This window comes from Synergistaceae bacterium DZ-S4 (assembly GCA_025943965.1).
In the GTDB taxonomy this organism is placed as follows: Bacteria; Synergistota; Synergistia; order Synergistales; family Synergistaceae; genus Caenicola; species Caenicola nitritireducens.
In genome coordinates, this window is sequence record JAPCWD010000005.1 from 1 (window position 1) to 57,671 (window position 57,671).

Genomic DNA, 57,671 nt, shown 5'->3' on the forward strand with positions numbered 1-57,671 from the left:
CGCACTAAAAGGATATTTGGTTTCGGTCGTGCTTTCAATGGCCGTTTTGCAATTCTGGGGATTTCCAGCTTGCAAAACTGGGGATTTTCATTTTGCAATTCTGGGGATTTTTAGCTTACAAGAAACACAGATTATGATTTTCCTCAATGTATGCGCAGGTAGATAGCCTTACTATCTGGGTCTTATCCAGTTTCCTGTCAGGATGGTATTCGATATTTTCTATGCAGGCACCAGGAATCGAATAATTAGCTTTCTGTATCAGCCGGGTCAAACGGTTGCTCTTTCGTGCTGACCATTCTGAATCCACAAGCATGCCGAAGCGCTCTTCAAATGACATTTCCGCAAAATATCCGTTTTTGATCTGTTCGTCAAAAGACTGGGCCATTACAGAAAGCCTCATCTCATGCAGCTTGGATATAGTATTGTTATCCAGCATCATCCATTCCTCCTGTAGTACCCTGCTCCGCGCGTAAAGCCGTACTGCTCTGTCTTTTGTTTTGCCGCATCCTCATTCTTGTCCGTCTCCTGCGTAAGTTTATCCTGACCTGATATAAGGATGGCCTGTATGTTCTTAAGGCTGGGGCAGGAAGTAAATGACAGTGCCTTCTCACATGATGCCTCAAGGCGTATGGCTGAATATTTATCCGCAAGTTTGAGCATAGCCATGCATGACTTGTATCCCTGCTGTTCTATCCTGTATCTGCTTAACAGCAGACGGATCACGGCAGCTGTGTTCTCACCTATCTTCTCAGCCCACCTGATGAAGCGTTCCGAATCCCAGGAGACGTAATTCTTATGATTAGGCGGCATATGCCCTTCATTGGTGCTATATTGGTTGATATGACCATATAACCTGCGATGGGACGCTATACGGTTTCCCTCGAAGAATATCTCGACCATATTCTTCGTAAGGCGCACGTCCACTTTACGTTTGATGTACTCGTACGGTACGGAGTAGTTGTGGTGGTCTGTGCTGATATGGTAGTTATACTGTACGGTGGCTATTTTCCAGGTCGCAAGTTCATATGGGTGCGGCGGCAGAGGCAGCAGGAATATCTTTTCTTCGGAGAATGCGGCTGCCCTGCTGCCTTCTTTCTTCTGGAAGGGTTTGTTGTTAAATTCAACGAGTTTGGCTGCTATTGCCTCGTTTAGTTCATGCAGGGAGAGAAACTGGACGTTACGCAGAGAGGCAAGTATCCATGTTGAGATGATCCCGACAGAACATTCAACTGTGGCCTTGTCCCGCGGAGCCCTTGGGCGGGCAGGTATAACCGCGGTCCCATAGTGTTCTGCAAGCTCAAGATATGTCCTGTTAATTATGGTCTCGCTTTTAGATACACTTGTTACACCGGTTTTAAGGTTGTCCGGCCTGAGGATGCGTGTTACTCCACCGAAATATTTATAGGCATTGACGTGTGCGGTGGTCCAGCTTTCCTGATTCTGGGAGATGAAAGCTTCGACATATGCATAACCGCTGTACGGCAGCACTGCCACAAAGACATAAGATTTTATGGACGCGCCGGTGTCGGTATCCGTTATGCAAACATTCTGACCGGCCCAGTCGACCTCCATTATCTCTCCCGGCTTGTGGTCCAGATGCATGGTTGCGTTGTTTTTAATGACATAGTCACGGTAATATTTGTTGAACTGTGTCGACTGATAAACCACCCTGGGGTCAGACCTACACATTTGACATTATTGCATATTTCACACAATTGACAGGAACCAGACAAAAAAAATTATAGGGTCAGCCCTAAATAAGGAAGCCTCGGCCAGGTTTATTGTGCGAGCAATGCTGAATCAAGGCGTTAGCAGTGAATGTGAAGTGCATATTTGCGCCGATTCGCTTTATCGAAGCCTGCTGCAGGGTGAGCTGGGCCGCCATCATATTTGAAAACCACAGAGGGGTCAGACCTACACATTTGACAAAATGGAAAACCACAGAGGGGTCAGACCTACACATTTGACAAAAGAAAACCACAGAGGGGTCAGACCTACACAATTGACAGAATGTGGATAAGTGGCAGAATGGTCAAGTCCTTGTTAGAGATAATTTGAGTCAGACCGGTATGTGTCAAAGAACTGTGATCAAGGAGATGTAAGCATGGCTAGGCCTTTGCGGATGGAATACTCTGGTGCCTTTTACCATGTAACCTCCAGAGGTAACGAACAGAAGGATATTTTCAAGAGCGATCTCGACCGAGAGAAGTTTCTATCTTGCCTTGTATCCGCGGGGGAGAGATACGGAGCTGTATTTCATGCCTACTGCCTGATGACCAATCATTTGCCTAGTAGTTATCAATGAGGCTGATCTCCGCCGGTGTTAGTCTATACAGTCTTGCCACCGCTCTGTTAACAGCACGCTCGGCTTCTCGGATATCCGCGTTGATTTTATCGCTTCTTTCTTTTTCGGGTACCGAGCACAGCTTCGACAGGGCCATTGCTCCGTTTTCGATCTCGGTCTTCAGGTTGACGTGGAAGCTGTTGGTCGGGCTGATCTTCTTTATCGGGAGGACAGACAGGTTTGCGGGCTTTACCTCGTAGTGCTCGTTCAGCAGCTCTGTGCAGATCCTTCTCATGTAGAAGTCCATGAGGCTTGAGTTCAGGAGACCTAGGAGGTAGAAGTCGCCTGAGGCTATTATGCTGGTCTTGTCGTTGGAGAAGAGGCCGTTTGTGTCTATGGTTGCTGATATGCGTTTAACTATTGTCGGGCAGATTATTTTTGTCTTTTCAAAATTTTCGTAGTAACGGCAGGAGCGGAGTTCCCACCAGTAGTCGCCTTTGTCCCTGCGCTTTGACGCCTTTTCCTCGTATTGAGCAAGGTGTTCTGCTATTGCGGGATATTGTGAACAGAGCCATTCTTCAGGTCCCATGTCGCCCCTCATCTTGTCCGTTATTCCCTTGGGAAGGAAGACCAGATATTTCTTGATGGTCGGGATGGCGTACCTTTTTACGTTTCTTCCGGAGAGGAAGGGCCTGAGTATCTTTGAGCTGTTGGGATCTTTTTCAATAATTTTTTCTGCAGTTGCCCTGTCAGGGGCGAATGCCTCGTTGAGACCGGTGAGTATCCCGCGGTAGATATGTCCTTCAACGTATTCCTCAAGAGGTATTCCCATATCGGTTATCTTGTTCATTAGCGCCGCTGTATCCTCGGCGTCGAAGACCCATCCCTCATCGCTCAGTGCTGAAATGGTCTGCGTTGCAGACTGCTCTTCTACATAGAGGGATATGTTTTCGTGGTCCGCGTCCTCTACAACTGTAACACTGACGTCTTCGGAGGGAGCGCCGTTTGAGCCTACAACTATCGAGAGCGGGGTAGAGATGCCCTTTACAGGGGGTATGTTTGCGTAGTCGACGATCTCGGTAATGTTTTTCTGGGACATAAAGTGACGAAGGCCGACTCCGTATCCTGAGCGCATCCATCTGTTTGACATGAGTACACCGACCCCGCCGTTCTCAGTGGCGAGTCCGAAAGCTTTTTCTGCGTAGTAGCAGTAGAGGTCTGTGTTGTGTGAGAAAGAAGCGTATTTCTCCAGCTTTTCTTTTATAAATGAGAACTCATCCTGCTTCATGTGGGGCGGGTTTGTCGCGATGACGTCAAAGAGCATGCCTTCAAAGAGGTCTTCTGTCAGGATGTTGCCCCAGACGAACCTTCTGTCGTCTATCTTTTTCTCTGTTTGCATCCTGAGCATGGTCTTTAGTATTTCAAGGGCTCCTGCATCGTAATCAGAGGCGTAAAGGGAGCCCGTAAGGAACTGCTCCGTAAAGTTTTTTTCGGTCCTGTCCGCATGGCTGCCGAGGTATTTGTTGAGACCTGAGCGAAGCTTTGCGACAAGCCCGGCCATTGCATGAAGCATCTGTCCCGATCCCGAGGCAATATCACAGAATTTGAGATATCGCAGTGTTTTGTCTATCTCTTTAGCCTTTGCCCTTATGACAGTATCGTCGAAAAGGGCATACCCGAAGGAGAAATAGCCGTCAAGGGCCGCATCGCTGAGTCCACATGCCTTCTTTATATGTATCTTGAGAGCTCCCGAACAGGTGTGGGTCAGAATGTCTTCGGGGATGTCAACAGTGTCGTGGAGAGGTGATTTTACAAAAAAAGTACGCCAGCCCTCTCCCGTGGAGGGAACAAGAGCTACGAAAGCAGCGTCTGTGCCGGTCCGTGTGAGGTGATCCATGATAAAGTCAGCACAGTGAGGCGCGGCGTCAGAGATCGATACTCCTATCTGTGTCTTGACCAGAAGGACTTCGATCCGGGCCCGTCCGATCTTCGGAGCCTGGCTTCCAAAAAGACGGAAGGAGGATATGTGCTTTTTATATTTTTCCCCGACATGAATGCCTGAGCGGATCCAGGTATCGTCCTCATTCAAAGAGGGCAGGTAAGTCCGGATCTTCGAGAGGTATTCATCGAAGTCGATCAGCGCGTCTGAAGCCTTGAGTTCGATAAGTAGGGACTTGCCGGTACTGGACATGCTGTCACCGCCTGACGTGTTTTTTATGTATATAGTATGTCTATAGTATAGGACAATGTATGAGTTTTAGCCAGAAACTGCCCGAGGGTGGCTGCTGAGCAATGGCTGAGCATGGCTGAGCGGTTGCTGAGCGGTAGTAAGGGCGGCCGGGAAGGGCACCGGCGGCGGTTGGCAAGCGTAGGCAAGCAGTCGTTAAAATCGGCTGAGCAATCGCTATTGTTTAGCTGACCTTAAATCATATGGGTCGGTGCTAGAATTTCGTACAGTTTGTTAGGATAGAGTATATGCTCGAGAGGAGCTGATATCATGCCAAACAAGAGACAGAAATATGATGAGGAATTTAAAAAGAATGCAGTCCGACTAAGTTTTGCCAGCAACAGGACATTTCGACAGACAGCAGATGATCTTGGTATAGAAGTGAGCATGCTGTATCGCTGGAGAAAGTGTTACAAACTGCCATTGCAAACTGCCATTGGGGTCAGACCTACACATTTGACAAAATGTGGATAAGTGGCGGAATGATCAAGTCCTTGTTAAAGATAATTCTGGGCAGACCTTCATGTGTCAAAGAGCAGTGATCAAGGGAGCGATAATATGGCTAGCCTTTGCTCCTTGACACTTTTTATAAAAACAGATAGTATTCATTTAAATGAATATTCATTAAAAAGAATATTTTCCCCGGAGGAAAAGGGATGGCTGAAGATCAATGCAAGGTCATTTATTCTTTAAGTTTTGTAACATGGCTTAATTCTTTATCTGCTGATGATCGAACCAGTATAGTCGCGTTTATCCGATTAATAAGGGAGCATGGAGTGGCTCTTGCCGGTTCATATTCAAAACCGGTAAAGGGTTCGAAAATTCATAGTTTACGTGAACTCAGAAAAGTATTAAATGGCAGGAAAATTCGGATCCTATACGCTTTCGACCCGCTGCGGCGCGCAATTATGCTGACAGGCGGAGATAAGACTAACGACAAGCGGTGGTATGAAAAAAACATCGCGATAGCTGAGAGAGAATGGAGCATATGGTTAAAGATAGATTCCAAATAGGGCAGAGGATCTAGTTATGTGAGGGGGAGTATTTATGGAAACAGTATTGATGGATAAAAAGCATATATTTACTGATGATAGATCCTTAAAAATGCCTGAAGGATTTATCTCTTCAGATGAATATGAAGAAAAGCTTGCTGAGGAAGAACAGACAACAATTCAAGAAAAAGCAAGAGAAATGTATACAGAACTCAAGCTTGAGCAACTGCGCAGGCAATTTAGAGTTTCTCAGAAAGAACTTGCAGGAAAAATGCAGATAACACAGTCTCAAGTTTCAAAAATTGAAAATAATCAAAATTTAGAAATAAGGACATTAAGACGATTTCTCAACAATTTAGGGCTTGAGATGGTCATTTATGCAAAAAAAGAAGATGGGGCCTTGATACCGATAACAAAACATAAATAGGATCAAGGAAGGCTGTAAACATTTGAAAAGAGCGGCGAGGAACTTGCCGCGGGAAGTGCGGTTTGAAAAACCGCGAGAAAAGTCGGCGGAGCCGACGGGAAGGGTTGTAAAGGGCAGGGGCGAGGAATTCGCGTCCTACGGCTGTTGGAGAATTGCGGCCAAAAATGCGGGCAAGCATAGGCAAGCGGTTGGCAAGCAGTCGTAAAAATCGGCTGAGCGGGTTGCTGAGCAATAGCTAAGCGGTCGCTAAGCAGTTGTAAAATCTAAAAACCTTTAAACCGAAGCCGCTGGATCCCGATTTAAGCACTTGGGGATACGAGTGTCTCTGAACTTAGTATTTCACCGGCTTTTCAAAACCTAACCAAAAGACGCTGGATTCCCGATCTCAAAGCGCATTCGAAATAGTTCGAATGCTAAGGAGTTTTTAGATGTTTCCTTAACAGGAAACGGCATTCTCCTGATCAGAGGGGAAGCGTCCGGAAACGACAGAGAGTTAGGCTAATGGCAGAAACAACGGTAATTTTGAGCCTCCGCGGCCTTTGGCCGCAATTCTCCGCGATGCGAAGCGAGCGAATTCTCCAGCGACTGGGATTTTAAGTCGCGAATTCACCGCAGGACGAAGTCCTGCAAATTCTCCGCGGCATGCTCCATGCCGCAAAATTTCTACTCTGGAATTTATTTGTAAGATGTGTTAATCTTCGCAAACGGAGATGGTGCTGTTTGTACAAATTCAGTAATGTTATGAAAAAGTACGCATATATCCTTCTGACCTCTCTGATCATTTTTCAGACAGCTGTTGCCGTTTTGTCCGGGCACAGCATCCGTTACAGCCTCGGCCCCAGGACCGCAACGATAATAATGAACAGCATCGAGACACCCGCGGTCGCTGTCGTCTCCGTCCTCAGGCAGACTCTTTCAAAACTTTACAGGTCCGTCAACAGCCTATCCAACACTGATCAGTCATTTTTTGCAGGCAGAAGCGATGTGTATGACCACTCTTCATTCCGTCCTTTGCCAAACGTCCTCGATAAAGACCACATCACTTCGGAGAGGGAACACCTCTTTCTTCCTGTTTTGGATCTCGTACTCCTGATTTAGTCCGACTTCTCCTTTTTCGTTTCCGAATTTCAGATAAGCGTTTAAAACCGGGCTGTCTGCGTACAGCCCATGTTCTGACAGGAAAGGTTAGGAGGAAGCAACAAATGCCGCATCTTCACATGGGGCTGGATATCGGTTCAACAACGGCGAAAGCTGTACTGCTGGATGATAGGGACAGACTCGTTCACAGCAGGTACTGCAGGCATTTTTCCGATGTCCGCTCGGCAGTCTGTGATATTTTTAACGAAGTTAGGCAGTCTATAAAAAATTCAAGGATAACGCTTGCGATAGCCGGATCCGGAGGGATCGGGGTAGCAGAGGAGATGAAGCTCCCGTTCACGCAGGAGCTTATTGCATGTTCCGCATCGGTCAGCAGGTTCATCCCGGAGGCAAATGTATGCATTGAGCTTGGCGGTGAGGATGCCAAGCTTACATATTTCGATCCCAACGGCGCCGACCAGAGGATGAACGAGACTTGCGCCGGAGGGACCGGGGCCTTTCTTGATCACATGGCGATGCTCATGGGAACGGACCCGGCAGGGCTGAACGAGCTTGCGTCAAAACACAGGATGATATATCCGATCGCGTCGCGTTGCGGGGTCTTCGCCAAGACCGACGTTCAGTCCCTGATGAAGGAGGGGGCCGAGAGGGCGGACATAGCGGCATCGATATTCCAGGCCGTAGTGAACCAGACGATAAGCGGACTGGCCTGCGGGAGAAGGATCGTCGGAAATGTCGCATTTCTCGGAGGGCCGCTTTATTTCCTTCCGGAGCTGAGAAAGAGATTTTCCGAGACTCTCAGGCTTCTGCCCGGCCAGACGATATCGCCCGAAAACTCACACCTCTTTGTAGCCCTCGGTGCGGCGCTCCTTGGGAAGAAGAATGACGTGGTGAGCATATCAGAACTCGACAGAAGGTCGGCCGTCTACTCGCTTCCGCTCAGCATGGACGGCGTTCCGGGGCTGCCTCCTCTTTTCCGTGACGGGGAAGAGAGGAGGGAGTTTGGTGAAAGGCACAGAAGGTCGGGAACACCGCGAAAAGAGATAGCCTCGGCATCGGGGCCGGCCTATCTTGGCATAGATGTGGGGTCGACGACGACAAAGGCTGTTCTGACAGACGGAGACGGCAGGATCCTCTTCTCCGACTACAGGATGCAGGGCGGAAGCGAACCGCTGCGTACAGTCAGTGAGATGCTGAAGGAACTCTATTCACGGATGCCGGAAAGTCTCTTCATAAAGAGCAGCTGTGTGACAGGGTACGGGGAAAAGCTTATCCAGACCGCTTTCGGGGTAGACATGGGAGAGATAGAAACTGTCGCCCATACCAGAGCCGCCGGAAAGATCGATCCCGATGTGGAATTCATCATCGACATCGGCGGACAGGACATGAAGTGCCTGAAGACGGAAAAGGGGACGATAAGGCAGATATTCCTGAACGAAGCCTGCTCATCGGGCTGCGGCTCTTTCCTGCAGAACTTCGCTGAGTCCCTCGGGATGGATATGGATGAGTTCGTATCCTGTGCTGAGAGGTCCCGTTCGCCCGTAGATCTGGGTACGAGATGCACGGTATTCATGAACTCCAAGGTGAGGCAGGCCCAGAAAGAGGGCTCGTCGATCGAGGACATTTCCGCCGGACTTGTATATTCCGTCGTCCGGAACGCGCTCTACAAGGTGCTGAAGATAAAGAGCGCGGATGAGATCGGGGATCATATCGTCGTTCAGGGCGGAACTTTTAAAAACGACGCGCTGCTCAGGGCGTTTGAGATAGTTACCGGCCACAGTGTGCTCAGGCCGGATATCCCGGAGTTCATGGGCGCTTACGGAGCGGCCCTGATATCAAAGGACCGCGAAGGCACCTGCAACAGCTCGATAATCACAAGGGAGCAGCTCATGATGTTCGGATCTGAAACAGAGACGAAACGCTGTCAGGGGTGCGGCAACAGCTGCCTGCTGACAGTTACTTCCTTCAGCGGAGGACGGAGGCACGTTACAGGAAATATGTGCTCCAACGGAGAGACCGAGGGGACTGCGGCGCGGGAGCTTCCTCCGAACCTCTATGCCGCGAAGTACAAAAGGCTCTTTGAACACTATGTTCCCCTCAGTTCTGAAGACGCCCCTAGGGGAACCCTGGGGATCCCGAGGGTGCTGAACATCTACGAAGATTATCCTTTCTGGTTCACACTCTTCACCGAGCTGGGGTTCAGGGTGGAACTTTCCTCTCCGCGTCCTGACGAGAGCCTGGCTATTGACACTGTACCGTCGCAGACGCTATGCTTTCCTGCAAAACTGGCGCACCGCCACCTCCAGGAGCTGGTCGTCAGGGGAGTGAAACTCATCTTTTATCCCGGCGTACAGAAGGAAGCGAGAGAGTACAGGGATGCCGACAACTGCTTCAACTGCCCCGTAGTGGCCGGGTATCCTGATGTGGCGGGGCTGAACGTGGACGGACTGAGCTCGGGAGATGTGCGTTACATCCACTCTTTCTTTTCTGTCGATGCGCCTGATAAGATCGCGGGACAGGTGGCGAAGGAGTTCGCCCGGGACGGGGTAGTCCCTGTAGAGGCGGCAGAGGCTGTTAAAAAGGCATACGCGGCACAGGCTGAGTTCAAAAGTGATGTAGAAGAGATGGGAGACCGGGCGGTAAGGCATGTAAACGCTAAAGGAATAACGGGGATAGTTCTCGCAGGCCATCCTTACCACCTTGATCCCGTCGTCAACCACGGCATCCCGGAATTGATAAACGGTCATAACGTAGCTGTGCTGACTGAGGATTCGGTCGCCGGAAGGTCAAGGGGCATGGAGACGGGCGCGGATCTGAAAGTGATCGACCAGTGGGTCTTCCACTCCCGCCTCTACAGGGCAGCCAGCGCTGTCGCCAGGGATCCTGAGCTCCGCAGGTTTGAGCTGGTCCAGCTCAATTCCTTCGGATGCGGACTGGATGCGATAAGCGCGGACCAGACTGCCGGGCTTCTGGAAAGGGAGGGGAGGATGCATACCCTTCTTAAGATAGACGAGAGCAAGAACAACGGTGCCGTAAGGATCAGGATACGATCTCTTCTCGCAGCTGTCCGGACAAAGCAGATGCCTCAGGAAGCCCCGTGCGGTGCCGTAATCTCAGGATCAAGGAGGCGTACAGTTTCTGCCGGCAAAAGGACGATACTCTGTCCGCCGCTCTCGCAGTATCACTTCCAGTTTCTTGAGCCGATAATGAGGGCGGAGGGCCATGACTTCAGGGTACTGCCCGAAGGAGGCAGGGAGTCGGTCGAGCTGGGGCTCCGATATGTGAACAACGATGCCTGTTACCCGGCCATGATCGTTGTTGGACAGTTTCTCAACGCGCTGAAGAGCGGCCTGTACGATCCGAAAAATACGGACTGCTTCTATGCCCAGACTGGAGGATCCTGCAGGGCCAGCAATTACGTGCCCCTTCTCAGGAAGGCCCTCGACGAGGCGGGGCTTAAAGAGGTCAGGGTCCTGACGGTCAACTCACAATGCAGGAACTCAGTCGCTTTCCGCCTCTCCCCAAGGGTGATGTACCGCTCTGCCAAAGCCATGGTCTACGGCGACCTTCTTATGAGGCTGCTTCTGAGGACAAGGCCTTATGAACTGAACAGGGGCGACGCAGAGGCACTCTATGACAAATGGTCTTCAAAATACAGAAAGACGATAACGAGCGGACGCGGTCCGGATCATGCCTCGTTCATCAGGGATACTGCAGCGGATTTCAACGCGTTGCCCGTTTCCGGGACGGAAAAGCCGAGGGTCGGGATAGTTGGGGAGATACTGGTCAAGTATCACTCGGGAGCAAACGACAGGCTTGTGAACCTGATAGAGGCCAGCGGAGGAGAAGCAGTGCTTACCGATATCGCATCCTTCCTTCTCTACTGTCTCTTTGATCCGGTATTCAGGTACAGGGAGCTCTCCGGCAGCCTCCGCTCAGCCATAGCCGGACGGGGCGCCATAGCTGCACTCGAACTTCTGCGCAGGCCCGTCAGAAAGGCTCTTGAGGGGACGCGCTTCGGTACGCTGCATAACATTTATTCTCTCGCGGACAAAGCCTCCTCGGTAGTTTCCTGTGCCAACCAGGCAGGTGAGGGGTGGCTGCTTACGGCTGAAATGATCTCGCTGATAGAGGGCGGAGTGAAGAAGGTGATATGTGTCCAGCCCTTTGCATGCCTTCCCAACCACATTACGGGGAAGGGAGTGATAAAGGAGCTGAGAAGACGCTATGCTGGGTCAAGCATACTCGCGCTCGACTATGATCCGGGCACGAGCTCCGTCAACCAGATGAACAGGATCCGGCTGCTTATGTCCTGAAGACTTTGCTCCGAGGGGGCCTGCGAAGGGGTCCTTAACAGTAGACTGAGCTGTCCGTCCAGTTCCTCTCCAGTTCCTCGAGCCTTTTAAGCGCCTTAGGCCCCAGCTGCTCGGCGACCTGTATGAGCAGGGTGTTGATAAGACCGATCGGGATGAGGAGCGAGTCGATGTGGGCTATGTGGGCGCAGGGCGAGACGATGCACATGTCTGCTGCCTTCGCCAGCGGACTGAACGGCGAGTCGGTGATCGCGGCGGTAAAGAATTTTCTCTTTTTCGCGAGTGTTATGCATTCCACAGTCTGCCTTGTGTAACGCGGATAGCTGATCCCTATGACGATGCTGTTATGGGGGGCCGCAACAAGGTGGTTGCCCATCGTGTCGGTCGTCGGAAGCTGGACGTTGGTGAAGAACCAGGAGAGGTAGTATTCCATATACACAGCAAGAGTTCTCGTGCTTCGGAGGCCGACTATGTAGATCGCATCCGAGGCACATATTTTTGCCGCAAGCTTTTTGATCGTTTCGTCGTCGACTGTGGAAAGCGATTCCTTCGCCTGTTCCAGGTCGCTGTTGATGACTCTCGCTATGAGCCCTCCTGTCTGTGGCTGCAGCTTGTGCGTCTGAAGGCGTCCGAGTGTGGAAAGCTGGTCCTTTGCCTCTTCCTGCAGGGACTTTATGAAATCCGGAAAACTTGAGAAGCCCAGGTTAGAGGCCATCCTTATAACCGAGGCTTCGCTGGATCCGGCGTTTTTGCCGAGCTGTAGCGCGGTCAGGAAGATCGATTCCAGTTTGTTCTTAAGCATGTACTCCGCAATTTTTCTCTGTGCAGGCGGAAGACTGCCCAGGTTGTTTTCAACGTTTCTCCAGCCCATTGTCGCCACTCCCAATATCATAAAATCAAATGCTGCCCATCATGATGATCCCCGAAATCAAAAGCACCATAACTTTATCACAAAAACAGCCGGTTCAGAAATACTTGCCATACAATTTCATGCAATTTAAGAAAAAAATAAAAACAATTAAGAGTTGACAAAAAAAATGATATAAGGTATAAAAAACTGAAGGAAATCCTTCATATGCTTATGTGTTGTCACAGGTGAATACTGTAGTGATTAAAAGCTATTTCAAGCATATATTTTTTTAAATCAAAGCACCTCTTCATTGAACCGTCTCACCTGTTAATAAGCATTATGATTTATTTCCTTCAATTATGACGGGAGGTAGAAAACAGGATGTTACAGCACTCATTTCCCCGAAGTTTCAAAGCAAACTACATTGAAGCGGACCATGGAGAGGGTATCTATATATATGATACCGAGGGCAAAAAATATCTTGACGGCTGCTGCGGTGCCCTGATCTCAAACCTCGGGCACTGCAACAAAGACGTCATTGATGCAGTCAAGGCTCAGTATGAGAAGATCGAATTCGCGCACCCCTCACGCTGGAAATGCCGGATAGTGGAAGAAGCAGCATCTGCTGTTGCAGAAACAGCACCGGGTGACCTGGACCAGGTCTGGTTCGTCAGCGGCGGAAGCGAAGCGATAGAATCAGCTGTTAAGCTTGCCAGGCAGTACTTTGTCGAAAGAGACGGACCTGCCACGAGCAAACATCTGACGATCGGACGTTGGAATTCTTACCACGGGAGCACCATCGGCACTATGGCGATAGCCGGATCCATGGCTCGCCGAAGAGTATTTTCACCGCTCTTCAGGGAATCACCCAAAATTGCTGCCTCTTATTGTTACCGCTGTGAGTTTGGAGCTGAATATCCCTCATGCGGTGTGATGTGTGCAAAACATCTTGAAAAAATGATAAAAATAATAGGTCCCCAGTATGTTTCGTCCTTCATCGCAGAGCCTCTTGTCGGGTCAACAGTCGGTGCGATAACGCCGCCTGATGAATACTGGCCGATGATAAGGGAGATCTGCAGCAGATATGACGTTATCCTGATCGCTGATGAAGTAATGACCGGATGCGGGCGGACAGGGAAAAACTTCGCGGTCGATCACTGGAATGTAGTGCCTGATATCATCGCTACTGCCAAGGGGCTTGCCGCGGGATATGTGCCGACAGGCGGGATCATCGCAAGAAGCAGTATTGTTGAAGAGATCAAAAACGGCAGCGGCACATTCATGCATGGCCACACCTATAACGGAAATCCGATAAGCGCTGCCGCTGTATGCGCAGTTTTTAAGTACATGAAGGAGCACAGTCTGGTCGAAAACGCTGCAAAGATGGGGGAGATACTTGGAGCAGGAGTGAGAAAGATCGCAGCAGAAAACCCGATCGTGGGCGATGTCAGAGGCAAAGGGCTTATGTGGGGATTTGAACTGGTGAAGGACAAATCTACCAGGCAACCCTTTGAAAAAACAGGGGCAGCAAATGTCGCTACGAAGGAGTGCGTGGACAGGGGCCTGATCATTTATCCGGGTTCTGGTCAGGTGGACGGACTTCTGGGAGACAATTTCCTTGTCGCGCCTCCTCTTATCATCAACGAGGAACAGGTGAACGAGCTGCTGGAAAAACTGGCTGCCGGACTGGATGCGGCGGCAAAGAAACTGCTGTAAAGTTTTTTGCCCTGCCGTTTACGGCAGGTATCCATAGCAACGCGAAATAATACATCATTTAAGGAGGTATGTTTTTTATGAAGAAGAGGAACATTATCGCGCTTGGTATCATCGCAGTTATGCTTTTTGCAGGTATCGCCTCCGCTACGACGTTTATCACCATCGGTTCAGGCGGAGTCGGGGGAACATATTACCCGCTCGGCGGAGTAATGGCTGAACTTCTGACGAAGGGCGGACTGAACATCAAGGCTACATCCCGCTCGACTGCGGCTTCAAAGGAAAACTGCCGTCTTGTTGCCTCAAACAAGGCACAGATAGGGATGACGATGGGATCGACCCTCTATCAGGCTTACACAGGGACCGAGGCTTTTCAGCAGGACGGAAAACTCCCGCTCCTGACCCTCATGAACATGTATGCCGCCCCGCAGCACCTTGTGACTACGACCAAGACAGGCATCAAGACCTTTGCTGACCTTAAGGGCAAGAAGATATCCCTGGGGGCTCCCGGCGGCGGAGACCAGCTTCTCTCCCTGATGATACTCGAGGCAGCCGGATGGGATCCCGACAAGGACATCAACAAGCAGCAGCTGACACAGCCCGAAGCGGTAACTGCGCTCAAGGACGGCAACATCGATGCCGCTTTCTTCAACTTCGCGGCGCCCGGTTCGGCGATCATGGAGATAGCGGCCGTACGTGACGTGGTTTTGATACCGCTTCCGGACGACGTTATCGACAAGGTCACCAAGAAGAACCAGTTCCTTCTGAAGTACACGATCGAAAAGGGGATCTACGCAAAACAGGATCAGCCCTGCAAGACTGTGGCTGACGCCAACTTCCTCGTAGTAAACGGCAAAATGACAGAAAAGGTAGCATACGACTGCCTTAAGACTTTCATTGACAAAAAAGACGAACTTATGAAAGTCACTCCGCACGCGGCCAACTTTGTCCCCCAGAAGGCATCAGTGGGGATCATCCCGTTCCACCCGGGAGCTGCCAAGTATTTCAAGGAACAGGGAATAACAGTTAAGTAGGTTGCCCCGACACATAGTTGGATCTCAACGGGGGGCATTTGCTCCCCGTTGATGTTAGAAGCCTGACATTATGGGAGGTTTGTAATATGGAATGTGATCAGGGTCTGCGTAAAGCAGATGATATCGAAAAGCTGGACATCGTTCCGGAGATAGTTGAAGATCCTGATGAAAGTAAAAAGCGGAGACTATCCGGCTGGCAGTTTTACCTTGTGGCAGGCATTGCAATAACAGCTTCCTGCTTCCACCTCTACACAGCGGCATTCGGGCTTTTTGCGGCAATGACACAGAGGGCGTGGCACTGGATGTTCATGGGTGCGCTTCTCTTCCTTATATACCCCGCGTCACAGAAAAAAGGAAATAAGCTGAAGATAAGCATCTTTGACTGGATACCCGCGATACTTATTATCGTCGGATGCGCGAACATACTCCTTAACTACGACGCGATAGCAGCCCGCGAGGGCTCGGCGATCCCGTCTGACATCTACCTCGGCGTAATAATGATAGTGCTGGTGATAGAGGGCGCGCGCAGATCCCTGGGATGGCCGCTTCCGATAGTCGCGACGCTTGCCCTTGCTTACGGAGTATTCGGGCCTTATATGCCCGGCATCCTGGCACATGCGGGCTTCTCTTTTGAAGAGCTTGCCCCATTCATGTACCTGCGCACGGACGGGATATTCGGAGTACCTCTCGGAGTCTCGGCTTCGTTCATCTTCCTCTTCGTCCTCTTCGGTTCATTCCTCAGCACCTCGGGGGCCGGCCAGTTCTTTATCGACCTTGCCGTAGGACTTGCGGGTAAGAGCCAGGGCGGACCGGGAAAGGCTGCGGTAACGGCCAGCGGCTTCATGGGCATGGTCTCGGGAAGTTCGTGCGGAAACGCGGTCACGACCGGAGCGTTTACCATCCCGCTGATGAAGCATTCGGGTTATTCTCCTGAATTTGCGGGAGCCATAGTCGCAGCCGCCTCCACGGGAGGACAGGTCATGCCTCCTGTCATGGGAGCGGCAGCCTTCATAATGGCGCAGTTCCTCGGCATCTCTTACTGGGAGATCGTAGTCGGCGCGGCGATCCCGGCAACTCTCTACTTCATTTCGATAGGGGCAATGGTCCACTTCAGAGCCGGGAAGAAGCGCATGCCAAGGCTTACTGATGAACAGCTTCCAAACGTCAGGAAGGTACTTCGCCAGGGATGGCACCTTCTCCTTCCGATAGTTTTGCTTGTTGTATTCCTTGCTTTTGGCTACTCTCCGACAATGGCGGTCTTCTGGTCGATCGTTTCGCTTGTGGCTGCATCGTGGATGGGGGACAAGGAACACAGGATGACCCCGAGGAGGATCATCGACGCTATGATATCGGGCGGCACGGGTGCCGTAGATGTGGCAGCTGCATGCGCCTGCTCGGGCATAGTGATCGGCGTTATCGCGATCACCGGACTGGGGCTTGCGTTCTCATCCTTTGTCCTGAGCATGTCTCAGGGAATACTCCCGCTTGCCCTCTTCCTCACGATGATCGGTTCGATAATCCTCGGGATGGGAGTACCGACGACCGCGCAGTATATCATAACTTCAACACTGGCGGCGCCTGCTCTGGCTCAGATGGGAGTTCCGATGTTCTCGGCCCACCTTTTCTGCCTCTACTTCGGTGTCCTTGCGGACGTCACTCCTCCCGTCGCCCTGGCTACATACGCATCTGCGGGCATAGCCAAATCCGAACCGCTGAAGACTGGCTTTACAGCTCTTCTGGTGGCAGCTGCAGGATTTATTGTGCCTTATATGTTTATTTACAATCCGGGTCTTCTGCTGCAGGGAAGCGTCTTTGAGATAGTTTTTGCAAGCGTGACAGCACTCATCGCAGTAATTGGGCTCTCAGCTGCAGTGCAGGGATATTTTGCTGATGACATCAACATAATAGAAAGGCTGCTGTTACTTGCTGTACCTTTCCTTATAGTTTATCCGACCATGCTCACCAATCTCATAGGAGCGGCGATAGTCGTGGCCATATTTGCCAAACAGAAGGGCTTCGGAAAGAAAAAAAATACACTTGAAGGAGGGACCGTATGATGACCAAGAAAATTATCAAACCGGTCGTCTCTGCACATGAAGCGGTGCAATGCGTCAAAAAGGGCGACACCATCATGGTCGGAGGGTTCAACTACGGCGGTATACCTTACACGCTTGTTGACGCCCTGTATGAAGCGGGAACAGACGAACTGACGATGATCGCCAACGACACGGCCTATGAAAACGTAGGCCACGGGAAGCTGGTAGCGGCGGGAAGGATCAAAAAGGTCATAGCCTCGCACGTAGGGCTGAACAAAAAGACGGGTGAGTACTACAACTCAGGAAAGATGGAGCTTGAGCTTTCTCCGCAGGGAACCTTTGTTGAGCGCATCAGGGCCGGTGGCTTCGGACTTGGCGGATTCCTTACGCCGACAGGGGTAGGGACCATAGTCGAAGAGGGCAAGCAGGTCCTGGAAGTAAACGGAAGGAAGTATATCCTCGAGCTGCCGCTCAGGGCTGATGTCGCGCTGGTCAGGGCTTATAAGGCCGACAGGATGGGCAACCTCATTTACAAGGGGACCAACCAGAACTTCAACCCTGCCATGGCCACTGCCGCGGAGATCGTGATCGCAGAGGTCGACTCGGTAGTCGATGTCGGTGAGCTGGATCCGAACGTGATCGTGACACAGGGCATCCTTGTTGACATGATAGTTGTGAAGGGAGGTTCATACTATGCTTCCAGAACTTGATGAATGCATCATAAAGGAAAGGATAGCCAAAAGGATAGCGCTGGAATTCTCAGAAGGGCAGGTAGTGAACCTTGGGATAGGAATACCCACGCTTGTCTCCGATTATATTCCCGAGGGAGTCCGCATAATCTTCCAGGCGGAGAACGGAGCCATTGGCATAGGACCGGCCCCTGCTGAACCTGACCTCAGATGCATAGGAGCCGGAGGGCGGATCATTTCGATGCTTCCGGGAGGTAGTTTTTTCGCCAGTGACACGAGTTTCGGCCTTATAAGGGGCGGGCACGTCGATGCAACTGTGCTCGGCACGCTTGAAGTGAGCCAGACGGGAGACATCGCCAACTGGGTCGTGCCCGGAAAGAGCGTTCCCGGAATGGGCGGAGCCATGGACCTTGTGGTGGGTGCGAAGAGGGTCTACATCGCTACTACTCACACGACCAAAAAGGGCGGGGCCAAGATACTGAAAAAGTGCAGCCTGCCGCTGACGGCTGTCGGAGTCGCAAGCATGGTGGTCACCGAGTTCGCAGTCTTCACTATAAAAGACGGCAAAATGACCCTGATAGAGATGTCCCCGGAAGTTACGCTGGAACAGATCAGGGAGCATACCGAAGCCGAGTTTGATGTTGCGGACCCGCTCCTTCCAATAAAGGGAATGGATGTGGCAGAAAGTGCCTAAAGCGGTAATACTTAGCGCAAGCAGGACAGCGGGAGGAAAATTCGGAGGGCAGTTCTCCAAACTTTCAGCTACAGACCTCGGGGCGGCAGCGCTGAAAGAAGCCCTAACGCGTTCCGGGGCCTCAGCCGACGCCGTTGAGGAGGTTATAATGGGCAACGGATGGCAGGCCGGAGTCGGGGCAAACCCCGCAAGGAACGCGATGTTCAAAGCCGGAATAGACCAGTCGGTACCGGCGTTTACAGTAAACATCAGGTGCGGTTCGGGACTTCGCACCGTAATGCTGGCGGCTGACAGGATCAGGCTCGGTGATGCCAGCACTATCCTGGCCGGAGGGATGGAAAGCGCCACCAATACCCCGTACATCCTGAGGGATGCCAGATGGGGTTTCAGGATGGGTGAGAAAAAGTCCGAAGATGTCCTTCACGCCGACGGCTTCATCTGTCCCCTGGCGGGGCGGCTGATGGGAGAGATAACGGAGGACGTCGTTATCCCTGAGTTCTCGATCTCACGTCAGGAACAGGATGAATTCGCATACTACAGCCACATGAAGGCCGTAGACGCGATCGAAAAAGGGCTTTTTAAGGAAGAGATAGTGCCGGTGGTCATAAAGGACAGGAAAAAGGGTGAGATCGTCCTTGACACGGACGAGATACCAAGGAAGGATACTTCGATAGAGTCGCTGTCAAAACTGCCCGTGATCTTTAAAAAGGACGGAACGATAACGGCCGGGTCCAGTTCAGCGCTCTGCGACGCCGGAAGTGCCGTGATGGTCGCCGGTGATGAATGGGCGAAGGCGGAGGGGCTGAAACCCATCGCGGAGATCCTGAGTTATTCTGCTGCGGCGGTCGATGCCGAGCACTTCCCGATAGCTCCGGTCAAGGCGATGGACATTGCGCTCAAAAAGGCCGGAATGACAATGGACGACATGGAACTGATCGAGATAAACGAGGCGTTTGCCGCCCAGGTGATAGCATGTCACAGGAAGATGCCCTTTGACATGGATCGCCTCAATGTCCATGGCGGGGCTATAGCGCTGGGTCACCCGATAGGGGCAAGCGGGGCCAAGATACTGACGACTCTCCTCTACGCCCTGAGACAGCAGGGAAAGAGCGTTGGGATGGCCAGTGCCTGCATAGGCGGAGGTCAGGGCGTCGCCATGATCGTGAGACTGGTTTAAGATAAGAGATCCACTGTTACGGAAGGCCTGAGGGAGCGCTTTTGCCGTCTGCAAGGCAGAGGCGCTTCTTCTTAATCTGTCAGTCTATCATCCTGCCGCCTTCGACAAATAATGTCTGTCCAGTAATGTATGAACTTCCCGTTGAAGCGAGGAAAAGCACCACCGCCGCGATCTCCTCCGGTTTTCCGAAGCGGCCAAGCGGGATCTTTGAGAGCAGTTCGTTTTTTTTCACTTTGTCATCCAGTATGTCGGCAGTTTGGGTAGTTGGGATGTAGCCTGGAGCAACAGCGTTGACTCTTATTCCGAAAGGTGCCCATTCGTGTGCGAGGGCCTTTGTCATTTGGCTTATTCCTCCCTTCGCAGCGGCGTATATCGAAAGCTCCTTGTGCCCTCTTGCCGATGATACGGACGCAGTATTTATTATCATTCCGCCACCTGATGCCTTCATTGATCTCGCTGCTTCGCATGCTGTGAAAAAGGGTGCCTTGAGGTCTATCTCCATAAGCCGTTCCCAGTCGTTCTCTGTGCATTCAAGCGCCGGCCTGCGTATTGAAAAACCAGCATGGTTGCAGAGGATGTCAAGTCCTCCGAGTATCATGCGAGCATCGCTGACCATACCCACTATGGAAGTGATATCCGAGAGGTCACACTTCACGAAATCGTAAACGGCCTTATGTCGGCAGCATTTTTTTAAAACTTCTGCGGCCTTGATCTCATCCCTTCCTGAAATGACAACGTCTGCCCCGCATGAGGCAAAAGCGTATGCGAACTCTGATCCAAGCGTTCCTGTCCCGCCTGTTATCAGAACTTTTTTCGCACTGAAGTCAAACATATTTTTGTAATCCATCACATTACTCGCCTTTCAACTATTTTTTCCTGTGCAGTCCGGATAGGGATCATGTGACTTTCCGCAAAGCCGTGATGCTGTTAATATTATATCCGAGCTATTGTCAATAATAATATCCCAGCAATATTTCTTCATAATTATCGATCAGAAACGGGAGGGAAATCAGAGATGAAAATAGAATATTTTGTTTTTTCGGGGACAGGGAATACTCTTCTTGTTGCCAGGGAAGTCGGCGAAAGGCTCAGAGAGAAGGGGCACGAGGTCAATTACCACATGATAGGCAGGAACAATTCCTTCAGAATGTCCGGGGAGAGTGTGATAGGTCTTGCCTTTCCCATCGCCTTTTTCTCTTCATATCCATTAGTGCTGAAATTCATAGCATCCCTTCCCGAGGGCAGGAGAAAAAAGATATTCATGACCGCCACGATGGGAGGATCTGCACTGGGCGCGGAAGGTAAGTTCAGGAAGCTGGTGCGCGACAAGGGTTACAAGCCCATTGGGTCCGAACTCTTCATCATGCCCGGCAACTACAACAACGGAGTCATACCAGTCGAGAAGAACAGTCAGCTGGTCTCGGCCGCGAAGGAGAAGGCAAGGGCGTTCGCGGACAGGCTTGAGAAGGGCAGCGCGGCCTGGGGCCGCGGTATCCCCGTCATCCCATCAATGTGGTATAAGCTGATTTCGAGCGGGAGATCGCTTCGCTTCTTTTACAGGATGTTTCCGATAACGGTCGATAAAGAAAAATGCATCAAATGCATGAGATGCGCAGAGAACTGTCCTGTAGGTGCCATAGACGGATCAGGGGAGTTTCCCTTCATAAACAAAAACATCTGCGAGTCCTGCCAGAGGTGCGTGGCTTTCTGTCCGGCTCATGCCATAGTCGTGCCAGGAAAGCCCGCTGAGCAGTACAGGGCGATGGAGTTCGAAGAATTTTCGCGGTAGGCATAGGTACCCTGAGCCGAAAAGTCCAAAACTCCGCAGTGACGGAGAAACCATTCGGTCCAGGGTACGCGAAGCCGGTACAGGCCATCCGGATCCTTCCGGCGACTAACCTTCCTTAAGTTCAGGCTCGAACTCCAGGTCGTTCTCTATAGCACAGTCGTTGCAGACGACTACCGTGTCGCCGTCCGGGGTGACGGCCTCATGAAAGAGGTCGCAACACTCTTTGAGCGCCTTGCCGCATATTGCGCAAACCAGCATTGATATTCCCCCTAAATGTAATAGTCAAAAGGCCCAGGTATTTGGCAAGGGCCTCAGTCTTCTTATCTGCCTTTCTTCTTCTTTTTTACCGAGAAGCCAAAGCTTCCTACCTCTTTTCCAAGGGCAAAGTATTTGCCGTGGCTCGTGGCTACAAGGCTCGCTCTTTCCAGGTGCAGCCTTCCCCTGCTGTCGAGAAGACCTTCGTCAACGTTGACAGCGACGATCTTCGAGAGGAACATGTCGTGAGTTCCCAGCCTGATCACCCTGTCGACCCTGCACTCAATGCTGACCGGGCTCTCTTCTATCATTGGGGCGCTAACTTTAGAAGCTGCAGCTGCTGTTATTGCAGGAAGCGAAAATTTGTCGATGTCCCTGCCAGATTTTACTCCGCAGTAGTCAGCCGTCCATATCAGCGGCTCAGTTGTGAGATTTATCACAAACTCCGACGTCTCAGTTATCAGCCCGTGGGAATAACGCTCCGGCCTTACGGATATGTATGTCATCGCAGGGTCTGAGTTGACTATCCCTGTCCATGCGACAGTGATGACGTTCGGCCTTTCCATCGTCCCGCACGAGACCATCACCGGAGGCAGCGGATAGAGCATAGTGCCGGGCTTCCATGTCACCTTTCCCAATTATGATCACCCCCTTTTAAAACATTGCTGAGCAAAGTCGTAAATACGGTCAAGCAATTGTCAAACGTTGTCAAACAGTAGTCAAACTGTTGTTTTATAGGGTCGTCAACACTTTACAATTGCTCAGCTACCGCTCAGGACATTGCTCAGCCGCTCCTCATGGATGCGAAGCGAGCAAATTCTCCAGCGACAAACGTCGCGAATTCTCCGCAGCCTGTAGGCTGCAGATTCCCCGCAGCATCTTCATGCCGCAGCCCCTAATAGATTAACATAAAGAGGGCCTATTTACTGTGCTTATCAGCTAAAAAAATGTACAATATAGCGGGAGCGTGAGCAGATGAAGATCGAGAAAGATAGTCTGACGAGAAGCGGTCTGATAGTGCCGGCAGTGTTGCTGTTGCTTTGGTGGGCGGGTTCGAACGCCGGCTGGTGGAACGCTTTCCTCCTTCCCTCTCCCGAAAGTGTGCTGGATTCCTTCATACTTTCGATCGGGGACGGAGAGCTGCAGAAGCACGTCTGGGCGAGCCTTGACAGGATAATCAGGGGCTTCGGCCTCTCGGCGGCGATGGCGCTTTCGTTCGCGCTTCTCTGTTCGTGGTTTCCTCGTGTCCTTGTGCAGCTGGACCCCACCCTCGAGTTCTTCAGGCATATCCCCCCCATGTCTACGATCCCCCTCCTGATCCTGTGGTTCGGGATAGGGGAGGCGCCAAAGATAATATTGATAGTGCTTGCCACATTTTTCCCCGTCTACATGAACGCCCTTCAGGGCATAAGGGGCTGCGACCCGAAACTGACAGAGGTAGCAGCTGTCTTCGGCTACAGCAAATGGTACAGGTTCAGATACGTCATTCTTCCCTCCGCCATCCCCTCGGTCCTTACCGGCCTGAGGCTGGGGCTGGGCTACAGCTGGCGCTCGCTCGTCGCTGCGGAGCTGGTGGCCGCGTCGTCGGGGCTGGGCTACATGATACTCGATGCCGAGCAGCTTTCCCGCTCTGATGTCGTCCTTATGGGGATATTCGTGATAGGAGCTCTTGGGGCCTTTCTTGACTATGGCTTCCTGTGGGGGATCAGGCGTTATCTGAAAAGGGGCATTGAAGCTTGAGCTGGCTGAAGATCCAAAACCTGAAAAAAAGATATATTCTTGAGGATATGGAGGTCGACGCGCTGAACGGGATCGACCTGGAGATAAAAGAGGGAGGCTTCCTGGTCATAGTGGGGAGGAGCGGCTCCGGCAAGACGACGCTCCTCAGGATACTTGCAGGGCTTGAGTGCGAGACGGCGGGCGAGATAACCTTCAAGGGAAGGATCTGCGGCCCGGAGTCCCCGCTCCCTGTAGGGATGGTCTTTCAGGAACCCAGGCTCATGCCCTGGCTCTCGGTCGAGAACAACATACTTTTCCCCTTCCTGCCGGGCGGAAGATCGAAAGAGATGCACCAAAAGGCACTGGAAATACTGAAGATGCTCGGACTCGAAGGGTATGAAAACGCCATGCCCCACCAGCTGTCGGGAGGGATGGCCCAGAGGGTGGCGCTCGGAAGGGCGCTCTCCTGTGACCCTGAGATAGTGCTGATGGATGAACCTCTTGGCGCTCTGGACTACTTCACGAGAAGGGCACTTCAGAGGGAACTCGTGAGGATATATCTGCAGGGCGGAAAGACCTTCCTCATGGTGACGCATGACGTGGGAGAGGCCCTTCGTATGGGTACCCGCGTGCTTGTACTGAAAAACGGGATGATAGAGGCCTCGATACCCATACCGCTCGAATATCCGAGGGACCGTCACTGTGAAACCTTCCAGTCACTGCTGGACGAGGTGCTGACGGCGCTGGATGATGCGGAGGGGCAAGGCGGCGTGAAGATGCCGCGCTGAGCAATTGCTCAGCTTAATGTTTAAAGAAGGGGAGATCTAATTGAACACAAAAGAGATAATCAAAGGACTTACCCAGATAGTCCTTCCTGTCCCGAGGGGCGGGTTTGAATCCTTTATAATCGGCTGGCACATCAACGACAAAAGCAGGGGAAGATCGATACTTATGGAGACAGGGCCTGCGGCCTCGGTCCCCCGACTTGCCGAAGACCTGAAGATGATCGGAGCCGGTGAGCCGGACTACCTGCTCTATACGCACGTACACCTTGACCATTCCGGGGGAGCGGGACAGTTTCACGAACTGTTCCCGGGCACGAAGATCATCGCCCCGCTCAAGGGACGCACGCACCTCATCGATCCGGCGAGACTGGTCCAAGCGAGCAGGGAGAACCTGGGCGACCTGTGCGATGTCTACGGGATGCCTCTTCCTCTTCCCGAAGATGCCCTTGCAGATCCGGACCTGGAGCTTGAAGGCCTTACGATCATCGATACACCGGGCCATGCGCCGCACCACAGCTCCTACCTCTACGACCTTGACGGAACAAGGATACTCTTCCCGGGGGAGGCCGCGGGATGCTATTTTGAGCTTGACGACGGGTCGATATTCATGAGGCCGGCGACTCCCCACAAATTCTATTATGAAACAGCGATGGCCTCGCTGCAAAAGCTGATCGATCTCGGTGATGTGGATCTGATCTGTTATCCTCATTCGGGCTGCAGCAGGGATCCTAAGGGGCTCCTTGAAATGGCGTCGGCTCAGATGGCCTTCTGGAAGGACATCATCTCGGCCCTTCCGGAAGAAGCAGGCACCGAAGAGGGCGTTGAAGCCCTGCTGAGGAACGATCCGGCACTTTCGCATATTGACAGGCTTCCCGAAAAGGACAGGGAGAGGGAGGCTTTTTTCCTTCGCCAGAGCGCAGACGGGTATCTGGGCTATGTGAGAAGAAATGCCGACAGTTGAGACATATTACAACATAACCGAAAAGCAGGAGAGACTTGCCGAGCTTTACAGAAAGCTTGGCAGCAAGGCTGTCTTTATCGTCCCATCCGGGCTTGACAGGGACAGCCTGCTTGCCCTCATTTCCGGGAAGGGATCATTCTTCGGGGCAAGGCCGGTCATCTGGACATGGAGCGACCTTTACAAGGAGGTCTCAGGGATAGCCCATGACAGGCCCAAACGTGTGATAGACCCGCCTGACCATGACCTGATAATCTCATACCTCCTCAACAGGTATCTGGGAGAAGAGAAAGACCGCAGAACAGATATGCCCGAAGGAGTCTTTCACAGCGGATTTTCCGAGGTCCTGGGAAATAATATCAAGGAGCTGCTGAGAGAAGACATAACCCCCGTTGACCTGAGGGAGAGGCTCTTTAATGAAGAGGGACCGCCGGAAACATCTCCGGGATACATACTTTTAAGGCTCTACTCCGACTATCTTGAATATCTTGATCAAAACAGAATTGCCGACAGCGCACAGACGCCTGCCCTGATAAGAGAGTGTCTGTGCAGTGAAGCGTCTGCGGGGGCCCTTTCAGGTCTTACCTTTATACTCGTCGGCTTCCTTACCTTCACCGGCGGACAGTTAAAGCTTGTAAAAAAACTACAGGAAATTGCTGAAACTGAATATTTACTGCCCGAAACAGGTCTTGACTCTCTGCATGACTCGATCCTGCAGGTCGGACTGGAATTCAAAGATAGGGCTCACTGGAAGTCAGATCTGCTCGAGCTGAAAGCTCCCGATCATCAGCTCCAGTTTGACGCGATAGCCAGGGAGACAGCACTCTGGGCACACGATAAGGGAGGTTTTTGCCGTCTTGGTAAGATGGCTGATTACGGCGACATTGGAATAATGGTGACCGCGCAGCACCTCTCCCTGATAGAAAATTCTCTTCAGAGGTATAAGATACCCTTTAATGTTCAGGTAAGAGGAACCGTTGCTGATACATTGATGGGTGAACTGCCTAAAATGATCTGGAATGCCTTCATTTCCGGCTGGGAGAGCGAAAAGACGGCATTCCTGCTTTCAAGCCCCCTTCTGAGATCTCCCGGCTTTGAATTATCGTCGGCTCTGTCTGCTTTTCCTGAGGGCAGCCGGTCCTGGAAGGCTCTCCTGAAAGGGAAGCCTCTGGATCTTTTTATAAGTCTGGAAAAGCTGTGCACCGATTTTTGCGAGGGAGGGACCCCCCCTCGGATACTTAAATTATGGCTTGATTTTATCAACAGTCTCGACCTTCTGAACGTATTGGGAACTCTTGTTGAGGATACGCCTAGCCTGGACGAAATTTTGAAGGACGTTTCTTCCTCTGTCAAAGAGCTGGAGAAAAAAATAGAAATACTTGAAGACATAAGCAAGGACATAGGACCTGCTTCGAGGGTGCAGATGAAAAGAGAGGATGCAGTCAGCTACATTTATGACTGGGGAAGGAGCGCCACTCTTCCGATACGGCTGCCGCAAAGCCGTTCCGTTACGGTATATGCCGGAATTCCTCCCGTTCTCACGACTCACAGGTACTGGATAATGACGGACGTGGACTACAATACATGGCCCGGAAAGCTTAGAGAATCACCCCTTTTTGATAACGAAAGCAAAAACAGGTTCAATAATAATATTCCAGCCGATGACGGCGGAGAAGGCGGACATTCGCATATTCCCGAACTCCACGAGGAAAGGGAGCAGAAGGAGGCGCTCTTCAGGAGGCTTATAGCAACTTCACTTGAAGGGACAGTCTTGTCACGCTCACTAACGGATAACAGCGGACGTCCCCTTGGTGCTTCGCAGTTTATGGTCCCGCTTATCCCCGCTCACGAGAAGGCGAAAACTCAGCAGCCTGACAGAAGCATTGAATATAAACCCTCTGATGCCATGCCGTCTGACGGAACATTATGGTTCTGCGGGGCAGAGATCCCCCTTTCCGCTGAAAAAAAAGACAGGGGAGTATTTCCAAGGAGCGGAGAAGGGGCATCCTCCGGCATTCTTACTGTTTCGTTGAGTAATATCGACGAGTGGAAGGAATGTCCGTACAGATACTGGTGCAGGAACAACATAAAACTTAAGGATCACAACAGGAAGCTTTTTGATCCGCTCAGGGCAGGCTTACTTATGCATGCCGTGTGGGAGCGTTCCTGGAGGGAATACCTTTCATCGCCAAGAAGTTTCAGCCTGCTTTCAAGAAATGAGTGGAAGAAGGCATCCTCTGACTATTATCCGGAACTGCTGGGGGACCCAAGGCTGGAGAGGCATGCAGACAGACTTATCAAGCAGATAGGTTCCGTAGCGGAACTTCTTGACAGGACTGAATCATCTGATGTGATAAAAAAACGCAGAAGAACCGAGCTTGAATACAAACTCCCGGAATACTCTGTGGATGGAGTGATATTTAGAGGACGCGCAGACAGGGTGGATTTTTACGACGATGGTTTTGTCGTTATCGACTACAAGTCCAACAGGTCAAATGACCACGCGAATGAACTTCAGCTGGCAGCCTACTCTCTGATAATCAGCAAAACATCGGGAGCGAAGCCCCTGGGTTATGGCTGGATAGGACACGGTGACGCATCATTCTATGGTTATTTCACATTCGATGCAATGAGCGATGCTTACCGCTCAACCAAGCCAAGAAAAAAAATTGAGGATCTTATCGACCTTGCTGAGAGTACGATGAAGGGAATGGCAGATTCAATAAATAAAGATATTTTCCCGGCAAAGTATGATTCCCTGATGTGCAGGTCCTGTGAATTATATGTCATATGCAGGAAAAGGGAAGGATACAGGGAAGATCCTGAGAATGGAGATGTCGGGGGGTATGGGGATGATTCCTGATACAACGGATCCTCTTTCCACAATGTTCGGAAACCTTGAAGGGCTCCCAGAGCAGCTGGAGGCGGTCACCAGCCTGACTCCGCTTACGGTGGTCAGCGCAGGTGCGGGCACGGGAAAGACCCAAACCCTTTCGCAGCGTTTTGCATGGCTGCTGGCCATGGACAGCGAATGCAGGGTCGATCAGATACTGGTCCTGACATTCACCGAAAAAGCGGCAAGGGAGATGCATTGCAGGATAAAAGAAACCCTGGTGGATTGGCACACCAAATCAGCAAAGGAGCTCCCGCATCTTTCAAAAAGCATACAGAGGATAGATGACGCATACATTTCAACGATCCACTCTTTTGCCATGAAGATCATAAGGGAGTCCGGCCTTGTCCTGAACATCGACCCAGGTGCATCGATAGTTTCAAAACCGGAGGAAGAGCTTTGGTGGAAGACATTTTCAGATATGATAAGCACGCTCTCTATTGGCAGGATCACGAAGGCAGTTCCCGAAAAATGGGCAGAGAGAGCGGCGGAACTTTTCAATGAAAAATATTTTAAAGATTTTGTGAATTACTACGGTCCGGAAAAACTGGCAGAAATATCAAGGAGCGCCTCTGAGAAACTGGGCAGCTTCGGCAGGACCCCCGATGATCTGTGGGAGCAATCGCCCGAAGAACTTCTTTGGGATGTCGGAAGCAAACAGGATATATTTGCAGATATATGGGATACATGGCAGGAGCGAGTATTCCCGGCCATAAGGAACGAGCTTAGGCAAAAACCGGGCAAGACACTGACAAGGCTTAGTGAGATAGAGCTTGAGTATTGCGGGGCCGGGCCTGACAGGGAAACCTGCATCAGGTTTGCACAGGTACTTCTTGATGAGGGATTATCCAACCTGCGGTCGTCCTCAATAAAAGCATCTATCGAAGATGTTCTGGGTGTCCCTTTGACGAAATGGCGGGAGGAGTACAAAAGGGGAGCGGCGATGGCCATGCCTCCTTCTGAAAGTGAAGTCATCCTCACAAGGCTTCTCTGCCGCACAGGCGCATTGGGATGGCAATGCTGGGAGTCCAGAAGACAAAAGGAGGGGTATCTGACAAACAATGACCTCATAAAATATGCAGGCGAAGTCTTAAGGAAAAACCCCGAATACGGAAATAAATTCAAGCACATTCTGGTGGACGAGTTCCAGGACACGGACACACTGCAGGACTTGCTGATCAAAGGAATTTGGAAAGGGGATGTCAACACCCTTTTCATCGTGGGAGACATTAAGCAGTCTATTTACCGTTTCCGGCATGCCGACCTGAAAATTTTCCGGGGATATATCAATGCCTCAAGGCAGCCTCAAGGAGACTGCTGCAGATACATAACGCTCGACAAAAGCTTCAGGACGACGGACAAGCTTGTCGGGGGGATCAACTCTGTATTTGGTTCGGTTTGGGCAGAAGGGATCGAAAAGGGTTCACCGATGGAATATGAGCCGCTGGCCTCTCCCTCGTCCGAAAAATGGTGGGAGGAGAGGATCTCACACCCGATCGAACCTGAATTTGAGGTTCTGATCTCAAAGCAAAAAAGAAGCTTTGATGAGGAGAAGAAAAAGTATGTCAAAAGAGAGAAAATATATGATGCAAGGGTAAGGCTCTACAGGGAACTGGCCTGCAGGATAAAAGAAATCCACGGATCAGGAAAATTGATATGGGACAAGAACAGGGCTCGCGGAGACAATTTCAGGACAGTCAAGTGGAGCGATTTCGCCCTTCTTGTCCCGAAAAGGACCCTTTATGAGGCAATTGAAGACGCATTCGAGTCTGAAAACATACCATACGTTCTCTGTACACGCAGGGATTACTTTACACGGGGTGAGATCGCGGATCTGGTAAATTTAATATCACTTTTGGCTGAACCGAAGGATCCGTCATACCTTGCCGGCTGGATCGCTTCCCCATTGAGCGGGATGTCTCCGGGCCTTGCAGAACGACTTCTTTCCGGATCACGCAGGCCGGGAAGCGGCGAAGATACTCTTGCTCTTTATGAAATAATAAGGAATGAACATCCCGGGATCACATCTTATCTGGAGGACCTGAAGTTAAAAGCCGAACTTCGCGGTGTTTCAGCCATGATAAGGGATCTGCTGTGTTCGCCGGAATTTCTGACCTCATACGAACCGGAGCAGAGATACCGCGTAAGGGCCAACATTTCATATATGGCCGAGATAGCCTCTGAATACGAGGCTTCGCAGGGACGTTCCCTGACGGGATGTGCCGAATATATGCGTTTTTCTGTAAAAGAATCAAAGCAGCAGGAGGAACCCGAGATCACAGACGAAGGTCATGACGCCGTGAATGTGCTCACAATACATTCAGCCAAGGGGCTGGAGTATCCCTTCGTTGCCCTCGGCGGGGCCGAAGAGGTGCCTAAAGGTACTTCTTCCATAGATGCCTCTGTCAGATATGGCATTGTTGCAAAACAGATCCCTGATTTCCTTCGTAATGCCGCGAACAAAATCGAGCTGACCGTTGCCGGACTGTGGCATGACGAAAATGAGACCGGGGCACTGCGGGAAGAGAATGAGCGTTTCTGGTATGTGGCTTCTACAAGGGCAAGGGACAAGCTTATCGTATGCGGACTTACAAAAACTGACAGCACGGACGGAGAGGAAATTCCTCCTGCGAAAGATAGTTTCCTCGGTATGATCGCCGCTTCACAGGATGCAGCCAGTCAATGGACATTGTGCTCAGGGGACTGGCCCCTATCTTCCATTGTCACACAAAAGAGAAGGGATAAAAACAAGGCAGAGCCTTTCATGCTCTGTCCCAAAGCAGTGTCGCCCGCGAAGCTTGCCAGGCTGTCGGCCTCTGCCTACGCAATGTTTTCCTGGTGTCCGGCGGCCTATAGGATCGCCTACAGACAGGGAAGGACGATGCAGTGGATGGCAAGGCCCGGGGAAGGTTCCGGAGGGTCGGAGTTTGGAAGCCTTGCCCACTGGGTGCTCTCCAAATGGGACTTCTCTCCCGGGACCTTGGATGAATGGCTGCCGGAAGAGAAGAAACACGCAGAAAGCGCGCTGAAAAAAGTGCCTTACGGGGTGAGGGGGGAATTCAGGTCGGCAGCTTCAAGGAATGAGATAAGGAGGATGCTGCTCGGGTATGCCATGAGTGACGAAGGAAGGCTTCTTTCTCTGCTAGCCTCGGGAAAATATCATGGAAAGCTTTCGAGGGAGACGCCCTTCAGAGTAAATGACGGGGACCTTCTGATGGTCGGGTCGACTGATATCTTCTGGGAGGAGGGGGAGCATATCGACCTCAGGGACTGGAAGACAACATCAGAGGAGGATGCCCCTGCCGCGTACTACGAGGAGCAGCTTAGGTTCTACGCCTACGCGATGCATGTCTACAGGAGGGAAAAGGGACTTCCTGAGAAAACGATAAGAATAGGCATAAATTATCTCAGAAGTCCGGAAAGGGAAAGAATAAGGGCGGAAATGTCCCCCGAAATGATCTCAGAAACAGGCCGCGATGTACATAGGGCCGCAGTATCAGCGCTCTTGGATTTTTTTGAGGCAAGGCCTGAAAGGTGTCCGGTGTGCCCGTGGCGGGATATTTGTTCAAAAAAACATATTTAGCGATGCTAAAAACTGCTAAAATAGAAATCAAGATTTAAAATATAACGAAATTATTACCCTGCCGTTTAATTTATTCTAATGTGTGAAAATTGACGCAATTGAACGCAGAGGTTAAAATCACCTGGTATGTGTCTGATATCAGGGTCCATGAATTACGGGAGGAGGTGAGGTTGTTGACAGAGAATTTGGCGCAGGAAATACGTGAACATGAGTCTATGGCAAAAGCTGTCATTGCTGACGCTAAGGCCGAGGCAGCCAAAATGATCGCATCTGCCCAGGCAGAGGCGGAACAGTCGATAAAAGACACCAGGCAGCAGTGCCACAGGCAGTGGCGCGAATCCGTGACCAACGCCGAGAAAGAGGCGGAAGTGAAGGCCGCGGAGATACTGGAAAAGGGCCGGACAGAGGCGCGGGAGTGCTATGAAAAGAAAAAAGCTGCCGCCGCCGAGGTGGCCGATTGGCTGGTGAAAGAGGTGATGACGACTTATGGCTCTTGCTGAGATGACCAAGGCGCGGATAGCTGTCCATAGATCTGTTGCGGATGAGCTTGTAGGGAAACTGCAGGCGCTGGGATGCTGCGAATTCACCGGAGAGAACAGCGGCGCGGTCGACAGCGCGTCGATGACCCACCTGAGGGCCAGGCAGCGCCACATAGACGAGCTTCTCAGCGATGTAAGGTTTACGGTGCGCCTTCTTGAACCCCTTGAAGTAAACAAAGGCAGCTCATTTGCCAGAATGTTGGGAGATGTCCCGACGATAGGGCTTTCCGAGCTTGAAGCCAAGGCAGACGAAGAGAGGTTCAGGACCTTTGTCGCCGACCTCAGGGAAAAGGAGAGAAGAGCTACTGAAACAAGGGCCGAGCTCTCCAGGCTGAAAGGCCTTCTTGCGCAGTCGATGCTGCTTAATTCCATCAAATATCCCCTGGAATTTTTTACGACCGGCACGGAATTTGTCGGCGGAGCCGTCTATACAGTCCCCAAAGCATCCGCGGCCGGGTTCGTTTCAAAGATCGGATCGGAGCTTGGAGATCTCGCCGAATATCAGAAACTTCCGGAAAACGATAAAGACACCGTCTCAACATTCGCAGTACTCTTCAGGAAATCCGACTTCGAAAAAGTGCAGGCTGCCGCATCAGAATTCTCTGCGGGAAGGGTCGACGTGCCGAAGGATTTCGCACTGACTGCCGAAGAGGAACGCAGCAGGCTCACCGCCGGGATCGAAAAGGCAGAGAAGGAAGAGGCCCTTCTGTGCGCCGATATGTCCTCCAGGGCCGATGAGGGGCTCGATATGGCCCGTTACTACGGCGACTACTGGAGCATCCTGAGCGACAGGATAGGTTCAATGATCTCCGGAGTACCCACGGAAGATGTATTCATCTGGTCTTTCTGGATGCCCAAAGAGTGTCTGGGGACAGTGGAGAATGCCCTCAGGCCCTACGAGGAGCTTACGGAGTTCTCGCTGATCGGACCAGATGAAGGTGAGCTGCCTCCGACCCTGCTGAAAAACCCGGGCTGGTCGTCCTCGATGGAACCGCTTACCCTGATGTACGGAACGCCCACTTACGGCGGAGTGGATCCGACGTCCCTGATGGCGCCGTTCTTCTTCCTGTTCCTCGGGATGTGTTTCGGCGATGCCGGGTACGGCCTGGTGCTGAGCGGAGTATTCGGTTACTTTATAGTCAGGCATCAGCTTCATCCCACGATGCGCAAATTTTTCATCATGATCACGATCGGCATGCTGTGCTCCGTCGTTTTTGGAGCTCTCACCGGCTCATGGTTCGGCGACAGCGTCACGGCGTTCACATTCCTGAGACCACTTGTCCCGCTGATGGGCGCGATGCAGTTCCTCGATCCGATGAACGATCCGATGACGCTGCTTACCATCTCGCTCGGACTGGGTTTTGTACAGGTGATCTTCGGCCTGCTGATAGCCTTCAAGAACAGCTGGAAGAACGGTGACTACACGGGAGCCCTCGCAGACAACGGCGGGTGGATCCTATTCCTGTGCGGTCTTCTCATGACGGGCCTTTCGGTTTCCGGCAAAATAGGCGGACCTGCGGGGGACCTTTCGAAGTATATAGCGATCGCCGGAGCGCTGGTCCTGGTCGCGACTCAGGGCAGGACGAAGACGGGCATCGCAGGTAAGCTCTTCTCGGGCATACTGAGCCTCTACAACGTTACGGGATATCTGGGAGACGTGCTGAGCTACAGCAGGCTTCTGGCCCTGGGACTTGGCTCCGCTGCAGTAGGCATGGTCATTAACCTGCTGGCGAAGCTGGTGGCGGGAACGCCCTATGTGGGCATCCTGCTCGCAGTGCTGATCTTTGTTCTCGGACATCTTTTCAGCATAGCTGTCAACCTTCTCGGTGCGTTCATACACTCCCTGAGGCTCCAGTATGTTGAGTTTTTCGGGAAATTTTACGACGCGAACGGGAGGGATTTTGCCCCGTTGCGCAACGTGACTACATTTGCGAGACTTTCAGAAGACAAACAATAATTTTTTAAATTACTAAAAATTCAAAACAGCATTTATCAACTGAGGAGGTAATGGTTCATTATGGAAACAATGCTAGCAACGATTTCCGAACAGCTGGGCCCTATGCTGGTAATACTCGGCGCAGCTCTGGCAGTAGGTTTTGCGGGGTCAGGATCCGCATGGGGAATTGGAATCGCCAATGAAGCCGCAGCCGGAATAATGACAGAAGATCCAAAGAAATTCGGCTACGCGCTGGTCCTGCTCGCGCTTCCCGGCACACAGGGCATTTACGGACTGCTTGTCGGAGTCCTCTCTCTTCAGAAGGCCGGGCTCCTCGGAGGGGGCGACGTTACCCTTACGGTCTGGCAGGGATTGGGGATCTGTTTTGCATGCCTTCCGGTAGCGATCTCCGGATTCTACTCGGCAATATGGCAGGGAAAGTCCTCAGCTGCTTCCATCCTGATGATATCCAAACGCCCGGAACAGATAGGCAAAGCTGTTATCCTTCCGGCAATGTGCGAAACTTATGCAGTCTTTGGGCTTCTTGTAAGTATCCTGATGCTCAACGGCATTAAGCTTTAAACAGAACGGGGGAAGACCATGTCTTTGGCCCAGATAACTGAAAAGATCAGAAGCGACGCACAGCGCGAGGCCGATGAAATACTGGCTAAGGCCAGGGCCAAGGCTGAGCTTATCGCACAGAGAGCGGGAGAGGAGATCGACTCAATAAGATCCGGCTTTATTCGCCGTTTTGAAGTTGAGCGTCCCGAGATTTTCCGTCGCCGTGAAATAGTTGCGAATCTGGATGTCAAAAGGATGATGCTTCAATCCAGCCGTGATCTGATACAGGATGTTTACGACCTCTCCCTTGAAAAGATGAGGATGATGGATAGGGATGATCAAGTAAAGCTCTGTGAGACGCTTCTTAAGAAAGCTATAAAAACAAAGGATGAGGAACTCGAAGTTTCAGGTGAAGAAAAATACCTGGATCAGGCCTGGCTTGACGGTTTCAACAGGGAAAACGGCACGAATATCGTTTTTTCCGAAAAGAAACCTGATATAGCCGGGGGATTCATACTCACAAGGGGCAGGATAAGCACGAACTGCTCATGGGACATGCTGATCCAGATAGCTCAGGAAAAGCAGGAATCCGACGTAGTCAAACGTTTGTTCCCGTCAGAAGCGGAATGAGGGAGGTGGGCTGATGTCAAGTCAAGGGGCTTATGGTTATGCCGTAGCGCGTATACGCGCGATGGAGCATCGCCTTCTTGATCCAGGAGTTCTGCAGAGAATGATCGATGCCGAAGATCTTGCGTCGATCCTCAAGATACTTGGAGAGACATCCTATTCCTCCGCGCTTGCTTCCCAGTCAGGCGGGTCTGACTTTGACAAGGTCCTCGAGTCCGACCTCCACAGCATATACGAAGAAGTCCGCGCCTTCGTCCCCGACAAAGGACTTGTCGATATCATGAGGCTGCATTATGACTTCCACAATGTGAAAGTGCTTTTGAAGAGCATGTTCAACGTCAGGACCGGAGGCAAAAAGAGATGGGACCTTCTCACCTCTCTCGGGTCCCAGCCGCTGGACGACATCATAGCCAACATCGAGTCGGAGGAATACAGGCTCCTTCCGTTCGGCCTCAACACGCTCATCCCGGTATGCATCACCGTCTGGGAACAGAGCAGGGACATTCTCGAGGTAGAGCGGCTGATAGACAAAAGGATGTTCGAAGTGATGCTTGAAAAGGCACATGAACTTGATATGCCCGGGATAGTAAGCTGGGTCCGCACAAGGATAGACGGAGAGAACATACGGACCCTGCTGAGGCTCAAAAGATTCGGCTACGACACTGCAGGCGCGCTGCCCTTTTTGCATGAAGGGGGCACGATAGATGCGGATATACTGGCATCGCTCATATCCGAACCATTTGAGACCTGGGGCAGGGCGGTCGAATTCTCCGATTTCGGGAAGGTGATAGGCGGGATAGACGCGTCAGGCGGATATTCAGACCTCATCCTCTCGCTTGAGAAGGTCCTTGACGACCATTATCTCAATAAAATAGGCACAGCCAGATACAGTCCGTCGGCTCCCGAAAACATACCGGCCTATCTTTGGGCTAAGGAAACCGAGATAAAAAATATAAGGGTGATCACGGTCTCCAAGAGGAACAAGGGCGACAAGGACCACCTAAGGAGGCTTATGCGCCATGGCTACGTCTGATAAGGGTTCTCCGATGGCTGCGGTCGGAAGCTATGACAGCATACTCCCGTTCAAGGCTATCGGCCTTGACGTAGTTGAGATAACAGACGAGAACAGGGATTCCCTCGGGCAGATCATGAACAGGTTTGCGCGTAAGGGATATGCGGCCCTCTTCATTGAGGAGGCCCTCTTCTCCGCATATCAGCAGGCCGTTGATGAGGTCAACGAAGCTACGGATATGTGCATAATACCGGTACCCAACCAGAGCGGATCCATGGGAGTCGGCCTCAGTTCGATCAGAAGGAATGTGGAGCGGGCTGTCGGCATGGATATCTTTGGTGTGAAATGATGAAAATGGAGGCGATGTGAGTGGCTACTCCTAATGCCATAGCAGGATTCATCGCAAAGATCTCCGGTCCGCTTGTAATTGCTAAAGGCATGGCCGGAGCCTGCATGTTCGACGTCGTAAGGGTCGGGAATGCGGGGCTTGTCGGTGAAATTATCGAACTTAAAGATGATACGGCTTCTGTGCAGGTATACGAAGAAACTTCGGGCCTCAGGCCGGGAGAGCCTGTCGTAAGCACAGGGGAACCCTTGAGCGTTGAACTTGCCCCGGGACTTATCGAAGAGTTTTTTGACGGCATCCAGCGTCCGCTGGAGAGCATCGAAAGGACCGCAGAAAGCCCCTACATCCTTCGCGGGATAAGCGTTCCGGCGGTGAGCAGGACTAAAAAATGGACTTTTGTTCCCTCGGTTGAAGCCGGAGCGGAGGTATCTCCCGGCGACTTCCTCGGTTCCGTTCAGGAGACGGTGCTTGTGGACCACAAAGTCATGGTGCCTCACGGACTGAAGGGCACGGTCAGGGAGATCAGGCAGGGCGAATTCACCGTTGAAGAAACTGTCGCGGTCATCACTGACGCAAAGGGCAAGGACCATGAGGTCTGCCTCCTTCAGAGGTGGCCTGTACGTAAGCCGCGTCCGGTCGTCAAGAGACTTCCGCCTGAGATCCCCCTCACTACGGGACAGAGGGTAGTAGACACCTTCTTTCCGATAGCAAGGGGCGGTACGGCATGCGTCCCCGGACCTTTCGGCTCCGGAAAGACGGTCATACAGCACCAGCTCGCGAAGTGGGCGGATGCAGAGATAGTCGTATACATCGGCTGCGGAGAGCGCGGCAATGAGATGACGGACGTCCTGCTTGAATTCCCGGAACTTGAGGACCCGCGTTCCGGACAGCCCTTGATGAAGAGGACTCTGCTTATAGCAAACACATCAAACATGCCTGTTGCCGCACGTGAAGCCTCGATATACACCGGGATAACGATAGCTGAATATTTCCGTGACATGGGTTACTCGGTGGCTCTCATGGCCGACTCGACGTCGCGCTGGGCTGAGGCTCTCCGTGAGATGTCCGGCCGCCTTGAGGAAATGCCCGGAGAAGAGGGTTACCCCGCATACCTCGGTACAAGGCTCGCTTCGTTCTATGAAAGGGCAGGAAGGGCCATCTGCTGCGGAAGCGACGGGAGGGAAGGGGCCGTTTCTGTAATAGGGGCCGTCTCACCTCCCGGAGGAGACCTTTCGGAACCGGTCACACAGAACACGCTGCGAGTCACCAAGGTCTTCTGGGGCCTTGACGCACAGCTTGCCTACCAGAGGCACTTTCCGGCAATCAACTGGCTTTCGAGCTATTCGCTCTATGCCCATACAATGGGAGAGCACTGGGATGCCATATATGACGGCGAGTGGAGCGGATACAGAACGGAAGCCATGAGCCTTCTTGAAGATGAGGACAAGCTTAAGGAAATAGTACGCCTGGTCGGCATCGATGCCCTGTCCAAGGAGGAGAGGATGGTCCTTGAGACCTCAAAGTCGATAAGGGAAGATTTCCTTCACCAGAACTCATTCCACGAGATAGACACATACGCATCGATGGACAAGCAGTTCAAGATGCTAAGGAACATCCTTGCCTTCCATCACCTCGGGATGCAGGTGCTTAGCCGCGGAGGGCTGCTGCACTCCGTAATAGACCTTCCCATCAGGGAAGAGATCGCACGCATGAGATACACCGAAGAGAATGAGCTAAACAAGCTTGACGCTCTTGAGACCGCAATTAAGACCGAACTTGGAAAACTAAGCGCTGCCGGAGGTGGTATTGATGATGTTGCCTAAGGAGTACAGAACGATCTCCAACCTTTCCGGCCCGCTTATGATGGTTGATAAGATCGAGGATGTCAGCTACGACGAACTGGCAGAGATACGTCTCGGCTCAGGCGAGCGCAGGCGCGGAAGGGTGCTCGAAATATCTGAAAACAAAGCCCTTGTCCAGGTCTACGAAGGAAGCACCGGAATCGACGTCAACACAACACAGATCAGGTTCCTCGGCGATGTCCTGAAGCTGCCTGTGTCAAAAGATATGCTGGGAAGGATATTCAACGGAAGGGGAGACCCGATAGACGGCGGCGCCCCCATAATCCCGGATGCCTACCTGGACGTCAACGGCAACCCGATGAACCCATATTCCCGAGACTACCCCTCTGAGTTCATTCAGACAGGTATTTCGACTATTGATGGAATGAACCCGCTTGTCAGGGGCCAGAAACTGCCCATATTCTCCGGAAGCGGCATGCCCCACAACCACATGGCCGCACAGATCGCCCGCCAGGCAACCGTCATCAGCGGACACGCAAACTTTGCCGTTGTGTTCGCCGCCATGGGCATTACATTTGAAGAGGCATCCTTCTTTATGGAGGACTTCAGGAAGACCGGAGCCCTCGAACGCACAGTCATGTTCGTCAACCTTGCGGACGACCCGGCGATAGAGCGCATCTCGACCCCGCGCCTTGCCCTTACGGCTGCTGAGTACCTGGCATTCGAACAGGACATGCACGTTCTTGTAATACTGACGGACCTTACGAACTACTGCGAAGCGCTCCGCGAGATCTCGGCAGCGCGTAAGGAAGTCCCCGGCCGACGCGGCTATCCCGGATACCTCTATACTGACCTTGCGACCATGTATGAGCGGGCCGGCAGACTTCGCGGCAAAAACGGATCCATCACACAGCTCCCGATACTGACAATGCCGGAAGACGACAAGACCCACCCGATCCCGGACCTGACGGGATACATCACCGAGGGTCAGATAATCCTGGCGAGGGGACTCCACCGCAAGGGCATCTATCCGCCTGTCGACGTCATGCCGTCGCTCTCCCGACTGAAGGACAAGGGCATTGGAAAGGGCAAGACCCGCGAAGACCACGCAGACCTGATGAACCAGCTCTTTGCCGCGTACTCCAGAGGCAAGGAGGCAAAGGAGCTCGCAGTCATACTCGGAGAGGGAGCTCTTTCTGAAGAAGACAAGGCATTTGCCAGGTTCGCGGACCTCTTCGAGGACAAATATGTACGTCAGGGAGAGTATGAGAACAGGACAGTGGAGGAGACGCTCCTTCTGGGATGGGAACTTCTCACGATCGTTCCTACAAAGGAACTCAAGCGAGTAAGGGACGAGTACATCGAAAAGTATCTGAAGCCGCTCTTCGAAGCCCAAAAAGACGAGACGCTTGAGACCAAAGAAGCATAGGAAGGGGTGACCTCTTATGGCGAAGGCGCTGAACGTCAACCCCAACCGGATGGAGCTTTCAAAGCTCAAGAGACAGCTTGTCGTAGCCAAGAGGGGGCACAAGCTGCTGAAAGACAAGCAGGACGCACTTGTTAAGGCGTTTCTCGAGAAGGCGAGATCTGTCTGGGAGCTTAGGCAGGAGATCGAAAAAGAGATCGGTTCATGCTATGCGGGCTTTCTTCTCGCAAGGGCCCAGACATTGCCTGAAATGCTCGAGCAGACTCTCATGAATGCCGGCGGCGACATGAGAGTAAAGGTCAAGTTCGTTAACCTGATGAGCGTGCGCGCCCCTTCATTTGAACTGCCTGAACAGAAAGTGGAACTGAGCTACGGTCTGGGAACATCCCCCGGAAGCCTTGACATCGCACTGGAACAATTTTTGAAGCTCATGCCAAGGCTCGTCAGGCTTGCCGCGGAGGAAAAGGCCCTGAAGTCGATGGCACTTGAGATAGAGAGGACAAGGAGAAGGGTAAACGCGCTGGAGCATGTAATGATCCCTTCGTTTGCCGAGACCATCCACTCCATCTCGATGAAGCTGGAAGAAATGGAGCGGTCGACCCTCTCAAGGCTGATGGTAATAAAGGAGATCGTCCGCTCCCACTAGGATATTTTTTATGACAACTGAACGGCGGACCCAAACCGAAGTTATTGTAAGTGAAAATTCGGTTTGGCGTCCGCTATATTTTTGTCTTTTGATTTGAGACCCTGAGTGATTTGGCGTGATCTCGGAAAGTTCAGTTAAAAATCTGTTATACTGGAGAAGGGAGTACGAGATCCGGCCGCCGGCGCTATGCGCGGGAGGAAAGTCCGGGCTCCGCAGGGCAGGATGCAGGAGAAGATCCTGCGAGTGCGAACTCAGGGAAAGTGCCACAGAGAGATACCGCCGGTGAAAACCGGTAAGGGTGAAAAGGCGGGGTAAGAGCCCACCGGCCGAAAGGGCGACCTTCGGGCCAGGCAAACCCCATCCGGAGCAAGGTCGAATAGGGGAGGACGAGGCTGCCCGCTGACTCCCGGGTACGACCGCTTAAGTCCGTCTGCAAGGGCGGAATTAGATAAATGGCCGGAAAGGACTCGGTCCTTTACAAAACCCGGCTTATTGAGTGCTCCCCATAAAGAGGCGCAACTGGTCTTTTAGGCCTGTCGCGCCTCTTTATATTTTAACAAAATATTAAAATATAGTTAAAAACATAATGTTTGACTAATTTTTCTGTATGCATACACAGAGGATGCAATATGATTTTATATAAAAACAAGGCTAACAAAACGCTGTCATAGTCACGGAAATTCAATATTTTGAGCCTCTAGACCTAATTTTGTTTATAGGATTAAATTTAAAGGTATTGCTTTGTAATATCATTGGGTATAATGTGGGACAAAGTGGTAGAAAGTGGAGCAAAGTGGGTGAATAGTACATGCTGGTGGGGAGCTACAACCACAAACTGGACAGTAAAGGCAGGACGGTATTGCCCTCCCGATTCAGAGGAGAGCTTAGTTCGTCCGTTGTTGCCACCATCGGCATAGACCGCTGTATCGCACTCTACCCGGTAAGCAGATGGGAAGAACTTATATTGAAACTCAAAGATCTTTCCTCCTTCAAGAAAAAGACCCGCGATTTCAGGAGAGTGCTCCTTTCAATGGCGACAGAGCTTGAAATAGACGGTTCGGGGAGGGTCCTTTTTCCTTCGGCGCTGAGAGAGTACGCGGGGATCGATCAGGAGGTCACCCTCATCGGACTCGAAGATCATCTCGAGGTTTGGGACAGCTCCAGGTGGGAGGAACAGCGCAGCGGCGTACTTATGGATTTCAGCGACCTGGCTGAGGATCTCGAGGGAATATGAAAGAACATGTCCCGGTAATGGTGAATGAGGTGCTTGAAGCACTCAGGCCATGGGAAGAAGTCGGGACGACCGTAGACGCGACACTGGGGCTGGGCGGACACAGCGGATATATCATGGAGAAGTGCATCAATGCTTACGTTATAGGCTTCGATCAGGATCCGTTTGCAAGAGAGGCGGCAAGCGTGAACCTCTCCCGCTATCGGGGAAGGTTTGAAATAACCGCCGACAACTTCAGGCACATTGAAAAACTTACGGACAGGCCGGGATGGACCGGCGCCTCGGCAGTTCTCTTCGACCTCGGCGTTTCAAACATGCAGATCACTGAGCCGGAGAGAGGTTTTTCGTTTCAGGAATCGGGCCCCCTCGACATGAGGATGGATGCCTCCGAAAAGACGAACAGCAGGATGACGGCGAAAGAAATACTGGACAGAGGTTCTGTGAAGGAACTGACCGGGATCTTCAGGAAATACGGCGAAGAGGAGCATGCGTACCGCATCGCCCTGGGAATAGTAAGAAAGAGAGAAGCCGGGGAATTTTTGGAAACTACCGGAGACCTAGTTCAGCTGATAAGAGAGATATTGCCGGCTCCGGTACAGAGAAAAATGGGCGGGCATCCGGCAAGAAAGGTATTCCAGGCACTCAGGATCGCGGTAAACGATGAGATGGATGCGCTTGAAGAGGCATTGGACGGCGCCCTTAAAGTGATAAGGCCTGGCGGGAAGATATTGGCGATATCCTACCACTCACTTGAGGACAGGATAGTCAAAACAAGGTTCAGGAAGTGGGAAGAGCAGGGATTGGGACGGTCAAGTCCGAGGAAGGCGATAACTCCCTCCGAAAACGAGATCGAAAGCAACAATAAATCAAGAAGCGCCAAACTGAGGATATTTGGATCTGAGACAGGAATTTCAGGGAAAGGAGACAAGGCCGATGCAATACACAGAATGCCGACATGAAGCTGAAAGGCCTCACTCATCGCTTTTCGTGATATGTTTTTTATTCGTCTTTATCTGCGCAGCCGCTCTGGGAACTCTTAGGCTGTACGGACTTTACCTTGAACACCGAATTTCCGAAACAGCAGGCAGGATCGAGGCATGCAGGGAAAATAACCTTGAAATGTCAAAAAAATATTCGGAGCTCCTGTCTCCGGCAAGGATATACAGTTACGCACGCGAAGAGCTCGGTATGGTAAACGCTGAGAACATAAGGGTCGTCAAGGTGGAAAATTCGGACGTTCTCACCGCGCAGGCTGTGGTATATCCGACGGAAGAGGAGATAGGCTTCCTGGATTACATCAATCCTTTTGTAAGGAAGGCACATGCCAAGAATTAAGAAAAACGAGCCTGAATGCATCAGGCGCTCAAAGTCTGTATGGGGGGCTGTATATGTCGCACTCGCAGTCCTCGCGGCCGGTACGGCATGGATACAGCTAAACCCCGACATCCGGGTAGTAAGGCAGTCGCAGAAACAATACTGGGCCAGCGTGGCAGTCAGCGCCTCCAGGGGGGAGATCATAGACCGTAACGGGATCCCGCTTGCAGTCTCTGTACCTGCCACGAGTTTTTTTATCGACCCCAAGTATTGGGATCCCAAAAGCGCGGATCTGCTGACCGGACCTTTTGGTGAAAGTACCGCAAAGAAATTCCGGAGGGGGTTGACCGGCCGCTTCCACTGGGTAGCGCGAAACGTCCCAAAGGAAAAGGCTGATTCGCTTTTCAAGAACGAAATACCGGGGCTTTACACCATCAGCGAGAGGATAAGGGTATATCCGCACGGAGAACTGGCCTCCCACGTGCTCGGCTTTTGTGATATCGACGACTATGGGCAGGCAGGAGTAGAGCTTGCATGGAACCATATTCTTTACTCCCCCCCACGGACAAGGTTTCTGACGAGGGATTCAAAGGGCAAGACTCTGGACATCATGGGCGGAAAATCCGGGGTCCTGAAAAACACCTCCGGAACGATAAAACTTACTCTTGACTCCCGCATCCAACAGATCATGGAATGGCGCCTGAGCGAGGGCGCCAAATCGGCAAACGCCTCGTGGGGCGCAGGAGTGTGCGTGGACCCTCTCACGGGCGAGATACTTGCCCTTGCAAGCTATCCGTCGCTGGATCCGAACGACAGGACGAACCTCAAGGATCAGGATGCCGTAAGGAATAATGTAGTGGGCCGAGTATTTGAACCTGGATCCATCTTCAAACCGATCACTATGTCGATAGCTATTGAAACGGCAGCCGCAAACAAGAACAGCCATTATAACTGCAGGGGCACCATGAAGCTGGCGGACAAGACCATGAGCGATGTAAACAAAAAAGCGCACGGAATGCAGGATCTGACTCATGTATTGATGAACTCCTGCAACATAGGCATGAGTCTGATGTCGATGGGCGTACCTCGGCATCAGGCGTACGGTATGCTCAGACAATTCGGCTTCGGGGAGAAGACCGAGGTCGAGCTTGCGGGAGAGGAATCAGGTCTCATAAAGTCACCCGAAGAGTGGCTCGGTACTGTTCCTGCCAACATTTTCATCGGGCAGGGGATCGCGGTCACACCTCTGCAGGCTGTAATGGCGATAGGGAGCATAGCAAACGGCGGATCGCTTCTGAAGCCGTACCTGATAGCAGAGGTGCTGGACACCGACAGAAAAGTGATCCACAAGGGAGGAAGAAGGGTCCGCTACCAGGTAATGTCTCCGGCCACCTCCGAGTTCATGAGAGCGGCAATGAAGAGAGTAGTCAGTGAAGGCGGAGGAAAAATGGCTTATTCACCTAAAGTATCGATTGCAGGGAAGACGGGAACTGCCCAAATAGCTGCGGCTGGGGAGTATTCGAAGGGGCATTACGTGGCATCCTTCGTCGGGTTCTGGCCGGAAGAGAAGCCCAGGTATGTGATGATGATCAGCCTTGGAGAACCTAAGGGAGCCAGGTACTACGGCGGACAGATCGCAGCGCCGATCTTTAAGTCGATCGCGGAGGACATCATGCAGATATCCCCTTCGGGAAACGGTCCGATGAGGACGAAAGCAAACTGAGCGGCAGCGGCGGATCCTGAAAAATTGACTTCTTGACCTATCGAACATACCGGCACTAAAATTGCCCTTTGGATCTGATGGAGGTGTTTATATGAAGTTAAGCTCTCTGTTCTCTTTGCTGGAAAAAAGCCCTCTGGATATCACGATCCATGACGCAGGCGACTGCGGACGGGCTGATCAGACCGAGGTCTGCGAACTGGTCTCGGACAGCAGGAAAGTCAGGCCGGGGTCGATATTTGCCTGTGTGGAGGGCGAACACTCCGACGGACATGACTTCGCTCAGTCGGCTGTTTCTTCCGGCGCTTCCCTCCTGATTTGCGGACATCCCCTGAATATCGGCATCCCGCAGCTGATCTGCGGCGATGTCAGAAGGAACATGGGCAGGGTGGCCTCTGTCCTTTACGGGGAACCGTCCTCGAGGCTTACAATGATAGGTATCACCGGCACCAACGGGAAGACCACATCCGCATTCATGACGAAGTCCATACTTGAAAGCTCAGGCATCAAAACCGGCCTTTTGGGTACGGTCCGATGCGACGACGGTGTGGACAAAGAGGATGCGGAACATACCACTCCCGAGGGATCCGACCTGCAGCTGTGGCTTCACAGAATGGTCCGGAACGGATGCGGCGCCTGTGTGATGGAGGCTTCTTCACATGCGATATGCCAGGGAAGGATCGACGGAGTCCTTTTTGACAGGGCCGGATTTACAAACCTTACAGTGGATCACCTTAACTACCATGCGGATATGGAGTCGTACTTCGAGGTAAAAAGAAGGCTTTTTAACGGCTATATGAGGGGCGAGCGCCGTGCGGCGGTAAACCTTGACGACCCCTACGGAGCGCTTCTGCACAGGGAACTTGGCGAAAGGTCCGTCGGCTACAGCCTTTCAGACAGGAATGCGGATTTCTTTGCCGAGGTAAAGCAGGCATCCGCAGAGGGAACGGATGTTGAGATAACCATGCCGGGCTGCGGTATCCCGATCGGAGCCAGGCTTCCGCTTCTCGGAATATACAATGTGATGAATGCGCTCCAGGCGCTGTCGCTCTCATGGACGTCCGGAACAGAGACAGAGGCGGCTCTTGACGGTCTTTCGAAGATGAGACAGGTGCCCGGCCGCCTTGAAAGGTATATCATCGAAGGAAGCGGGACGTGTGTGATAGATTTTGCGCATAACCCCGACGGACTTGAAAAGATACTCACAGCTCTGAGGTCGGTTTGTGAGGGCAGGCTGACCGTCATATTCGGCGCAAGCGGCGAGAGCGACAAAAGTAAGCGGCCGCTTATGGGAGAGACTGCGTCGCGCCTGGCAGACCACGTGATAATCAGCTCCGACAACCCCAAAAGCGAGGATCCCCGGATGATCGCCGAAGAAATACTGAGCGGAGCGAAACGATACAGCGCTGCATGTACGGTGATGGTCGACAGGGAAGAGGCAGTCGGGTATGGACTTGATATGCTCTCGCCCGGAGATATCCTCGTGCTTGCAGGCAAAGGGCCGGAGACTTCCCAGATCCTGAAGGAGGGGCCTGTCCCATATTCCGACAAGGATACCCTTATGGGTTGGTGCACAAGGAAGGGCAAGGTCATCAGGTGATCCCGGAACGAAGCGCAGGACGGGAGACATTTAAAAAGATTCAGAACAGACCAGCATACGGGGGTGTTTTAGCATGAGAGTGGATAAACTGCTTGAAAAACTTGAAAAGAGCGACCTTGACCATACGCTCTGGCTGCCTGAAAACCGGGGAACGGAAGATCAGGGCGAGATCACACGGCTGGTCTCGGACAGCAGGAAAGCAGGTCCCGGATCTCTCTTCGCATGTGTGAGCGGGGAGCACAGCGACGGACATGACTATGCAGAAAAGGCATACAGGTCCGGTGCCGTGATGCTTCTTTGCGAACGCAGGCTGGATCTGCCGATACCCCAGATAATCTCAAAAGATATCAGACGCAACATGGGGGTAGTTGCATCCCTGCTTTACGACGAACCTGCGAAAAAGCTCAAAATGATAGCTCTGACAGGTACGAACGGTAAGACCACATCGACTTTCATGACAAAATCCATACTTGAAAATTCCGGAATCAAGACGGGACTGCTCGGCACGATCTACTATGACGACGGGGATACTGCGGAGGATGCCGAACATACCACCCCCGAGGGTTCTGACCTGCAGTACTGGCTGGACAGGATGGCAGGGAACGGCTGCGGTGCCTGCGTGATGGAGACCTCCTCCCATGCTGTGGTGCAGGGCAGGATAGACGGAGTAAGGTTCGACAGGGGAGGCTTCACTAATCTTACGGTCGACCACCTTGATTTCCACGGAGATATGGAATCCTATTACCTGGCCAAAAAAATGCTGTTTGAAAGATACATGCGAAACAACTGGCTTGCAGCGGTCAACATAGACGACAGCTACGGGATGAGGCTTTTCGGCGAGCTTGGCAGCAAGGCCATAAGCTACGGCACGAAAGACAGATCCTCAAAGTTCTTCGCGGAGATCAAAGGGACTTCTGCGGAAGGCATGGATGTCGAAATACGTACCCCCGACTCTAAGATGCCTGTCGCCTCAAGACTGCCGCTTCTGGGAGAGTACAACATCCTTAACGCGCTTCAGGCCCTTTCCCTCTGCTGGTCGCTTGGAGTGGGAGACAAGGAGGCGCTGGAAGGCCTGCTGAGAATGAAACAGGTGCCGGGAAGGCTTGAACGTTACCTGGTCTCAGGTTCCGGTACATGCGTGATAGATTTTGCCCACAGTCCCGACGGACTTGAAAAGGTCCTAGTGACGCTGAGGAGCGTATGTAAGGGCAAATTGGCCGTGGTCTTCGGAGCAGGCGGAGACAGGGACAGGACAAAACGCCCCATCATGGGAGAAATAGCTGCGAGACTTGCAGATTCCGTGATCATAACGTCGGACAATCCCAGGAGCGAGGATCCCGATCTTATAGTCTCCGAGATAGAGGTCGGAGCAAGAAAACATTCACGGGAGTATAAAAGGATAGTCGACAGGAAGGCCGCGATATTTGAGGGCCTGAAAAGGTCGGGTCCGGACGACATACTCCTTATTGCGGGAAAAGGACCCGAACCGTACCAGATATTGAAGGATGGTCCCATACCCTTCCTAGACAAAAATGTTGTCGTTGAGTGGTGCAGAGAAAACGGCAAAGAGGTGATCTGATGGACCACGTGATGGCTTCTCATGCGGCGGAATGGGCTGAAGGCACCCACTGCGGGCCTGATGTCAGGCTGTGCAGGCCGTGGAAGAGCGACAGCAGGGACGTCGGGCCCGGCGACGCCTTTGTGGCACTCAGGGGAGAGAAAACGGACGGCCACCTTTATGTCCACAACGCGATAGAAAGGGGAGCCAAACTTCTCCTGGTGGACATCTCCAGAGTTGAGGAGCTGATGCTTGACGAACCTGAGTTTTCCGGTGTATCTGTAATAGCCGTTCAGGACACAGCCACGGCTCTCCCCGTTATAGCCAGGGATTACCTGAAGCGTGTCTCTCCCAGATTGACAGGGATAACCGGAAGCGTAGGCAAAACGACTACCAGGGAGCTGACGGTGAGCCTTCTGAAAACGGAAAAGAAGGTGCACAGCGCAATAAGAAGCTTCAACACTGTAGTCGGGTGCAGCCTTACGATCCTTGCAATGGCTGAGGATACAGAGGTCCTGGTCCTTGAATTCGGAACGAACCATTTCGGCGAAATAAGGGAGATGGTCTCGCTGTTCCCGCCCGAAACAGCGGTGATAACCGAAGTCGCGCCTGCCCACCTTGAAGGATTTGAAAACATTGAGGGAGTTCTCAGGGCAAAGATGGAAATATGTGAGTCGAAAATGCTTGACACGATCATATATAACTCTGACAACATGCTGCTCGGAAATGAATTGTCCTATAAATATAATAACATTAATAAAATCGGTGTCGGGAAGTGCGCCGGAGCCGACCTGAAGATCACAGACCAGAAACTGTCACTGGATGACGGGGGAGCAGCGCTTGCCTCCTTTTATGACTTCATGGGAAAAAGTGTCGAACTCAGGGCGAACCTGTTCGGGCTGCAGCATTCCTACAACGTCGGTTATGCCTTTCTCACAGCCCTTCACTACGGGATAAGCGAAGATGCGGTGCAAGAGGCTCTCTCCGGGTTCGTACCCATAGCGGGCAGGGGTATCTGCAAAAAGCTGCCCGGAAACAAATGGGTGATCGACGAAGCGTACAACGCAAATCCCAGTTCCATGGGAGCCGCCCTCAAGAATACGCTCAGTGTGGCAGAGAGCTCATCACTTACCCCATATGCCGTACTGGGCGGAATGAGAGAACTTGGAAGATCCTCAGCCATGTGGCATCAGGAGATCCTCAAGATGATCACAGGCTTCAGGAGGGTGCTTCTTCTTGGCGGGGAATGGTTCGATCCTGAGGCAGTCATTCCTGCAAACGCCGAGAGATACATGACTTTTGAAGAGCTTACACCTCTTGCCGAGGAGCTTGCCGGACACGATTCGGTCGTTTTGGTCAAGGGGTCGAACTCATACGGACTTAAGAGGTTCGCAGCGCTGCTGACGGAGGGCTGATATGTATACCGGATTTGTTCTCGTGCTTTTCTTCTCACTGACCGCAGAGATATTTCTTCAGGGGAAGTGGACGGACAAAATGCACAGGCTTAAAATAGAGCAGGTCGCAAAGCTCTACGGTCCGTCGTGGCATGAAAAGACCAAGACCGGAACTCCAACCATGGGCGGGATAATATTTATCCCCGTCTTCCTTGCCGCAGTTTGCGCAGGATACTTCCTAAGCCCCTACTCAGACCTCCACAAGATAGGAAAGATCGCTCTCTATCCGGTCCTTGCCGCAGCGGTGGGCTTACTGGATGATTGGCTGAAGTATTCGAAAAGGTCGAGTGACGGGCTTAAGAGCATGGAAAAACTGGCCCTTCAGATCGCCGTGACAGTACCATGGGCCCTGTGGACCACTCCTCCCGCCCTTGACCTGGTATTTGTCTCGGTACCCAGGTATGTCGGCATAGTTCTTCTTGTCTTCACCGGAGTCGGGCTTCAGAATGCGGTGAACGTTACGGATGGACTTGACGGGCTGGCTGCGGGGTCTGTGCTTATCTCTCTTCTGGGAGCCCTTTCGTTTCTGGGAGGCGAACCTTCGATCATCTTCCCTATCGCATCGGGCGCAGGGATATGTCTTGGGTTTTTATGGCACAACTGCCATCCTGCAAACGTTTTCATGGGAGATGTCGGAGCGCACTTTTTTGCCGGACTTCTCCTTTCCCTGTGCGTTGTATCGGATGCATTTATCTTTGTAATACCAATTTCATTCATATTTGGACTGGAAATAATGTCAGTAGCCCTTCAGATAATTTCTATCAGGGGCTTCAACAAGAAAATATTCCTCATGAGTCCGGTACACCACCATTTTGAGATGCTCGGGTGGAAAGAGACTCAGATAGTGACAAGGTTCTGGATAATACATGCCGTCGGCATGCTGGTGCTTATGTCCGTATTGTTAATGCTGATGGTTTTGGTATAAAATAACCGTTTGGCATAAACTTGAATCTGATCTGTTGGGGGAGTCGGGATGGTCAATGATCTTGCTTACAAGGGAAAAAGGCTCTCTGTGATCGGTGCAGGGGTCAGCGGAAGATCGCTGGCGGAGCTTGCAAAAAAACTGGGAGCGGACGTGTTCGTTTCGGATCTTAATGAGATACCGCAGGAAACAGCCGCGGCGTTCGGCTCCACAGGAATAAGGTGGGAATCCGGAGGGAACACTGAAAAACTTCTTGAGGCTGACGAAATAGTTGTAAGCTCGGGCATCCCGTCTGACATCCCGATCCTGCTTGAGGCATCTTCTAAGGGGATACCTGTCACAAGCGAACTTGACTTCGTATATCCCTTCCTGTCAGGTAAGATAATAGCGATAACCGGAAGCAACGGCAAAACGACGACTGCCTCTATGGCGGGCTATTTTCTTGAAAGATCCGGGGCGGTCTCGATGACGGGGGGCAACATCGGCGATCCCGCAGCGAATGCCGCCTTTATGGATACAGCTTATCTGGTCCTTGAACTGAGCAGTTTCCAGCTCAGCAGGCTTGAGAGGTTCATGTGCGACATCGCCGTCGTCACCAATCTTGCACCTGATCACATAGACTGGCACGGTTCCTACGGGAAGTATGTAGAAGCCAAGGCGAATGTGATCCGGCGCCTGAAGGATGACGGTACGGCCATCTGCCAGAGGAGGGACTGCGAAGCTCTGGGCGTCCCTGAGGGAAGGGACTGCCCCCTGACCTGGGACAGGCCGGATCCCTCAGGAAGGGGCATATATCTGGACAGGGAGAGCTCTGCTGCATATTTATGCCCGGATTCCGGCATAGAGCCGATAAAACTTTTTGATTTCGAAGCGGTCAGGCTCCTGGGATCTCACAATATCGAAAACGCGGCGATGGCAACTGCGGCGCTTGTGCTCCTCGGCCTCAGTCCGGCAGCTCCGGACGTTATCTCCGCATACGAACCTCCGAAGCACCGCTGCGCATTTGCAGGCATATTCAGGGGGATAACCTTCGTTGACGATTCGAAGGGCACCAATGTTGCAGCAACAGTGACAGCTATGAGTTCCCTTGACGGGGACAAGGTAATGATACTTGGCGGCAGGGGCAAGGGCGAGGATTACGCCCCGCTTGCCGAGGCCGTCCTGAAGTACGCCAAAAGCGCGGTGCTCCTCGGCGAAGAGAAGGGAAAAATCGCCTTGGCTCTCGACGGGGCAGGATTCAAAAATTACTCCGTGGTCTCGACCATGGAAGAGGCTGTGGAAACCGCTTCCAGAATTGCGGCGCCCGGAGAGACGGTGCTGCTCTCGCCGGCGTGCACCAGCTGGGACATGTACCCAAACTACGGCGCAAGAGGAGACCATTTCTGCCGGATCGTAAAAGGGATCATAGAGAGAGATTCATAGGCCATGCTGAGAGCGGACGAAATTCGGGAAAATAAGAGGCACTACAGGATCAATCCCTTTATCTGGGTCATCCCCCTCATATTGAGCGGGGTCGGGATCCTTATGATCACATCCACTACAAGCCCGAACTCATTCACTCAGACCGGAACGCCTTTTCAGATGGGGATAAAGCAGGCGCAGTGGCTGCTTATAGCACTCTCAGGGATGTTCGTGGTATTTTCCGTCCCCCTGCGTTTCTGGATAAAAATGAGCGCTCCTATACTTATCCTGACATGGCTGATGAGCTGGCTTCCCCTCATTCCCGGCATAGGGATGAACGTGGGAGGAGCCAGCCGCTGGATAAATGTTCCGGGTTCGTCGATATCCATACAGCCGGGTGAGCTGCTATGCCTTGCTATAGCGCTGCACCTTGCCAAACTGCTTTCAAGGTGGGACAAGGACCCGGGAAAGGCTTTCCTCTCCACGATAATGCTGGTGGGTATAGCTGCCCTGCCGCTTTCACTGCAGCCCGACCTCGGTACAATAATACTGATCTTTTTGGTATCGATGGGGATGTATGTGGAGAGGATAGGATGGAAGTGGCCCGTTATCGCAGGAGGATTGCTGGGGGGCCTCATATTTCCCCTGCTGATATTCCTTGAACCTTACAGGATGAGAAGGGTCGCGGCGTTCATGGATCCCTGGAGCGACCCACTTGACAAGGGTTTTCAGGCGATACAGGGGCTGATAGCATTTGCAAACGGAGGCTTCTGGGGAACGGGGCTCGGACACGGTTTTCAGAAGCTCAACTACCTTCCTGCCGCTTATACGGACTTCATCTATGCCGCGATAGGCGAAGAGCTGGGACTGATGGGGACACTGGGCGTGATAGGACTTTTTGCCTTCTGGGTCAGCCAGACCAGGATGGTCTATTACAGGGTCCCTGACGGCTTCAAGTCGTCGCTCACATGGGGGGTCACCCTGACTGTGATCCTGCCTCTGGTGATAAATGTGGCAGGAGTTACAAAGCTGATACCCCTGACGGGGATGCCTCTTCCTTTTATCAGTTACGGAGGCACCTCGCTGCTGACTATGTGGTCAAGGATCGGGATAATGCTGCGGCTGGAAAAAGAGAGCTACGGCAGGGAGGAGAGGCCATGACCGGCAAACTGATCCTGGCGGCGGGAGGGACCGGAGGCCACATCTGGCCGGCCATATCTTTCGGCCGGTGGGTCGGCAGAAACAAGCCGGATGTCTCTGTATCGTACATCTGCGGCAGGCGTCCGCTTGAGCTCGAAATATATGCCTCCGCAGGGATAGAGCCGTACCGGCTTAATATTGACGGATCTCCGCTTTCGGGAGAAGGACTTGACAGGCTGAAGCGTACCTGGGGCCAGTTCACTGCGCTCAGGGAATCCGCGGCTTTCATCAGGTCCGAGTCGCCGGACTTCGTGCTTCTCTTCGGAGGGTATGTGACCTTCCCTGTACTCCTCGCATCCAGAATGCTGAGGATCCCGTCGGCGGTGCACGAGCAGAACGCGTACGCCGGAAAGGTAACGAGGATAGCGTCACGAATGGGCGTCGAGATATTCTCAGGCTGGAGGGAATGTCTTCCACTGCCCGCCTCAAAATACACGAGGATAGGAGTTCCGGTGAGGGAGTTTGATCTGTTGCCGCGTGAAAAGGCATGGTCGGAACTCGGACTGCCGGGGGAACTCCCGGATGGGCCGAAGGCCCTGGTATTTTCAGGATCTCTGGGCAGTGCCACGATAAAGGATCTTGTCCTGGAGGCAGCATCAAAAGAAGAGTTTTCATCATGGACCTTTATCATACCTGCCGTATCGGAAGAAACGGAAAAGGCAAAGGATAATGTATTCCTTCTTCCGAAAGTCTGGAAGACCGAGCTGCTTTACAGCCTTGCGGACATTGCTGTCGTAAGGGGCGGAGGATCGACGCTGACCGAGGTCTCGGTCCTCGGGATCCCGTCGCTCGTGATACCATGGGAAGGTGCCGCAGATGATCACCAGTATCACAATGCGGTTTCGTTCTCCTCGGAAAACAGGGGCGTTATCTGGAACGGCAGGGGAGCCGGCGAAGCTTTTGCTAAAAACATCATGAGACTGTATGATATCCTCTTGGATGAAAAGGACAACAGGAAAGAAGAAAGGCACAACGGCGCCGGACAGATCTGCGGAGACCTGTGGCTTGCGGTCTCTTCCTATTTTTGAAAGGAGAGTTTTTATTGGCAACTGTTACTGACAAAGATCTTAAGACGAAAAATATCCACCTGATGGGGATAGGCGGAGCAGGAATGAGCGGCCTGGCCATCCTGCTTGACCAGATCGGCGCCAGAGTATCCGGCTGTGACATGATACAGACCTCATACATGAAGAGCCTGAAAAAGAGGAATATCCCCATCGAGATGGGACACGACGCAAAACATATAGATGATTTCATGCCCAATATCCTCGTCTATTCAAGCGCGATCCCCCAGGATCACTCTGAGATACTTAAGGCCTGGCAGCAGGGAATAACAGTCTCGCGCAGGGCAGAGATACTCAGCCTCATCTTCAACTCAAGGAGGGGTGTCGGGATAGCCGGTACACACGGCAAGACGACTACATCCTCAATGATCTCGCTGATCGCAGAGCTTGCAGACACGGATCCTACCGTTGCCATAGGCGGCGAGCTGGCTGACATAGGAACGAACGCCAAACTGGGACAGGGTGAATATATGGTCGCAGAGCTTGATGAAAGCGACCGCTCCTTCGTATATTTCCACCCGGAGATCGCAGTCATAACAAATATCGACTGGGACCACAGGGATCACTACATGACATTCAAGTCGGTCACGGACGCTTTTGCGGAGTTCCTGGCACACAGGAAAGAGGGCGGGAAAAGCATCGTCTGCATGGAAGACCCCGGAGTCAACACGCTCTGTTCAGATTACGGCATTTCTGACGGGACGATCACGTACGGATGGGGGACAGGCTGGGACTGGGGAGCCACTGAGGTGTGCCACAACAACGGCGGAGGTGTCTCATACACACTTAACCGGAACGGAGAGCGGGCAGGCAGGGTCGTGCTTGCCGTATCGGGCGAACACAACGTGCTGAATTCCCTTGCTGCCTGCGCTGCGGCTCATGAAATGGGCATACGGGACGAAAATGTCAGGGCGGCACTTGCCGGGTTCAAAGGGGCAAAACGCAGGCTCCAGAAGATGGGAGAGGTCGGGGATATCCTGGTTTACGACGACTACGGGCACCATCCCAGCGAGATCTGCGCGACGCTCAGCACCGTCCGTAAAATTTTTCCGAAACGAAGGCTGGTTACGGTCTTCCAGCCCCACCGCTTCAGCAGGACCGCGGCGCTGTACAAGGAGTTCGCCGATGCGCTCTCGCTGGCGGACAGGGCTTTCATCCTTCCTGTTTACGGATCTGACGAGATGCCGATAGAAGGGGTCTCGTCCAAGATGATCTTCGACGCGGCGTCCGAGGACAACAGGGCGCATTATGAACTCTCAGGCAACTTCGATGACCTGGTCCGTTCCGTCTGCTCAACAGCGAGGAGCGGCGACGTGATCCTTACTATAGGAGCGGGAAGTGTCGGCACCCTAGGCAAAAAAATATGCGAGACCCTCGAACTCATGAGCAAAGAAGAGGGGAAAGAGTGATTTGGCGAAAGATCATCCTCTCAGGGACCTTAATACATGGGGAGTCGGCGGCACATGCAGCACATTTGACGCGCCGGTGACCGCGGAAGAGGCTTACTCGGCAGTTGCGGCGTCGCTTAAACGAGATCTGCCTCTCTATGTTCTTGGAGGGGGATCCAACGTACTTGTATCCGACGGGCAGATAAAGGCCTCGGTCATACATACCGGAAGGCTTGATTTCATAAAGATCAGGAGCAATGCCGACGGCAAAAGTGCGGAGATCGAAGCAGGAGCAGGCGTACATGTAAAAAAACTGCTTTCCATAGCGATGAGCAAAGGGTTCGGCGGGCTTGAGTTCCTTACCGGCATTCCGGGAACTCTGGGCGGAGCGATCTGGGGAAATGCCGGAGCCGACGGCACAGGATTCGGCGGTCTTGTGAAGGAGGCATCCGCGGTCGGCCGCGACGGCCGGGCAATAAGGCTTGCGAAGAATGATTTCCACTGGAAGTACCGAGCCTGCCCCCTGGACGAAAGCCTGATAGTGCTTGTTGCATCGTGTGTGATATCTTTGAAAATGGAGAACAGGTCAGATATTTTTGACAGGATCAAAAAGTACGCCGCCATGAAAAAGGGTCAGCCGCTCGGAAGAAAGACGGCGGGATGCGTATTCAAGAACCCGGAGGGAACATCTGCCGGCCTCCTGCTGGACAGATCAGGCTGCAAGGGGATGAGGGTCGGAGGAGCAGTGGTCTCGCGCTCTCACGCAAATTTCATTGAAAACGAAGGCAATGCCACATCCCGGGATATATTTGAACTATGCGAGCTTTGCAGGGAGATGGTGTACAGGGATCACGGGGTATATCTGGAATATGAAATTAAATTTCTGGGCAGTTTCGAAAAGGACTAAAAAGAGACTTAAGCTTTTTTTTGTTATCATGTCTCTGTCCGGCGGAATGCTTGCGGCTGCAGAGGCCAGATATGCCGTTCTCAGGCTTTACGGTATAGAGATAGACCCAAGGGGGATACTCTCCGAACAGGTGGTCTGGGGGACTGTAAAGCCCAGTCAGGAAAAGGTATGGATCCTGTTCTGGCTGTCAAAAGAGGAATACTGCAGGAACATTGAGGCATATTACCCTGTGAACCTGCGGATGGAACTTTCGGGATGGGGAAAATTCAGGCTTGAAGTCCTTCCTCTCGAGGCAGCGTTCAGGATGTACTGGGGCGGAAGGTTCTGGTATGTTTCGGCAGACGGGAGGATGTGGCTGAGTTCGCTCAGGGAGAATTCCTTCACATCTTCGGAAAAGGCGGACGCACTTCCGATGCTCTCCTGGTCGACGGACAGGGAGACACCTGCAGATCTTTCAGACGAACACGGCAACGTCTTTCATTCCAGCCTTCCGTTGCAGAAGATAAAACTCTGGCATGAAAACCTGAAAGCTTTGGGCTGGTCGGAGAGGGTGAAATTCATCCAGGCGGGCTTCAGGGAAGGCAATAATGTCGTAAGGCTGATCTTTTACGGTCCTGACGGCGGCAACGGGGCGAACATAATGCTTCCCGACGATCCCGGAGAATGGCAGACGTCGGGACTGGCAATCAAAAAGATCTATCCCGATCTATCTAAGATTTCCCCGGATGTCTTGATCGACGCCACATATAAAGATAAAATTCTTGTGAAAAATAAGGTACAATAAGTCTTGAAAAATGTTTCTCATCTAAAGAGAGGGGGCTATTTGATTGTTTAGGAAAGCCTCAGGTTATCCATCAGATCGTGAGCCTGAACTCCTTGCCGGACTTGACCTCGGAACAAGCAAGGTCACCGTTGTTGTCGCGGAAAGGGAACCGGGGAGCGAGGAAGCTCAGATCATCGGTGTTGGACAGGCTCCGTCAAATGGTATCAGGAAGGGACTCATAGTTAATCTTGACCAGGCTGTCAGGTCTGTAAGGCAGGCTGTCAGCGATGCGCAGAATATGGTCGGCCAGGATATCACAGAAGTTACCGTGGCTTTTGGCGGCGGAGAAGTCACTAGTATAAGAACTAAGGGGATGGTATCCCTCGGCCGGACGCCCCGCCCGGTAATGCAGCTGGACATCGAAAGAGTCATTGAGGCTGCTCAGGCGGATGTCGCCGTGCCGGCGAACCAGAGCATTCTGCACACTATCCCGGTAGAGTATTCCCTCGATGGCAATGTCGGCATAGATGACCCTCTGGGCATGACTGCCATCAGGCTGGATATACAGCTGCAATCGGTAATAGTCCCTACATCCACCATCCAGAACGTTATGAACTGCGTTGACAAGGCGGGACTTGATGTTGCCGGACTGGTGCTGAAGCCGCTTGCCTCGGCACTGGGAGTCATCTCGCCCGAAGAGGCCCTTGCGGGAGCCGTCGTCATAGACATAGGCGGCGG

47 protein-coding genes and 1 other RNA gene (1 of these 48 running past the window's edge) are annotated in these 57,671 nt (G+C 52.3%); 41 read left to right on the forward strand and 7 right to left on the reverse strand.

The window, feature by feature from the left end; genetic code table 11:
- Window positions 1–115: 115 nt before the first annotated feature.
- The 3 genes from OLM33_04240 to OLM33_04250 all read right to left on the reverse strand — a co-directional run bounded on the left by OLM33_04240 (window position 116) and on the right by OLM33_04250 (window position 4,475).
- A complete protein-coding gene (locus tag OLM33_04240; GenBank protein MCW1712884.1) occupies window positions 116–436 on the reverse strand; it encodes an ATP-binding protein in 321 nt (106 codons plus the stop codon).
- Window positions 436–1,689, reverse strand: a complete 1,254-nt coding sequence (gene istA, locus OLM33_04245) for an IS21 family transposase (GenBank protein MCW1712885.1) — start codon at window positions 1,687–1,689, stop codon at window positions 436–438. The genes OLM33_04240 and istA overlap by 1 nt, the downstream gene beginning before the upstream one ends.
- Before the next feature lie 599 nt (window positions 1,690–2,288).
- Window positions 2,289–4,475, reverse strand: coding sequence for an Eco57I restriction-modification methylase domain-containing protein (locus OLM33_04250; protein MCW1712886.1), 2,187 nt, complete (start codon window positions 4,473–4,475; stop codon window positions 2,289–2,291).
- Between the two features lie 692 nt (window positions 4,476–5,167).
- Here OLM33_04250 and OLM33_04255 point away from each other — a divergent pair.
- The 4 genes from OLM33_04255 to OLM33_04270 all read left to right on the forward strand — a co-directional run bounded on the left by OLM33_04255 (window position 5,168) and on the right by OLM33_04270 (window position 11,344).
- The gene (locus OLM33_04255; protein MCW1712887.1) at window positions 5,168–5,524 is read left to right on the forward strand and encodes a type II toxin-antitoxin system RelE/ParE family toxin; all 357 of its coding nucleotides are present in this window, start codon (window positions 5,168–5,170) and stop codon (window positions 5,522–5,524) included.
- Window positions 5,525–5,558: 34 nt separating this feature from the next.
- Window positions 5,559–5,930, forward strand: a complete 372-nt coding sequence (locus tag OLM33_04260; GenBank protein ID MCW1712888.1) for a helix-turn-helix domain-containing protein — start codon at window positions 5,559–5,561, stop codon at window positions 5,928–5,930.
- A 741-nt stretch (window positions 5,931–6,671) separates the two neighbouring features.
- Window positions 6,672–7,028 carry a hypothetical protein gene (locus tag OLM33_04265; protein MCW1712889.1) on the forward strand — a complete coding sequence of 119 codons (357 nt, stop codon included), beginning with the start codon at window positions 6,672–6,674 and terminating at the stop codon, window positions 7,026–7,028.
- Window positions 7,029–7,132: 104 nt separating this feature from the next.
- Entirely contained in the window at window positions 7,133–11,344 is a 4,212-nt protein-coding gene (locus OLM33_04270) for an acyl-CoA dehydratase activase (GenBank protein ID MCW1712890.1), read from the forward strand.
- A 34-nt stretch (window positions 11,345–11,378) separates the two neighbouring features.
- Here the strand turns inward: OLM33_04270 and OLM33_04275 are convergent, their stop codons facing one another.
- Window positions 11,379–12,212 (reverse strand): MurR/RpiR family transcriptional regulator, encoded by an 834-nt coding sequence (locus tag OLM33_04275; protein MCW1712891.1) that lies wholly within the window; start codon window positions 12,210–12,212, stop codon window positions 11,379–11,381.
- A 360-nt stretch (window positions 12,213–12,572) separates the two neighbouring features.
- Between OLM33_04275 and OLM33_04280 the strand changes: the two genes are divergently transcribed.
- The 6 genes from OLM33_04280 to OLM33_04305 all read left to right on the forward strand — a co-directional run bounded on the left by OLM33_04280 (window position 12,573) and on the right by OLM33_04305 (window position 19,534).
- Window positions 12,573–13,907, forward strand: coding sequence for an aspartate aminotransferase family protein (locus OLM33_04280; protein ID MCW1712892.1), 1,335 nt, complete (start codon window positions 12,573–12,575; stop codon window positions 13,905–13,907).
- A gap of 77 nt (window positions 13,908–13,984) precedes the next feature.
- A complete protein-coding gene (locus OLM33_04285) occupies window positions 13,985–14,938 on the forward strand; it encodes a TAXI family TRAP transporter solute-binding subunit (GenBank protein MCW1712893.1) in 954 nt (317 codons plus the stop codon).
- An 86-nt stretch (window positions 14,939–15,024) separates the two neighbouring features.
- Entirely contained in the window at window positions 15,025–16,995 is a 1,971-nt protein-coding gene (locus tag OLM33_04290; protein MCW1712894.1) for a TRAP transporter permease, read from the forward strand.
- Complete coding sequence (locus OLM33_04295; GenBank protein ID MCW1712895.1) at window positions 16,995–17,684, forward strand: CoA transferase subunit A; 690 nt, start codon at window positions 16,995–16,997, stop codon at window positions 17,682–17,684. Before OLM33_04290 ends, OLM33_04295 begins: the two co-directional genes overlap by 1 nt.
- Window positions 17,668–18,357: a 3-oxoacid CoA-transferase subunit B gene (locus OLM33_04300; protein MCW1712896.1), complete on the forward strand. Its 690-nt coding sequence runs from the start codon at window positions 17,668–17,670 to the stop codon at window positions 18,355–18,357. Before OLM33_04295 ends, OLM33_04300 begins: the two co-directional genes overlap by 17 nt.
- Window positions 18,350–19,534 (forward strand): acetyl-CoA C-acyltransferase, encoded by a 1,185-nt coding sequence (locus OLM33_04305; GenBank protein ID MCW1712897.1) that lies wholly within the window; start codon window positions 18,350–18,352, stop codon window positions 19,532–19,534. Before OLM33_04300 ends, OLM33_04305 begins: the two co-directional genes overlap by 8 nt.
- A 79-nt stretch (window positions 19,535–19,613) precedes the next feature.
- Here OLM33_04305 and OLM33_04310 read toward each other — a convergent pair whose 3' ends face one another.
- Window positions 19,614–20,381: an SDR family oxidoreductase gene (locus OLM33_04310; protein MCW1712898.1), complete on the reverse strand. Its 768-nt coding sequence runs from the start codon at window positions 20,379–20,381 to the stop codon at window positions 19,614–19,616.
- Window positions 20,382–20,549: 168 nt separating this feature from the next.
- Between OLM33_04310 and OLM33_04315 the strand changes: the two genes are divergently transcribed.
- Complete coding sequence (locus OLM33_04315; GenBank protein ID MCW1712899.1) at window positions 20,550–21,323, forward strand: EFR1 family ferrodoxin; 774 nt, start codon at window positions 20,550–20,552, stop codon at window positions 21,321–21,323.
- Window positions 21,324–21,428: 105 nt separating this feature from the next.
- Here the strand turns inward: OLM33_04315 and OLM33_04320 are convergent, their stop codons facing one another.
- Window positions 21,429–21,581 (reverse strand): hypothetical protein, encoded by a 153-nt coding sequence (locus OLM33_04320; protein ID MCW1712900.1) that lies wholly within the window; start codon window positions 21,579–21,581, stop codon window positions 21,429–21,431.
- A gap of 62 nt (window positions 21,582–21,643) precedes the next feature.
- The gene (locus OLM33_04325; protein MCW1712901.1) at window positions 21,644–22,207 is read right to left on the reverse strand and encodes a flavin reductase family protein; all 564 of its coding nucleotides are present in this window, start codon (window positions 22,205–22,207) and stop codon (window positions 21,644–21,646) included.
- 346 nt (window positions 22,208–22,553) lie between these two features.
- Here OLM33_04325 and OLM33_04330 point away from each other — a divergent pair, with 346 nt between their 5' ends.
- From OLM33_04330 to ftsA, 30 genes are all read left to right on the forward strand, one after another.
- Window positions 22,554–23,318 (forward strand): ABC transporter permease, encoded by a 765-nt coding sequence (locus OLM33_04330; protein MCW1712902.1) that lies wholly within the window; start codon window positions 22,554–22,556, stop codon window positions 23,316–23,318.
- On the forward strand, window positions 23,315–24,085 hold the full coding sequence (locus tag OLM33_04335; GenBank protein ID MCW1712903.1) for an ABC transporter ATP-binding protein: 771 nt from the start codon (window positions 23,315–23,317) through the stop codon (window positions 24,083–24,085). Before OLM33_04330 ends, OLM33_04335 begins: the two co-directional genes overlap by 4 nt.
- 40 nt (window positions 24,086–24,125) lie before the next feature.
- Window positions 24,126–25,043 carry an MBL fold metallo-hydrolase gene (locus tag OLM33_04340; GenBank protein ID MCW1712904.1) on the forward strand — a complete coding sequence of 306 codons (918 nt, stop codon included), beginning with the start codon at window positions 24,126–24,128 and terminating at the stop codon, window positions 25,041–25,043.
- Window positions 25,030–27,903 carry a PD-(D/E)XK nuclease family protein gene (locus tag OLM33_04345; GenBank protein MCW1712905.1) on the forward strand — a complete coding sequence of 958 codons (2,874 nt, stop codon included), beginning with the start codon at window positions 25,030–25,032 and terminating at the stop codon, window positions 27,901–27,903. Before OLM33_04340 ends, OLM33_04345 begins: the two co-directional genes overlap by 14 nt.
- Entirely contained in the window at window positions 27,893–31,516 is a 3,624-nt protein-coding gene (locus OLM33_04350) for a UvrD-helicase domain-containing protein (protein ID MCW1712906.1), read from the forward strand. Before OLM33_04345 ends, OLM33_04350 begins: the two co-directional genes overlap by 11 nt.
- Window positions 31,517–31,689: 173 nt before the next feature.
- Complete coding sequence (locus OLM33_04355) at window positions 31,690–32,016, forward strand: hypothetical protein (protein ID MCW1712907.1); 327 nt, start codon at window positions 31,690–31,692, stop codon at window positions 32,014–32,016.
- Window positions 32,003–34,012 (forward strand): V-type ATP synthase subunit I, encoded by a 2,010-nt coding sequence (locus OLM33_04360; GenBank protein MCW1712908.1) that lies wholly within the window; start codon window positions 32,003–32,005, stop codon window positions 34,010–34,012. Before OLM33_04355 ends, OLM33_04360 begins: the two co-directional genes overlap by 14 nt.
- A gap of 60 nt (window positions 34,013–34,072) precedes the next feature.
- Window positions 34,073–34,573, forward strand: coding sequence for a V-type ATP synthase subunit K (locus OLM33_04365; GenBank protein MCW1712909.1), 501 nt, complete (start codon window positions 34,073–34,075; stop codon window positions 34,571–34,573).
- A gap of 18 nt (window positions 34,574–34,591) precedes the next feature.
- Complete coding sequence (locus OLM33_04370) at window positions 34,592–35,182, forward strand: V-type ATP synthase subunit E family protein (protein MCW1712910.1); 591 nt, start codon at window positions 34,592–34,594, stop codon at window positions 35,180–35,182.
- A 13-nt stretch (window positions 35,183–35,195) separates the two neighbouring features.
- On the forward strand, window positions 35,196–36,212 hold the full coding sequence (locus OLM33_04375) for a V-type ATPase subunit (protein MCW1712911.1): 1,017 nt from the start codon (window positions 35,196–35,198) through the stop codon (window positions 36,210–36,212).
- Window positions 36,199–36,540 (forward strand): V-type ATP synthase subunit F, encoded by a 342-nt coding sequence (locus tag OLM33_04380; protein MCW1712912.1) that lies wholly within the window; start codon window positions 36,199–36,201, stop codon window positions 36,538–36,540. Before OLM33_04375 ends, OLM33_04380 begins: the two co-directional genes overlap by 14 nt.
- A gap of 20 nt (window positions 36,541–36,560) precedes the next feature.
- Window positions 36,561–38,360, forward strand: a complete 1,800-nt coding sequence (locus tag OLM33_04385) for a V-type ATP synthase subunit A (GenBank protein ID MCW1712913.1) — start codon at window positions 36,561–36,563, stop codon at window positions 38,358–38,360.
- Window positions 38,350–39,768, forward strand: coding sequence for a V-type ATP synthase subunit B (locus tag OLM33_04390; GenBank protein ID MCW1712914.1), 1,419 nt, complete (start codon window positions 38,350–38,352; stop codon window positions 39,766–39,768). The genes OLM33_04385 and OLM33_04390 overlap by 11 nt, the downstream gene beginning before the upstream one ends.
- A gap of 16 nt (window positions 39,769–39,784) precedes the next feature.
- Complete coding sequence (locus OLM33_04395; GenBank protein MCW1712915.1) at window positions 39,785–40,411, forward strand: V-type ATP synthase subunit D; 627 nt, start codon at window positions 39,785–39,787, stop codon at window positions 40,409–40,411.
- Between the two features lie 159 nt (window positions 40,412–40,570).
- An RNA gene (rnpB, locus tag OLM33_04400) (RNase P RNA component class A) lies at window positions 40,571–40,918 on the forward strand.
- 301 nt (window positions 40,919–41,219) lie between these two features.
- Window positions 41,220–41,645 carry a division/cell wall cluster transcriptional repressor MraZ gene (mraZ, locus tag OLM33_04405; GenBank protein ID MCW1712916.1) on the forward strand — a complete coding sequence of 142 codons (426 nt, stop codon included), beginning with the start codon at window positions 41,220–41,222 and terminating at the stop codon, window positions 41,643–41,645.
- Window positions 41,642–42,601 carry a 16S rRNA (cytosine(1402)-N(4))-methyltransferase RsmH gene (gene rsmH / locus OLM33_04410; protein ID MCW1712917.1) on the forward strand — a complete coding sequence of 320 codons (960 nt, stop codon included), beginning with the start codon at window positions 41,642–41,644 and terminating at the stop codon, window positions 42,599–42,601. The genes mraZ and rsmH overlap by 4 nt, the downstream gene beginning before the upstream one ends.
- Window positions 42,576–42,977 (forward strand): hypothetical protein, encoded by a 402-nt coding sequence (locus OLM33_04415; GenBank protein MCW1712918.1) that lies wholly within the window; start codon window positions 42,576–42,578, stop codon window positions 42,975–42,977. The genes rsmH and OLM33_04415 overlap by 26 nt, the downstream gene beginning before the upstream one ends.
- On the forward strand, window positions 42,964–44,679 hold the full coding sequence (locus OLM33_04420) for a penicillin-binding protein 2 (GenBank protein ID MCW1712919.1): 1,716 nt from the start codon (window positions 42,964–42,966) through the stop codon (window positions 44,677–44,679). Before OLM33_04415 ends, OLM33_04420 begins: the two co-directional genes overlap by 14 nt.
- Before the next feature lie 91 nt (window positions 44,680–44,770).
- Entirely contained in the window at window positions 44,771–46,276 is a 1,506-nt protein-coding gene (locus tag OLM33_04425) for a UDP-N-acetylmuramoyl-L-alanyl-D-glutamate--2,6-diaminopimelate ligase (GenBank protein ID MCW1712920.1), read from the forward strand.
- Between the two features lie 73 nt (window positions 46,277–46,349).
- Complete coding sequence (locus tag OLM33_04430) at window positions 46,350–47,855, forward strand: UDP-N-acetylmuramoyl-L-alanyl-D-glutamate--2,6-diaminopimelate ligase (protein MCW1712921.1); 1,506 nt, start codon at window positions 46,350–46,352, stop codon at window positions 47,853–47,855.
- Window positions 47,855–49,249 (forward strand): UDP-N-acetylmuramoyl-tripeptide--D-alanyl-D-alanine ligase, encoded by a 1,395-nt coding sequence (locus tag OLM33_04435; protein ID MCW1712922.1) that lies wholly within the window; start codon window positions 47,855–47,857, stop codon window positions 49,247–49,249. Before OLM33_04430 ends, OLM33_04435 begins: the two co-directional genes overlap by 1 nt.
- 1 nt (window position 49,250) lies before the next feature.
- Window positions 49,251–50,213 (forward strand): phospho-N-acetylmuramoyl-pentapeptide-transferase, encoded by a 963-nt coding sequence (locus OLM33_04440; GenBank protein MCW1712923.1) that lies wholly within the window; start codon window positions 49,251–49,253, stop codon window positions 50,211–50,213.
- 48 nt (window positions 50,214–50,261) lie between these two features.
- Window positions 50,262–51,632 (forward strand): UDP-N-acetylmuramoyl-L-alanine--D-glutamate ligase, encoded by a 1,371-nt coding sequence (gene murD, locus OLM33_04445; protein MCW1712924.1) that lies wholly within the window; start codon window positions 50,262–50,264, stop codon window positions 51,630–51,632.
- Between the two features lie 3 nt (window positions 51,633–51,635).
- On the forward strand, window positions 51,636–52,772 hold the full coding sequence (locus OLM33_04450; protein ID MCW1712925.1) for a putative lipid II flippase FtsW: 1,137 nt from the start codon (window positions 51,636–51,638) through the stop codon (window positions 52,770–52,772).
- Window positions 52,769–53,839 carry a UDP-N-acetylglucosamine--N-acetylmuramyl-(pentapeptide) pyrophosphoryl-undecaprenol N-acetylglucosamine transferase gene (locus OLM33_04455; GenBank protein ID MCW1712926.1) on the forward strand — a complete coding sequence of 357 codons (1,071 nt, stop codon included), beginning with the start codon at window positions 52,769–52,771 and terminating at the stop codon, window positions 53,837–53,839. The genes OLM33_04450 and OLM33_04455 overlap by 4 nt, the downstream gene beginning before the upstream one ends.
- 14 nt (window positions 53,840–53,853) lie before the next feature.
- Window positions 53,854–55,284 carry a UDP-N-acetylmuramate--L-alanine ligase gene (murC, locus tag OLM33_04460; protein MCW1712927.1) on the forward strand — a complete coding sequence of 477 codons (1,431 nt, stop codon included), beginning with the start codon at window positions 53,854–53,856 and terminating at the stop codon, window positions 55,282–55,284.
- A 1-nt stretch (window position 55,285) separates the two neighbouring features.
- Complete coding sequence (gene murB / locus OLM33_04465; protein MCW1712928.1) at window positions 55,286–56,170, forward strand: UDP-N-acetylmuramate dehydrogenase; 885 nt, start codon at window positions 55,286–55,288, stop codon at window positions 56,168–56,170.
- 28 nt (window positions 56,171–56,198) lie between these two features.
- The gene (locus OLM33_04470; GenBank protein MCW1712929.1) at window positions 56,199–56,954 is read left to right on the forward strand and encodes a hypothetical protein; all 756 of its coding nucleotides are present in this window, start codon (window positions 56,199–56,201) and stop codon (window positions 56,952–56,954) included.
- Between the two features lie 43 nt (window positions 56,955–56,997).
- A protein-coding gene (gene ftsA, locus OLM33_04475; GenBank protein ID MCW1712930.1) for a cell division protein FtsA crosses the window boundary here: on the forward strand, window positions 56,998–57,671 show its 5' portion. The gene runs 682 nt beyond the window's last position; 674 of the gene's 1,356 nt are visible here — the first part of the coding sequence; the start codon lies at window positions 56,998–57,000; its stop codon lies beyond the right edge, outside the window.

Bases quoted from the DNA above. Each gene is read 5' to 3' on its own strand.
- OLM33_04330 (MCW1712902.1), top strand. From the start codon at position 22,554: ATGAAGATCGAGAAAGATAGTCTGACGAGAAGCGGTCTGATAGTGCCG.
- OLM33_04345 (MCW1712905.1), top strand. From the start codon at position 25,030: ATGCCGACAGTTGAGACATATTACAACATAACCGAAAAGCAGGAGAGA.
- OLM33_04370 (MCW1712910.1), top strand. From the start codon at position 34,592: ATGTCTTTGGCCCAGATAACTGAAAAGATCAGAAGCGACGCACAGCGC.
- OLM33_04420 (MCW1712919.1), top strand. From the start codon at position 42,964: ATGCCAAGAATTAAGAAAAACGAGCCTGAATGCATCAGGCGCTCAAAG.
- OLM33_04440 (MCW1712923.1), top strand. From the start codon at position 49,251: ATGTATACCGGATTTGTTCTCGTGCTTTTCTTCTCACTGACCGCAGAG.
- OLM33_04360 (MCW1712908.1), top strand. From the start codon at position 32,003: ATGGCTCTTGCTGAGATGACCAAGGCGCGGATAGCTGTCCATAGATCT.
- istA (MCW1712885.1), bottom strand. From the start codon at position 1,689: ATGTGTAGGTCTGACCCCAGGGTGGTTTATCAGTCGACACAGTTCAAC.
- OLM33_04255 (MCW1712887.1), top strand. From the start codon at position 5,168: ATGGCTGAAGATCAATGCAAGGTCATTTATTCTTTAAGTTTTGTAACA.
- OLM33_04275 (MCW1712891.1), bottom strand. From the start codon at position 12,212: ATGGGCTGGAGAAACGTTGAAAACAACCTGGGCAGTCTTCCGCCTGCA.
- OLM33_04285 (MCW1712893.1), top strand. From the start codon at position 13,985: ATGAAGAAGAGGAACATTATCGCGCTTGGTATCATCGCAGTTATGCTT.
- OLM33_04260 (MCW1712888.1), top strand. From the start codon at position 5,559: ATGGAAACAGTATTGATGGATAAAAAGCATATATTTACTGATGATAGA.
- OLM33_04395 (MCW1712915.1), top strand. From the start codon at position 39,785: ATGGCGAAGGCGCTGAACGTCAACCCCAACCGGATGGAGCTTTCAAAG.
- OLM33_04300 (MCW1712896.1), top strand. From the start codon at position 17,668: ATGCTTCCAGAACTTGATGAATGCATCATAAAGGAAAGGATAGCCAAA.
- murD (MCW1712924.1), top strand. From the start codon at position 50,262: ATGGTCAATGATCTTGCTTACAAGGGAAAAAGGCTCTCTGTGATCGGT.
- OLM33_04365 (MCW1712909.1), top strand. From the start codon at position 34,073: ATGGAAACAATGCTAGCAACGATTTCCGAACAGCTGGGCCCTATGCTG.
- OLM33_04310 (MCW1712898.1), bottom strand. From the start codon at position 20,381: ATGGATTACAAAAATATGTTTGACTTCAGTGCGAAAAAAGTTCTGATA.
- OLM33_04290 (MCW1712894.1), top strand. From the start codon at position 15,025: ATGGAATGTGATCAGGGTCTGCGTAAAGCAGATGATATCGAAAAGCTG.
- OLM33_04250 (MCW1712886.1), bottom strand. From the start codon at position 4,475: ATGTCCAGTACCGGCAAGTCCCTACTTATCGAACTCAAGGCTTCAGAC.
- OLM33_04265 (MCW1712889.1), top strand. From the start codon at position 6,672: ATGAAAAAGTACGCATATATCCTTCTGACCTCTCTGATCATTTTTCAG.
- OLM33_04320 (MCW1712900.1), bottom strand. From the start codon at position 21,581: ATGCTGGTTTGCGCAATATGCGGCAAGGCGCTCAAAGAGTGTTGCGAC.
- OLM33_04375 (MCW1712911.1), top strand. From the start codon at position 35,196: ATGTCAAGTCAAGGGGCTTATGGTTATGCCGTAGCGCGTATACGCGCG.
- OLM33_04470 (MCW1712929.1), top strand. From the start codon at position 56,199: ATGTCTCTGTCCGGCGGAATGCTTGCGGCTGCAGAGGCCAGATATGCC.
- OLM33_04315 (MCW1712899.1), top strand. From the start codon at position 20,550: ATGAAAATAGAATATTTTGTTTTTTCGGGGACAGGGAATACTCTTCTT.
- OLM33_04295 (MCW1712895.1), top strand. From the start codon at position 16,995: ATGACCAAGAAAATTATCAAACCGGTCGTCTCTGCACATGAAGCGGTG.
- OLM33_04430 (MCW1712921.1), top strand. From the start codon at position 46,350: ATGAGAGTGGATAAACTGCTTGAAAAACTTGAAAAGAGCGACCTTGAC.
- OLM33_04435 (MCW1712922.1), top strand. From the start codon at position 47,855: ATGGACCACGTGATGGCTTCTCATGCGGCGGAATGGGCTGAAGGCACC.
- OLM33_04350 (MCW1712906.1), top strand. From the start codon at position 27,893: ATGATTCCTGATACAACGGATCCTCTTTCCACAATGTTCGGAAACCTT.
- OLM33_04270 (MCW1712890.1), top strand. From the start codon at position 7,133: ATGCCGCATCTTCACATGGGGCTGGATATCGGTTCAACAACGGCGAAA.
- OLM33_04415 (MCW1712918.1), top strand. From the start codon at position 42,576: ATGCAATACACAGAATGCCGACATGAAGCTGAAAGGCCTCACTCATCG.
- OLM33_04450 (MCW1712925.1), top strand. From the start codon at position 51,636: ATGCTGAGAGCGGACGAAATTCGGGAAAATAAGAGGCACTACAGGATC.
- OLM33_04425 (MCW1712920.1), top strand. From the start codon at position 44,771: ATGAAGTTAAGCTCTCTGTTCTCTTTGCTGGAAAAAAGCCCTCTGGAT.
- OLM33_04240 (MCW1712884.1), bottom strand. From the start codon at position 436: ATGCTGGATAACAATACTATATCCAAGCTGCATGAGATGAGGCTTTCT.
- OLM33_04390 (MCW1712914.1), top strand. From the start codon at position 38,350: ATGTTGCCTAAGGAGTACAGAACGATCTCCAACCTTTCCGGCCCGCTT.
- OLM33_04455 (MCW1712926.1), top strand. From the start codon at position 52,769: ATGACCGGCAAACTGATCCTGGCGGCGGGAGGGACCGGAGGCCACATC.
- OLM33_04280 (MCW1712892.1), top strand. From the start codon at position 12,573: ATGTTACAGCACTCATTTCCCCGAAGTTTCAAAGCAAACTACATTGAA.
- rsmH (MCW1712917.1), top strand. From the start codon at position 41,642: ATGAAAGAACATGTCCCGGTAATGGTGAATGAGGTGCTTGAAGCACTC.
- mraZ (MCW1712916.1), top strand. From the start codon at position 41,220: ATGCTGGTGGGGAGCTACAACCACAAACTGGACAGTAAAGGCAGGACG.
- OLM33_04380 (MCW1712912.1), top strand. From the start codon at position 36,199: ATGGCTACGTCTGATAAGGGTTCTCCGATGGCTGCGGTCGGAAGCTAT.